This window comes from Corynebacterium imitans (assembly GCF_000739455.1).
GTDB classification, from domain to species: Bacteria; Actinomycetota; Actinomycetes; order Mycobacteriales; family Mycobacteriaceae; genus Corynebacterium; species Corynebacterium imitans.
Window position 1 is genome coordinate 1,763,969 of the sequence record NZ_CP009211.1, and the last position, 55,322, is coordinate 1,819,290.

A 55,322-nucleotide genomic window follows, 5' to 3' on the forward strand; every position below is an offset into this window, starting at 1 on the left:
AGGTCGACACCGAGATCCCGTCCCCGGTCGCGGGTGTCCTCATTGAGGTCAAGGCTGAGGAAGACGACACCGTCGAGGTCGGCGAGGTCATCGCCATCATCGGCGAGGAGGGCGAAGAGTCCGCCGGCGATTCCGACAAGGCTTCCGACGACGCTGACGACGCTGACGAGGCCGAGGAGGAGGCACCCGCCGAGGAGAAGAAGGAGTCCAAGTCCGCACCGAAGTCCTCCGGGTCCGCAACGGACGTGGAGATGCCGGAGCTGGGCGAGTCCGTCACCGAGGGCACCATTACTACCTGGCTGAAGGAAGTCGGCGACGAAGTTGAGGTCGACGAGCCGCTGCTCGAGGTCTCCACCGACAAGGTCGACACCGAGATCCCCTCCCCGGTCGCGGGCACCCTGGTTGAGGTGCTGGCTGAGGAGGACGACACCGTCGAGGTCGGCGAGGTCATCGCCCGCATCGGTGACGCTGACGCGGCGGCTTCCTCGGATGACGCTGATGACGCCGACGAGCCCGCCGAAGAGCCGAAGGAAGAGCCCAAGAAGGAAGAGGCTCCGAAGCAGGAGAAGAAGTCTTCCGGTTCCGCTGCTGGCACCAAGGTTGAGATGCCGGAGCTGGGCGAGTCCGTCACCGAGGGCACCATTACCACTTGGCTGAAGGAAGTCGGCGACGAAGTCGAGGTCGACGAGCCACTGCTCGAGGTCTCCACCGACAAGGTCGACACCGAGATCCCGTCGCCTGTCGCAGGCACCCTGGTGAAGATCCTCGCTGAGGAGGACGACACCGTCGAGGTCGGTGAGGCAATCGCCGTCATCGGTGACGCAGATGCTGCGGAGGCAGACGAGGACGAGGCTGAAGAGCCCGCCGAGGAGCCGAAGGAAGAGAAGGCCGAGGAGCCTGCCGAGAAGAAGGAAGAGCCGAAGAAGGAGGCTCCGAAGCAGGAGAAGACGGAGAAGGCCGACGCGTCTGATAAGTCCGCTGCTTCCTCCGAGAAGCTGAACAACCGCGGCGGCGACGTCCCGTACGTCACCCCGCTGGTGCGCAAGCTGGCTGACAAGCACGGTGTGGACCTGAACCAGGTCGAGGGCACCGGTGTCGGCGGCCGTATCCGCAAGCAGGACGTGCTCGCAGCCGCCAAGGGCGAGACTGCTTCCGAGTCCGCTGCGGCTGAGAAGCCCGCTGCGAAGGGCGCACGCGCCAACTGGTCCACCAAGTCCGTGGACCCGGCGAAGCAGGAGCTGATCGGCACCACGCAGAAGGTCAACCGCATCCGCGAGATCACCGCAGCGAAGATGGTCGAGTCCCTGCAGACCACCGCACAGCTCACCCACGTGCAGGAGGTCGACGTCACCCGCGTCGCCGAGCTGCGTAAGAAGTTCAAGCCGGCGTTCGTGGACAAGCACGGCGTCAACGTCACTTACCTGGCGTTCTTTGTCAAGGCGACCGCTGAGGCTCTGGTCTCCCACCCGAACGTCAACGCGTCCTACAACGCTGAGACCAAGGAGATCACCTACCACGAGGACGTCAACATCGGTATTGCTGTTGATACCCCGCAGGGCCTGCTGGTTCCGGTGATCAAGAAGGCGCAGGATCTCAACCTCGCCGAGATCGCGAAGGCGATCGTGGACCTGGCTGACCGCGCACGCAACAAGAAGCTGCGCCCGGACGACCTGTCTGGCGCTACCTTCACGGTGACCAACATCGGTTCCGAGGGCGCGATGCTCGATACCCCGATCCTGACCCCGCCGCAGGCCGGCATCCTGGGTACCGCAACGATCGAGAAGCGTCCTGTCATTGTCACCGAGGACGGCATCGACTCCATCGCGATCCGCCAGATGTGCTACCTGCCTTTCACCTACGACCACCAGTTGGTCGACGGTGCAGACGCTGGTCGCTTCGTCACCACGATCAAGGACCGCATCGAGGTCGGCGACTTCGAGTCTGATCTGGACCTCTAAGCCTCCAGCCGCGTAAGCGCTACGGCCCGCTTCCCCAGCAATCGGGGAGGCGGGCCGTTTCGCGTCTTCGGGGGCACCTGCCCTTTCCGTGCTTAATCGCGTCGCACCTTATACTGGCTAGTGTTTGGCACCACTTCGACCAAGGAGCGCGTTTTGGATTACATCTCCCGTCATATTGGCCCCGACCAGAGCGAACAGCAGCAGATGCTGGACACGCTGGGTTACGATTCGCTCGATGCGCTGATCGATACCGCGGTCCCCTCCGGCATCCTCGCCGACGGCCCGCTGCAGCTGCCGCAGGCGCTGACGGAATACGAGGCGCAGGACCGTCTCCGCGAAATCGCGAGCCAGAACACGGTGCTCAAAGCCTTCTACGGCCAGGGCTACCACTCTACGCTCACTCCGCCGGTGATTCGCCGCGGCGTGATCGAGGACGCCGGTTGGTACACCGCCTACACCCCCTACCAGCCGGAGATTTCCCAGGGCCGCCTCGAGGCGCTGCTCAATTTCCAGACCATGGTGCAGGACCTCACCGGCCTGGATATCGCGAATGCTTCGCTTCTCGACGAAGCCTCCGCCGCCGCCGAGGCCGTCGGGCTTATGTCTCGCGCGGTGCGCAAGGGCCGCCGCGTGCTTCTCGACGCCCGCCTGCACCCCCAGGTCATCACCGTCGCCGCAGAACGCGCCCGGGCCATTGACCTCGAGGTGGAGGTCGTGGACCTCTCCGAGGGCGTTGTTGGCGAAGACCTCGTCGGCGCGGTCGTGGCCTACCCGGGAACCGAGGGCGACATTGTAGATCCGCGTCCCGTCATCGAGGCCATCCACGAACGTGGCGGCCTTGTCACCGTCGACGCGGACATCCTCGCGCTCACCGTCCTGGAGTCGCCTGGCGAGCTCGGTGCCGACATCGCGATCGGTACGACCCAGCGCTTCGGCGTGCCGCTGTTCTACGGCGGCCCGCACGCGGCCTTTATGGCCGTGCCGGAGAAGCTCAAGCGTCAGCTGCCGGGCCGCCTGGTAGGCGTGTCCAAGGACGCGGAAGGCTTCCCCGCCTACCGCCTGGCGCTGCAGACCCGCGAGCAGCACATCCGCCGCGAGCGCGCCACCTCCAACATCTGTACCGCGCAAGCGCTACTGGCGGTTGCAGCCTCCATGTACGCCGTCTACCACGGGCCCGAGGGCCTGACCGAGATCGCGCGCACCATCCACGACTTTGCCGCCCGCTTCGCCGCCGGTATCGAGGCCGCCGGCAAGCGCGTCACACACGCCGAGTTCTTCGACACGGTCGCGGTTGAGGTAGAGGATGCGCAGGCGGTTGTCGAGAAGCTAGCGCAGGCCGGCTACCTCGTGCGCGCCATCGACGACACCACCGTCGGCGTCGCCTTCGGCGAGGACACCTCCGAGGCCGACCTCGCCGCGCTCCTCGACGCCTTTGGTGCCACCGCGCCTGAGAACGCCGAACCCCGCCTGCCGGAGGCACTTGCGCGCCGCACCGAGTTCCTCACCCACGAGACCTTCAACGCGATCCACTCCGAGACCCAGATGATGCGCTACATCCGCACGCTCGGCGACAAGGACCTCGCGCTCGACCGCACGATGATCCCGCTCGGCTCCTGCACGATGAAGCTCAACCCCACGGCAGGCCTCGAGACCATCACCTGGCCCGAGTTCGCCAACGTCCACCCCTTCACCCCGGCCGAATACACCAAGGGCTGGGCCACGCTTATCGACGAGCTGCGCTCCTGGCTTATCGAAATCACCGGCTATGCCGAGGTCTCCTTGCAGCCGAACTCGGGTGCCACCGGCGAGCTCGCAGGCCTGCTTGCGATTCGCCGCTACCACGTGGCTAATGGCGATACCGAGCGCGACATCTGCTTGATTCCGGCGTCGGCGCATGGGACGAACGCGGCGTCGGCAAGCTTGGCCAACCTGCGCGTCGTGGTGATCAAGACCGCCGACGACGGCTCGATCGACCTGGACGACCTGGATGCGCAGCTGGAAAAGCACGGCGAGCACGTCGCAGCCATTATGCTGACCTACCCGTCGACCCACGGCGTCTACGAGTCCGACGTGCGCCTGGTGTGCGACAAGGTGCACGCGGCTGGCGGCCAGGTCTACATCGACGGCGCCAACATGAACGCGCTGACCGGCATTGCGCGCCCCGGCGACTTCGGCGGCGACGTCAGCCACCTCAACCTGCACAAGACCTTCACCATCCCGCACGGTGGCGGCGGGCCGGGCGTGGGCCCGATCGGCGTGGGCGAGCACCTCATCCCCTTCCTGCCGGGCGATGCCAACGTCACGCTGGAAGAGGCGAGCTCGCCGGTGCCGGGAGACAAGGGCGTGCCGGTCTCGGCCAGCTTCTACGGCTCGGCCGGCGTGCTGCAGATCTCTTGGGCATACATCGCGATGAGCGGTGCGGCCGGCTTGAAGTCCGCGACCCAGCACGCGGTGCTCGGCGCGAACTACGTTGCGCACCAGCTCACCGACTACTTCCCGGTGCTCTACACCGGCGACAACGGCATGGTCGGCCACGAGTGCATCCTGGACCTGCGCGAGCTGACCGACAAGTCCGGCGTGACCGCCGCCGATGTGGCCAAGCGCCTGGTGGACTACGGCTTCCACGCCCCCACGCTCGCCTTCCCGGTCGCGGGCACGCTCATGGTCGAGCCGACCGAGTCCGAGGACCTGGCCGAGCTGGACCGCTTCGTCGAGGCGATGCGCTCCATCCACGCCGAGATCCAGGAGATCATCGACGGCCAAGTCGCCTACGAAGACTCCGTCGTGCACCACGCGCCGTTTACCGCCCACTCGGTGGTGCGCGACGAGTGGCCGTACGAGTTCACCCGCGAGCAGGCGGCCTACCCGGTCGACCGGCTCGTGCACGCGAAGTACTTCCCGCCGGTGCGCCGCATCGACGAGGCCTACGGCGACCGCAACCTCGTGTGCGCTTGCCCACCGCCGGAAGCTTTTGACATCAACGACTAAGGAGAAACACATGGCTGAATCCCCCCTCTACGCCGCCCACGAGAAGCTGGGCGCAACCTTTACTGACTTCGGCGGCTGGACCATGCCGCTCAAATACGGCAACGAGCTCGACGAGCACCGCGCTGTCCGCGGTGCCGCCGGCCTGTTCGACCTGTCTCACATGGGCGAAGTCGACGTCACCGGCCCCGAGGCTGGCGTGTTTTTGGACTACGCCTTAATCTCCAACATGTCCATCCTGAAGGTGGGCAAGGCGAAGTACTCGATGCTGGTCGCCGACAATGGCGGCATCATCGACGACCTGATCACCTACCGGCTCGCCGATGACCACTTCATGGTCGTGCCGAACGCCGGCAACACCGCCGCGGTGTGGGAGGCCCTTTCCGCCCGCGCCCGCGACTTCGACGTCGAGCTGAACAACCGCAGTGAGGACATCGCGCTGGTTGCCGTCCAGGGCCCCGACGCGCTCGCGGTGGTGCAGAAGCACGTCGACCAGGACGCAGACGCTCTGAGCTATTACTCCGCCGCGCCCATGCTTTTCGACGGCACCGAGATCCTCCTCGCCCGCACCGGCTACACCGGCGAGGACGGCTTCGAGCTCTACTGCGACTTCGCAGACGCCGCCAAGCTGTGGGACGCGCTCGTGGGCGAAACCACCCCGTGCGGGCTGGCCTCACGCGACTCGCTCCGTCTGGAGGCGTCCATGCCGCTCTACGGCAACGAGCTGTCGACCGAGATCACCCCGGTCGAGGCTGGCATGGGCCGCGCCTTTGCGAAGAAGGAGGCGGACTTCGTGGGTAAGGAGGCGCTTTCCGGCCGCGAACCGTCGGTTGTGATCGCGGGCCTGACCTCCGAGCAGCGCCGCGCCGCCCGCTCCGGCGCCGAGATCTTCCTGCCGGGCTCGCAAGACCGCATTGGTGTGGTGACTTCCGGTCAGCCCTCGCCGACGCTGGGCTACCCTGTTGCCTTGGCGCACCTCGCGCCGGAGCACGCGGAAGTGGGGACGGACGTGGAAATTGACATCCGCGGGCGTCGCTATCCGTTTACTATCGTAGATACCCCGTTTTACTCCCGAAAGGACGCCTAACATGGCACTGCAGAAGGACTTCTACTACTCCGAGGACCACGAGTGGATCAACGTCGCCCCAGACGAGGCCGTGGGCAAGACCGTGCGCGTGGGCATCACCAACGTCGCCGCTGACCGCCTGGGCGAGATCGTCTTCGCCGAGCTGCCGCAGGTCGGCGACACCGTCACCGTCAACGAGCAGTGCGGCGAGGTGGAATCCACCAAGTCCGTCTCCGACCTGTTCTCCCCTGTCACCGGCACCGTCACCGCCGTTAACGAGGACATCGACGGTGCCTACGAGGCCATCAACAACGACCCCTACGGCGCCGGCTGGCTCTTCGAGGTCGAGGTTGAGGCCGTCGGCGAGCTGATGACCGCCGACGAGTACGCCGCGGAAAACGGCGTCGAGGGCTAAGCACCCACAGCTACACGCGGGGCTAGAATGCGAAGGCATGACAGCCCCGCGTGACCCATTTTTCCCCGCCGATAAGTCCATCCGCGCCGACGCCGAGGTTCCGCTCGATGTGCGAGAGCTCGGCGTCGTGCCCTACCAAAAGGCCTGGGATCTACAGGCGGAGCTCGCCGCCAAGCGCGCCGCCGGGGAGATCGGCGACACCGTGCTCGTCCTCGAGCACCCCTCCACGTTTACCGCCGGCAAGCGCACCCAGCCCGAGGACATGCCGGAGGCCGACTACCCCGTCCCCGTCGTCAAGGTGGACCGCGGCGGGCGCATCACCTGGCACGGCGAAGGCCAGCTGGTGGTCTACCCCATCATCAAGCTTGCCGAGCCTGTCGACGTGGTCGACTACGTCCGCCGCCTGGAAGAGGCCATCATCGAGACGGTGCGCGAGGCGGGTGTGACCACCGCGGGCCGCATCGACGGCCGCTCCGGCGTGTGGGTCCCCCACACCACGCCCGCCGCCGACCCCGTCGCGCCGAAGCGCGACCGCAAGATCGCAGCACTCGGCATCCGCATTACCCGCGGAGTGACCATGCACGGCTTAAGCATCAACTGCGATAACACGCTTGCCCACTACGAGCACATCGTCGCCTGCGGCATCGACGACGCAGACGTGACCACGATGAGTTTGGAGCTGGGGAGGGACACGCGGGCGTCGACAATCGCCCCGCGCATTGTGCACCACCTCGACCGCGCCCTGTCCGGCGAGCTCACCGTGGCAGACCACACCTTCGCCACCGCGCCAGATCCCACGAAAGGCCTGAAGAAGCAGGCACGATGATGCATGCTTGACACGTCAGTTAACGTAGGGGGCGTGACTGTAGCACCAGAAGGTAGAAAACTCCTCCGAATCGAAAAGCGCAACGCGCAAACCCCGATCGAGTCCAAACCGCGATGGATCCGCAACCAGGTCAAAACCGGGCCTGAGTACGAGGACATGAAGCAAAAGGTCAAAGGCGCGGGCCTGCACACCGTGTGCCAAGAGGCCGGCTGCCCCAACATCCACGAATGCTGGGAATCCCGCGAGGCGACATTCCTCATCGGCGGGTCCCGCTGCTCCCGCCGCTGCGATTTCTGCGACATCGCCTCCGGCCGCCCCGACCCGCTCGACCGCGACGAGCCGCGCCGCGTGGCGGAAGAGGTTCGCGGGATGAACCTGAACTACTCCACCATCACCGGCGTGACCCGCGACGACCTCGAGGACGAAGGCGCCTGGCTCTACGCCGAGGTCGTGCGCAAGATCCACGAGCTCAACCCGCACACCGGCGTGGAAAACCTCACCCCCGATTTCTCCGGCAAGCCCGACCTGCTGCAGGAAGTCTTCGAGGCCCGCCCTGAGGTCTTCGCGCACAACGTGGAGACGGTCCCGCGCATCTTCAAGCGCATCCGCCCGGCGTTCCGCTACGACCGCTCGCTGGACGTCATCCGCCAAGCGCGCGACTTCGGGCTGATTACTAAGTCCAACCTCATCCTCGGCATGGGCGAGACCCGCGAGGAAATCCTCGAGGCGCTGGGCGATCTTGTCGACGCCGGCTGCGACATCATCACGATCACGCAGTACCTGCGCCCGGGCCCGACCTACCACCCGATCGACCGCTGGGTAAAGCCCGAGGAGTTCATCGAGTACCGTGACGCCGCCTACGACATGGGCTTCGCCGCCGTCATGTCTGGCCCGCTCGTGCGCTCCTCCTACCGCGCCGGCAAGCTCTACGTCCAGGCGATGGAGCATCACGGCCGCGAGCTGCCGGAAAACCTCAAGCACCTGAAGGAAACCTCCGCTGGCGAGACGACGCAGGAGGCATCCACCCTGCTGAAGAAGTACGGCGCTTCCGAGGACCACCCGGTCGTGACCCGCTAAGGGCCCTTTTTGCGGCCTCGCGCGGGCGCATTAACATAAGCGGCATGGCGAAGCAGGATGATAAGGCGGCCGCGAAGGCCGCCAAGAAGCAACAGCGCGAGGCGAAACGCGCCAAGAGCAAGCAGACGCGCAGCCAGGTGTGGCAGGCGTTCAAGATGCAGAAGGAGCGCGACAAGGCGCTCATCCCCATCATGGTCGGTGCCGTCCTCGGTATGGGGCTTCTGTTCTTCCTTATCGGCCTGATCTGGGACGGCCAGTGGTTCATGCTGGTCCTCGGCCTGATCCTCGGCGCAGTGCTGGCGATGTGGCTGTTTTCCCGCCGACTGGAAAAGTCGATGTACGACCAGGTCGGCGACACCCCCGGCGCGGCCGGCTGGACGCTGGAGAACATGCGCAACACCATGGGGATTGTCTGGATCACCAAGACCGGTGCGCAGGCAAATACCCACATGGACACGATCCACCGCGTGGTGGGCAACCCCGGCGTCGTGCTCGTCGGCGAGGGAAACCCGAACCGGCTGAAATCCATGATGTCCAAGGAGCACAAGCGCGTCGACCGCCTGCTGGCGGGCGTGCCGATCCACGAGGTCTACGCCGGCGAAGGCGAGGGCCAGGTGCCGGTGCGCGGCCTGCAGAAGCACCTGCTGAAGATGCCGAAGAACTACAAGAAGGACGAGGTCTACGCGATCAACGCCAAGCTGGAGGCGATGGACGCGCGCAAGGGCCCGGGCCAGGTCTCCGGCTTGCCGGGCGGCCCGATGCCGCGCCAGGCGCAGAACATGGCTGGTATGAACCGCCGCATGCGCCGCATGCAGGAGCGCAAGGGCAAGTAAGTGGATGCCGAGGCGAGCGCGGCGCTGCGTTTAGGCTCGCTGCTATTGACCTCCGGCGCGCCGGCCTACCGGGTCACCCGCGCGGTGAAGCGCTGCGCCCGCGCGCTCGGCTTTGACGACGCCGACGTGATCGTCGGCCTCGACACCCTGACCTGCACCTTCCACCGGGACGGCCGCTTCCGCACCCTGGCGGCCGTGCTGCCGGTACCCGGAGTCAACGCCTCCCGGATCGAGGCGCTGGAAAACTTCAGCCGCCACGATCTGCACCAATACGTCACCGCCGCACAAGTCGAGGCAATGCTCGACGAGATTGAGGCGATCCCCGCGCCGCGCTGGAGCCCGCCGGGCATGGCGCTAGCCGCCGGGATTGCGTGCGGCGGTTTCGCCATTTTGAACCACTTTTCGCTGCTCACCGCGGCACTGGTGGTGATTGCTGCGGGCGCGGGCCAGTTCGTGCGCCACCGCCTCGCCGCACGGCGCCTGCTGCAGCTGGGCGTCGTCACCGTCGCCGGGGCGGTCTCCACGCTGCTCTTCCTGCTGCTCTCGCTCGCGGTCCCGGGCGCGGACACGCAGCTCGCCGCCGGTTTCGTCCCGGCGATTCTCTACCTCATCCCCGGTTTTCCGCTGTTCGTCGCGATGAATGATCTGTCGCGCTTCGACTTCAGCGCCGGCATCCCGCGACTGTTTTTCGCTCTCGAGGTGATCGTGGCGATGATGCTCACCGTCGCCGTCATCGCCATGATCACCGACGCGCCGGAGCCACCGCTTGTCGACGCCACGCCTTCCCCCACTTTCTACGCCGCCGCAGCCATCGCCAGCTTCCTCAGCGTCGGCGGCTTCGCCATTTTATTCAACGCCTCGAAGCGGATGGCGCTGCTCGCCGCCTCGCTCGGCACGGTGGCCAACGTGCTGCGCCTTGTGCTGCTGGATGCCGGGGTGGAGTTCTTCCTCGCCTGCTTCTTGGGCACGCTGACGATCGGGCTGCTCGGCTGGGCGCTCGGCCAGCGCTTCTTCGTGCCGCGTTCCACCGTGACCATCCCGGCGACCGTGGTGATGATCCCCGGCACCACGATCTACGCCGCACTGCAGCAATTCACCTCCGGCGAGGTCACCGGAGGCATTTCCGCGACGACCGAGGTCGTGCTCGCGGTGCTCTTCCTCGCCGGCGGGCTAAGCGTGGCCCGGCTCGTCACGGACCGAAACTGGGCGCTGCAGCGCCACATCGACTTCGAGACGGACTTAAGTTAGCCGCGGATCACCGTCGTGTTGGTGGCGCGGTCGTGCATGCCGCGCCCGTCGGCGTCGACAAGCGCTGCGGGCAGCACAAAGCCGGTAAGGACGGTGCGCAGGGCTGCGCGCCACAGGCCGACGGGTTCCTCGGCGTCGACGCGCGCAACCCCCATGCCGAGCACCGCCATGCCCGGCGTGCGCGCCATGAGCCAGCCGGTGAGGATACCCATCACCATCCACACCAGGTAGGTCGCCGTGGCGGTGTCGCCAAGCGCGTGCGTTTGCGACGTGATCAGCGCCGCGATCCCCCAGGCAATGCCCCAGTCGATGAGTACGCCACACGCGCGTCGCATCACCGACGCCTGCGCACCCGCCCCCTTTTCCGGCAATCCCAACCACTGGCCCGGGTAGTCCGGAACCGCGTCATCGCCAGAGAACTGATTCGGCATCTCGGGCCCGTTGCGCCAATTGCGCTGCTGTGATCCTGCCATGGGCATTAGCCTAGCTGGGGCTCGCGGCGGGCAAAAATGGGCGGGTGCACATTTTGGGGCCGTGGTTCTATTAAACTTGTGGGCGTTCAGATTTTCGCCCTAAAGGAGAGCACACGTGTCTTTCGAAAATATCGAGGACGTCAAAAAATTTATCGCCGACGAGGAAGTCGAATTCGTAGACGTCAGGTTCACCGACGTTCCCGGCCGCGAACACCACTTCTCCATCCCGGCATCCATGTTTGACGAGGAAGTTATGGAAGAAGGCCTCGCCTTCGACGGCTCCTCCATCAAGGGCTTCACCACCATCGAAGAATCCGACATGACGCTCATGCCGGACCTGGCCACCGCGAAGCTGGACCTGTTCCGCGAGGCGAAGACGCTGAACGTGAAGTTCTTCGTCAACGACCCGTTCACCCACGAAGCCTTCTCCCGCGACCCGCGTAACGTGGCGCGCAAGGCGGAGGACTACTTGGCGTCGACAGGCATTGCGGACACCTGCAGCTTCGGTGCCGAGGCCGAGTTCTACCTCTTCGACTCCGTGCGCTACGAAGCCGAAGGCCACCGCGCCTTCTACGAAGTCGACGCCGAGGAAGGCTGGTGGAACCGCGGCAAGGAGCGCGACGCCGACGGCGAGCCCAACCTGGGCTACAAGAACCGCTGGAAGGGCGGCTACTTCCCCGTCGCCCCGCACGACAAGACCGTCGACGTGCGCGACGCGATGGTGCGCAACCTGGATGCTGCCGGCTTCCACATCGAGCGCTTCCACCGCGAAGTCGGCAACGGCGGCCAGCAGGAGATCAACTACCGCTTCAACACCCTGCTGCACGCGGCCGACGACCTGCAAGACTTCAAGTACATCATCAAGAACACGGCAGTCCAGTTCGGCAAGACCGCGACGTTCATGCCGAAGCCACTCGCCGGCGACAACGGCTCCGGCATGCACGCCCACCAGTCCCTGTGGAAGGACGGCGAGCCGCTGTTCTACGACGAATCCGGCTACGGCGGCCTGTCCGACATTGCTCGCTGGTACATCGGCGGCATCCTCGAGCACGCCGGCGCGGTGCTCGCGTTTACTAACCCGACGCTGAACTCCTACCACCGCCTCGTGCCCGGCTTCGAGGCCCCGATCAACCTGGTGTACTCGCAGCGCAACCGCTCCGCCGCGATCCGCATCCCGATCACCGGCACCAACCCGAAGGCCAAGCGCATCGAGTTCCGCGCCCCAGACCCGTCGGGCAACCCCTACTTCGGTTTCGCCGCCATGATGATGGCCGGCCTCGACGGCGTGAAGAACCGCATCGAGCCGCACGCGCCGGTGGACAAGGACCTCTACGAGCTGCCGCCGGAGGAAGCCAAGGAGATCCCGCAGGCGCCAACCTCGCTCGAGGCGTCCATCGCCGCGCTGGAGGCCGACCACGACTTCCTCACCGAGGGCGACGTGTTCACTGACGACCTCATCGAGACCTACATCAAGCTCAAGCGCGAAGAGGAAATCGCACCTTCGCAGCTGCGCCCGACGCCGCTCGAGTTCGAAATGTACTTCGACTGCTAAATCGCGCGCACACGCGCAAACCCCGAGGGTGTTTCCCTCGGGGTTTCCTTATGCCCGGATGCCTAAGTCGAAGTCGTCGACGCCAGAGAGGCTGCGCGGGTCAAGGCGTGTGGTGATGCCGATCCGATTCCAGGCGTTGATCGCCACGATCGCCATGAGCAGGTTTCTCGCGCCCTTCTCGCCGTGCAGGCGCTCAACCCGGTCCCAGAGCTCGTCCGGCACGGACTCCTCCCCGTGGATCCGGGTCACGGCGTCGGTGAGCTCGAGCGCTGCGCACTCTTCGTCGGAGAACTGCTCCTTGTAGTCGGTCCAGCGCTCGGTACTACTGATCTTTTCTTCGCTCCAGCCGTCTTTCTTCGCGTCGCGGCGGTGCATGGCTAGGCAGTACACGCACTGGTTGAGCGCGGAAGCCCGCAGCTGCACCAGGTGCGAATAGCGTTTGTCCACGCGTGCTCGGACGTACGTTTCCAGCCCGAGCATGGGCGCGTAGGCGACTTTCGGTATGGGCTTTCTCGTTGCGGACATATGACAATGCTACGCGGCCCGGACCAAAGTGGCCCGGGCCGCAAGCACATCGTTTCTAGTGCGTCGTGCTTTAGCCTTCCTGCGGCTCGATGGTGGTGGCCTTCGCCTCCACGAACTCGATGCCGTGGCCCTGGCTGCCCAGCGCGATGGTGTCGCGGTCCAGGATGTAGACGTTAGGGTTGGCCTGCAGAATCGTCTTCAGGTCTTCGGCGGCGGCCGTCGCTTCGGGATCGCACAGCGCCTGGGTCTCGGCGAGATCACCGACGTGCAGCTTGCCCTGCTCGTCGAAGTGATAGGTGCCGTTTCCCGAGTTGCACCCGTCGCCGTAGGACAGGGTGCCGTCCGGGCTGAATTGGATGGTCACGTGCTCGTTCGCCTTCGCCTGCAGCGGGCGCTCGACCGAGGGTCCGCGCAGGTGCTCGGGTGCCGGCTGCGCGTGCTCGGGCAGAGCGGTGATCAGGCCGCTCTGCTCGGTCGGAACGCCCGGCTTCTGCGCGCTGGAGCCCGGCAGCTGCGGTGCGCCGCCGATGAGGGTGGAGCTGAGGCCCGCGGCGATCTCGACGATCGCGGGATCGGACGACAGGCCCTGCGGCAGCTCCTGCGCGTGGGCGGTGCCGGTGGCACCACCCATCAGCGCGACGGCAATGGTTGCGGTGGACAGTTTCTTCATGATCTTGGAAACCATGGCCCTCAACCTACCGAGCAAAACCGCCAAATCAACCACCTTGAAGGAACTCGAACGGTCTGCCCAGGACGTTCCTAAATGCGGCCACGGAAGCTGAAAGTCGCATAAACATTGTCGCGAACAGTTGACGCACTGTTGTGTTTATACAACACTTTGAGTCATGTCCCCAAAGAAGAAACCAGTGGAGCCGATCTACAACCGGGTCCGCGTGCTGCGCACCGAAAGGGACATGTCGCGCGCGCAGCTCGCGGAGGCGGTCGGGGTCAATCCGCAATCCATCGGTGCGCTCGAGCGCGGCGACCACTACCCCAGCCTGGACCTCGCCTTCAAAATCTGCGACGTCTTCTCACTGCCGGTGGAAGCAGTGTTTTCGCGTACCGAGTTCACACCAATGTCAACTGAAATCTACAGAAACCGCTGGAAGGACAACTGATGGCAACGCAGAGGAAACCCGTGAGCGTCGTGAAGCGAAATCGGCTCATTCTCACCACCGATATCGGGCTCGCGCTCGCGCTTCTTGCCGCCGTACTCCAATTTTTCAACAGCGATTTGTCTGCGGCGCTATGGATCGGCGGCGGACTACTCGCCGCAGTCGGGCTTGTGTGGTTGCGTCAGTCAATCGGCGGTGCGGACCTGCCGGGTGCCGAACTCGACGAATACGAAACACGCAGGCACGTCGAAGCCCGCGAAGACGGATTGCGCGGGGCGATCATTCTCTCCTCCGCCTTGTTCGCCGTCGCGGGCTGTGTCGCGCTTGCGGCGCGGTTTTCGCCGGAAGTGTCGAGCATCGACGTCGCGCTGTTCTTCGCCAAGCTGCTCTATTGCCAGATGGTCTGGATCCCGTTCGCGGTGGCGCGCTCGCTGGCAGGCAAGATCAACCGCGACGAGCTCATCGCCTAGTTATTCAGCGAGAAACTCGATCGCCTTGCCCTGGCTGCCCAGGGCAAAACCGCCGTCCGCCTGGTAGACGGCTGGTTTGGCGCGCAGCAGCGACTTCAGCTCGTTTGCGTTTTCCATGGTGGCGGAGTCGCACATGACGCGGGTCTCGGAAAGGTCGCCAACGTGCAGCAGGCCTTTGTCGTCGAAGTGATAGGTGCCGTTGCCGGAGTTGCAGCCGTCATCGTAGGTGAGTGTGCCGTCGCCGCGCAGCTCGAGCGTCATCGCCTTGCTCTGCTTCGCGTGCCACAGGCCGACAACAGCCTCCTTCGCCTCAGCTGCCGGCAGCGGCTTAGCGCCTTCCGGCAGGCTGACCGCAATGCCAGACTGGGTCGTGCGCTGCTTCGCCGCATCGACGCTCGCGCCGCCAAGGACGGTCGAGTTGAGCTGGCCGACGCGGTCGACGTCGATGTAGTCGGCCAGCGCAGGACTGGAAGACAGCCCCTGCGCGCCGGCGGTCCCTGCACTACCCGCTGCGAGGGCGACGAGCGCGGCTGCAGTGGTCATTTTCCTTGCGATTCGTAAAGCCATGCGGACCAACGTAGTGGCGTGCCGCGCAGAATCAAGCAAACACATCGAACCTTTATGTACCCCCAAGCACTTTTGCTAGCTTGGGGTGAACACGCAAACCCGAAAGCAAGGAGCCCGACCATGCCTTTCCGATTCCGCCGCAGCAAGAAGATAGGCCCGTTCCGCTTCACCATGTCGGGCTCGGGCCTGTCCGCCTCCGTCGGCTCGGGGCCGTTCCGCTACACGTTCAACTCCAACGGCGGCCGCACCCGCACCATGCGCACCGGCATCCCCGGCCTGCGCTACGAGGAGCGCGACACCCCGAACCAGGTGCGCAGGAAGAAGGCAGCACGCAAGGCCCGCAAGCTGGAGCAAAACACCAGCGCACAGGCGGAGTTCAACGAGATTTCGCGGCAGTACCGCGATTAGCCAACAGCCACCAGATCGCGACGGTGGCGAGCACCGTCATGCTTATCGACGCCACCGTCTCCCCCACCGTCACCTCAGCCAACCCAGCGACGTGCACGTGGAATGGATCCGGCACGAACGCGAACGTGTTCGCCACCGCGTGTACCGCGAGTGATGCCTCCAGCCCACCCGTCGACCACGTGAGGAACGCCCCGCACAGTGCAAAGGTGAGCACGCTCAGCTGCCCCTTCCACCCGTAGTCGTGGAAGGAGACGAACAGGAATGCCGGGACGAGGTACGCCACCCAGGCGGAGCGGGTCCACTGGCCAACGACCTGCACCAGAGAGCCGCGAAATACGAGTTCCTCCGACAGCGCCTGCAACGGAATTAGCACGATCAGGATGCACAGGGCCCCGAAGTTTGCCGCGCCGAAATCCCCCACATCTTGGGCACCTCGCCACATCCAATACGCCAACTGCGCGCCGAACAGGACAAGCGGCGGCACGAGCGCAACGGCGAAGATACGCCACCGAAAGCGGTACTCCACCGACCACAGCGCCGCGAGGCGCCGACCGCGCACTCGCGCGGCGATGAAAGCGGCGGGGATCGTCGCTGTTTCGATCGTGCCGGCCGCAAGCGCCAGCCACGGGGTGTCGACGAACTCGAAATCGCCCATGGCTTTGACGGCTGGGTCGAAGAGGGTGTCGGCGGCGTCGAAAAGCGCAAGCATCGCCGCATAGAGAGCGAAGAAGAGCGCAAGCACGAGGACGAACTCGACGAGCGGACGCCACCAGCCCACGCGCCCGTCGCGACCAAGGAGATGGTAGGTGCCCATACCCTTAGCGTACTCCCGCGGACATAGGGATTACCATTGCGCGAGTGACTAAAAAATTTCGCGAACTCCCGCCACCGGGCCCAGCGTGGGGCGGCAGCCTCATGGGCACCTCGATCGTCGCCCGCATGCTGGTAGAAATGGATATGCACACCGCCGCCGGCGCCTTCGCCGCGATCGGCTGCGTGATCCTCGTCGTGCTCACCTTCGGGTTTGCGCGCTACCGGCAGCCCAGCTTCGCCCGCACCACGATGGCGGAGTGGTCCATGTACTTCATCGGCATCCTCGCGCTCGGCGCCGCGCTCTCCGGATTGACCGACGTCGGCGTCTACCGCCTCATCGGGTTCTGGATCGGCGGGCCGGTCACCGTTGTCACCTGGGCCATCCAGCTCACGCGCTTCGACGGCGCGCCGCGCTTTACGTGGGGGCTGCCGCTGGTCGGCCCGATGATTTCGGCGTCGGTGGCCGGCTGGCTCGCCCGCGACTACGGGCAGGCCTACCACGTCATGGGCACGGTACTGTTCTTCATGTCGCTGCTCACCGCGGTCCCGCTCTTCGCGCGCGTGTACTGGGCCGCCTGGCACGGCCGCGTCGACTTCGAGGGCGCGAAATCGGCGACCGCGTGGGTGCCGCTGGGTGTGGTCGGGCAGTCCACGACCGCGATGCAGATCCTCTTCCCCGGCACGGTGTCGATCTACTACGGCATGGTTGCGCTTGTGCTCGCGATCCCGCTCGCCTGCTACGCCATGGCGATCTTCTACCCCAACGCTGTGCGCTGGGTCGACTACTCGCCGGCATGGTGGTCGTGCACCTTCCCGCCCGGCACCGTGAGCATGGGCGGTCACCAGGTCGCGCTCGTCGCGGGCACCGAGTGGCTCGACGCGGTGGCGCTGACCATCCCGGTGCTGCTCATCGCGCATTGGGCGCTGTGCTCGGCACGCTTTGTCAGCTGGTGCGCACGCTGAGCACGGCCTCGGTGTAGTCAAACAGCGGCGTCGGCACGCCCGCGGTCGCCGCTTTTCGACGGATCGCGCCCACCTGCGCATCCAACTCACTCGGCAACCCGGCGGCGATGTCCCGGTGCATGGAACTGGTCGCGCCCGCGTACTGCCGGTCGGCGAACGCGAGCGTCTGCTCCACCACATCCGCGGGCAGTTCGACGCCGTTGCCGCGGGCGGCGGCCTCGACTTCTTTCATGAGCGCGCGGAGTTGGGGGCGCAGCGCGTCGCGAAGCACGCCCATCGGCGCCTGCGCGACCGCGCCGAGCGCGCCGGTGGTGCTCACAAACATCGCTTTTGCCCACACATCGACGAGGATTTCTTCCGGGCTGAGGTAGTCGCCGCCGATGCCTGCCTCATCGAGCGCCGCGCGAAACGCCAGGGCCACTTCGCTTTCCGACGCCCCCTTCACACGCCCAAAGTTCAACGTCAGCGGCCCCGGATTCAGCTGGATCTCCGCGGGCCCAACGCGGGTGGCGTAGCAGCGCGCAACACCCGCGAACACGCGGTTGGTGCCGAAGAGCGCGGCTGCGGTGTCGTGCACCTCCACCGAGTTCTGCGTAGTCACGATCGGCACGCCAGCAAGCTGGTGGGCGTCTTTCAGGTCCGCGAACGTGGGGTTGTCCGGCAGCGCCTTCGTGGCAACGAGCACGATGTCGGCACCACCCAGCAGGTCGGCAGCGCTACCTGCGCGCTCAGCCGCGTGCACACGGATCGTGCGCGCTGACTCCTCGCCGTTTTTGAGCAGCAGGCCACGCTCGCGCAACGCCTTGAGCGTTTCCCCACGGGCGACAAACGACACCTCATGTCCAGCTTCCGCAAGCGCGCCGCCGAAGTACCCGCCGATCGCGCCCGCACCAATGCACAGCACCTTCATGGTGCTTAAGTCTATCCCCGTTTGTACTTACCCGGGTGCGCCTTGGGCGGGTCCGCCGATGATGGTTTCGGCATCAATGTAGTCGCGGCCGGTAAATCTCGGTGTGCCGTATTTGGGGCCGATCCAGGCGATGCGGCCGCCCACGCGTGCCATCCGGCCCCGGTCTGGTTGTCCGTTAACCGCGTTGTGGTGCGGGCACAGCCAGCACATGTTTGCCGGGTGCGTCTCACCACCTTGGGCGTAGTCGGTCAGGTGGTGGGCCTGACACTTGCTAATCGGGGTGGTGCAGTCCGGCCAGCAGCAAGTTGGCGAGTCCGCCTCCAGCGCAAGGCGCTGCACCGGGGAGGCAAGGCGTGCCCGGTGGGTGTTAATAGGGCCTAAGTGTGGTGCGGTAAGGGTGATGTAGCCATCAGGCAGGATATGCCGGCGCAGCACCTGGCTGGTGGTCATCTTCACCCCGGTGTTGGTCACCACGACCGGTTCCTGGTCTGGCGTATCGTCGGTGCCGGCAAGGACGTGGTCGATGTCCTTGTCGGTGATAATCGCGTGTATTGCCACGGGTGCTTGGACGATGTGGCGGTTGTTGACCAGCCAGTCGATCGGGTCGATCGGTTTTCCATCCTCGCCGGGGGTTTCAAACGTGGTGACCAGGTCCTGCAGGTCGTTGGTCGGTCCGGTGAGCCGGATGATGAACTTGTCGTGCTTCTCGCTGCGCTGGATGCGCACCCCATCCTGTGGTGGGCGCGGCGGCAGGAAGGTTTTGCGCAGCCGGGCGGCCTTTTTACTGATGGTGGTGGTATCCCCCTCGGTGGCGCACAGCTGCGCGGTGTATTCCCAGCGTTTGGTGGGGTTGGTGATGCGCCTGGCGGTGCGTTCGATAAGTTCTAGGGTTTCGATGCAGTGGCGGTTGGCCTCGGCCGCGCTTCGCGCTTCGGCTTGATAGCGCGAGTGGCTCGTGGGCCGAAAGAAGCGGCGGGCAAGGCGCACGAGCGTGTGGGCGTAGTCGTCGGCCGCGCCCATCCCAATGAGCGTATCCGCATCAAGGCCTGCCTCGTAGACAAGCCGGAGTGTGGCGATTCCCCCTGCTTTAAAGGCCAAAAAGGCCCGAAGTTCATGTTGATCCCCCATAAGCCCACAACCTAATGCAGCCCCGGACACCCCGCAACCGCAAGGTTGAGATCCACCGAAATCCCACCGACGCGGCCACGCGAGGTGAACTGCCACAGCTGCGGCCGCGGCATCCCAAGCGGGTGCGGCCACGCACCCAGCTGTGCTGGGTCGGTCACCGTGTTCTCTCCCCACTGCGCAAGCCACAGCGCCCCGAACTCGGCCGGGCTGGCCAGGCGCATGTGGCGGCGCCAGTAACGGGCGGTCGTGTACACACCGGCGACGGGGATGCCGGCGGCGCGGAAGGTGGCGTGGGCGTTGCGGACGTCGGCAAGCGAAAGCCCCGCGGGAGACTCCACATCGAGCCACATCGGCAACCGACGGGACCCGAGTACGTCGAGCGCCGCGTCGACCTGCTCGGTGATCGTGGTGCCCTCGGCGGGGCTGCGCAGAAAGTGGTAGGTGGCAAGCGAGCAACCGGCCGCCGAGGCATCCGCGAGCAGCTGGGAAAAGCACGGGTCCTGGTAGGTGCCGTCGGTGGTGCGCAGGATCGCGAAGTCGAAGCCGGAAAAATCAAGCCCGGCCTGGTACTCGGAGCAGTCGACGCCCAGCCTCACCGCTTAGAAAACCCCATCCGCGGCGTAAACGACGCCGGGTGCCTGCGCTGCGCCGCCGCATCCGCAATCACCAGGCGCCACTTCGGGTCCGTGACCGGCATGCGCGAGATGGGGAACCAGCCGACCTCGACCGACTCGTCGTCGCCCACCACCGGTTCCGCGGCCGGGTCGACTGGATCCAAGCGCAGCTGCACCGACATGTAGCTGGCCTGATCGCCGTTGGCGTGCACGACCGGGCCGTGCGCACCGGCGCCCAAGAGCGCTGCGGGCGTGGCCTCGATGCCGGTCTCCTCGCGCACCTCGCGCACCGCCGCGTCGTGCGGCTGCTCGCCGGGGTCGGCGATGCCGGTGATCGGGGTCCACTCGCCGTTGTCGGCGCGCCGCACGAGCAGCACCTCGGGAACGGCCCAGGCGGACTGGTCGGCGGAGTCGCGCAGGACGATCGCGGCGACCGCCGGCAGCCAGAGCGGGTCGTGTCCGATCTTCTCGCGGATCTGCACGATGAATTCCGGAATTGGCACAGTCAAATCCTTTCGCGTCTGTGTGGGTTTTCAGTCTACGTCGGCTAGGCTAAGCGGCGATGCAGACCCTGAAGCGAGTACCCAAAGCAGCGTTTATCGCCGGCTACGGCGCGCTGCTCATCGCGCTCGTGGTCATGGTCGCGGCACTTGCCAGCTACCGCCAGTCCGCCGACGCCAACGCGCCCGCCGCGCCGGTGAAGGCGTGGAACCCGGCGCCGGCCGATGCCGCGAACGTCGCCGCCAGCATCCGGCCCGGGGTGATCGCCGATGCGCGCGTGGCCACCACTGCCACCGGGGTCGCCGTCCAGGGCACGCTTCACGACGCCGCGTTTACCGACCCCGGCGCCGCAGGCCACATCTCCCGCCTGCTCGAGCAAAACTGCCTCGACACGCTCACACTGCGCACGACCGACAACATGCGCTTCGAGCTGCTCGGTTTCTGCTTTTCCACCGTGCCGCCGAAAACGCTCGACGAGCTCATCCATTTCGGCGCGGATCACGGCGCGAACTCGGTGACCGTGACGAATAACCTGGAGAAATCCGGCGGCAGGCTCGCGACGCTGACGTGGCTCGACGCGGACGCAGAGAACCTGCGCCCCGCCTGGGAGGAGTTCGGTCTGCGCCCCTACCTGGATGGGGCGACGTTTGAGGCCTACACGCCCGAGGAGCTGACCATCATGGAGGCGCGCCCCTCGCGCCCACACACCTTCAAGCATGAACCGACGGGCGCGGCGCTGCGTGAGAAATGGGGCCTGTAGCGCTTACCAGGTCTGGTACTCCCAGACCGCGTCGGGGACGACGTGGTTGATCACCGTCATGAGCTGCTCGACGTTGGAGTAGGACATAAGCTTGGGGTCCTCCATCCCCTCCCAGCAGTCCTCCTCGCTGCGGCCGGCTTCGGTGCCGGAGACCACGCCGATGATCACGGCGCGGCCGTGCACCTCGGTGAAGACGGGCCCGCCGGAGTCGCCGGCGGCGGCACACACGCTGGCGATGTCGCCGAAGGTTTCGCGGTCCTCGTCGGCACCCGCGTTGACGATCTGCACCCGCTGGGTGTCCACGAACTCGCCGCAGGTGTAGCCGGTGGTCGCGCCCGTTTTGCAGACGCGTTCGACGGGCGGGATGTGCTCGGCGACCCCGGTGGGGATCGGGTCGCCGATGACCTCCATGTAGCGCTCTGGGTCGGTGATCTTGATGATGCCGACGTCGATCCCGTCCGCCTCCGACCCGTCGCCGCTGTAGAGCCCGGAGTAGATGAAATGCCCGACCTCGCGGGCGTAGTCGAAGGCGTGCGTGGCATTCGTCGGCCACACGAAGTCACCGACGCGCCCGCAGTGCCCGGCCGTCACGGCGTAGTGCTGGCCGGCGGCGTCGGTAAAGCTCAGCGCCGTCGTACATGACTGGGCGGTGAAGCTCTCCCCCGGCGCGGGCTTGTGGTCGGTGGACTGGATGCGCGTGCCGGGCGCCCACAGGGCAAACGCGGGCACGCGGACCTGGTTTTCCGTCGCTACCGCGTCCTGTTCGCGCGGGGTCTGCACTGACTCGCGGGCATCTTGCTCGGCGCTGCTCGGCGCGGGCGTCTGCGGGGTTTGCAGCCCCAACCACACCACGACGGCAACAAGCAGCGCGGTGGCGATGATACACAGCGCCCACGCGGTGTTGCGGCTGCGCTTCACTGGCTGCACGGGCGTCGGAAAGGCCCACTGCTCGCCGTGGGCGGGCTGGTACTTGCGGGCCTCGTTGCCGCCCGGGGTATAGCCGCCGGCCGGGTAATGCGTCCCGGGTGTTCTCGGGTCAGTCACGCTGCTCCGAGTCGGCGCCCTCCTTGGCTTCTTCGGCCTGGATCTTGATGTCGCGCAGGAACTTCTCCGGGTCGAACTCGGTGAAGTAGTCGGGTCCTGCGAACTGTTCCTGTGCCATTGGGCGCTCCTTTACTTCTCTGCGTCGTCTGCGGCGTTGTCCGCAATGTACTGCTTGACCCGCTCCGCATCGTTGGGCAGGTCGGTGACGTGGCGCGCGCCGTCCATGATGTGGGCGAAGCGCTCCGGCACCTCCGGCTCGCGCCCGGTCGCTTCGACGATGGTGTCGGCGAATTTCACCGGCAGCGCCGTTTCCAGCACGACGATGCGTGTGTCCACCTCGTCGGCCAGGCCGCGGGCGACGTGGATGCCGTCGGCGGTGTGCGGGTCGACCATCACGCCATGCTCCTGGAACGTCTGCTTGATGGTGGCCAGCCGGTCGGCGTGCGTGGACGAGCCGGAGGCAAAACCAAACTCGTTGCGGATGCGCTCGAGCACCTGCGCACCGCCCATCTCGTCTACGCCGAAGCCGCCTTCTTTGACCTTGGTGCCGAAGAGTTCGGCGGTGGTGGCGGCGTCGCGCGAGAGGGCGTCGAAAAGCATGCGCTCAAAGTTGGAGGCCTTGGAGATATCCATCGACGGCGAGGAGGTCGCCTGGGTCTCGGCCGCGGAGCGCGGGCGGTAGTTGCCGGTGCGGAAGAACTCGTCGAGCACGTCGTTTTCGTTGGTGGCCACGATGAGGCGGTCGATGGGCAGGCCCATCTGCTTGACGACGTGACCTGCACACACATCACCGAAGTTGCCCGTCGGCACCGAAAACGAGATGCGCTCGTCGTTCGAGGTGGTCACGCGCAGGTAGGTGGAGATGTAGTAGACGGTCTGCGCGAGCAGGCGCGCCCAGTTGATCGAGTTGACCGCGCCGATTGCGTACTTCGCCTTGAAGGCGGCATCCGAGTTGACCTCCTTGACCACGTCCTGGCAGTCGTCGAAGACGCCGTCGAGGGCGATGTTGAAGATGTTCGGGTCGTCCAGGCCGAACATCTGCGCCTGCTGGAAGGGCGTCATGCGCCCGGCCGGGGTGAGCATGAACACGCGGATGCCCTCGCGGCCGCGCATCGCGTACTCGGCGGACGAGCCGGTATCGCCCGAGGTCGCGCCCAGGATGGTGAGCGTTTCGCCGCGGCGGGCCAGCTCGTACTCGAAGAGCTCGCCGAGCAGCTGCATCGCCATGTCTTTAAACGCCGCGGTCGGGCCCTCGGACAGGTGGGCGATCGAGAGTTTCTCGTCCAGCTCGGTCACCGGCACGATGTCCGGGTGCGCGAACTTCGGGGTGTGGTAGGCCTTGGCGGTGAGTTCTTCGATCGCGGAGGCCGGAATGTCGTCCACGAAAAGCTTGACTACCTCGGCGGCTAGGGCGGCATAGCCCTTGTCGCGCAAGAGGGTGCGCCACTCGTCGAGAAGCGCAGGCGAAAGCTGCGGGTAGGTGGCGGGCATGAACAAGCCGCCGTCGGCGCTTAAGCCCCCGAGCAGGATGTCGGTGAACTTGTGCGGGGCGGCGGTCTGGTCGCGAGTCGAAATGTAATCCACGGCCGTCAAGCTTACGGGACGCACCCCCGTGGCGGGTTGAAAGCGTGAATGTTAGTGTGCGGCGCATGAAAAAAACTACGGTGTCGTATCACCCGCGCGAACAGGTCACACGCACCGCGCTCGCCGTCTGGTGGGGCGCGGTCGCCGTCTATATCGTGGCGATCTTCGGCCGGACCTCCTTCGGCGTGGCCAGCATGGACGCGATGGCGCGCTTCGAGGTCAGCGCCTCTCAGATCGCGGTGTTCACCGCAGTCCAGGTCGGCGTCTACGCCGCCGCCCAGGTGCCCACGGGCCTGGCCATCGACCGCTTCGGCCCCCGGTTCATGCTGGTCTCCGGCGCCGTCGTGATGGCCGCCGGCCAGATCGCGCTGGGGTTGACCACAAGTTACGGCCTCGCGCTCGCCGCCCGCGCGCTGATCGGACTTGGCGACGCCACCGCGTTCCTCTCCGTCATGCGCATCCTCCCCTACTGGTTCCCGCCGAGAAAGACGCCGCTGTATACGCAGCTGACCGGCGCGCTCGGCCAGCTGGGCCAGTTCCTCTCCGCGGTGCCCTTCCTCGCGCTGCTCGGCGCGCGCGGCTGGACGGTGGCGTTCGTCTCGCTGGGCGCGCTCGGACTCATCTTCGCGCTTGTTGCCGCGCTGGTGGTGTCCGACTCCCCAGAGTGGTCGGCGATGACGCGCGAGCAGCGTCGAGAAGTGCACGCGCAGAAGCGGGCGCAGCGCGTACCGCTGGCGTTTACGCTGCGCACCGTGGTGCGCTCCCCTATCGCGTGGGAGGCGTTTTTCATCCACGGCTGGGTCATCTTCTGGATGTTTTCCTTCTCCCTGCTGTGGGGCGTGCCGCTGATGACGCAGGGCATGGGGCTTTCTGAGGCGCAGGCAGGCACCGCTCTGATCCTGTTTAGTGTGGGCAACGTGATTGCCGCGCCGATTATGGGCGTGGTCTCTGCCAGGCTCGGCGTGCGCCGGGATCTTGCCTCGCTGTGGATCGGTGCAATCGTCCCCATCGCCTTCGCGGTGCTCTTCGCTTCCCCCGAGCCGCGCGGTTTCGGCGCGGCACTGGTGGTTACCTCGCTGCTCGGCCTGTGCATGCCCGCAGGCAACTTTGGCTTCGACACCCTGCGCGAGTACTTGCCGGCCGAGATGGTGGCCACCGGCACGGGCTTGGCCAACATGGGCGGATTTCTCGCCTGCATGATCGGCTCGCAGCTGGTGGGTGTGCTGCTCGACTGGTCGGCGGGCGGCGCGGAGTTCACGTGGGCCGATTTCCGTATCGCCTGGCTGGCGTTTTTCGGCACGGCGGCCGTGTGCCTGATTGGTTTGCTCGTCTCGCGTAGGAAGGCAAAGCGGATTACCCGCCACGTGCCGATCGTCAGCCGCACATAAATGCGCATACCGCACAGCCGAGGATTACCATAGGTTGCCATGGCAAATGTTCACCCCCGAGAGCAGCTCACTTCCAAGGCACTTTTCGTGTGGCTCGGCGCAGTCACGGTCTATGCCATCGCGATTTTAGGGCGCACGTCCTTCGGCGTGGCCAGCGTGGCGGCAATTGACAGGTTCGAGGTGGACGCTTCCCGCATCGCGGTGTTTACTGCGGTCCAGGTCGGGGTGTACGCGGCAGCGCAGATCCCGACCGGGTTGCTCATTGACAAGCTCGGTCCCCGCTTCATGCTCGTCGCCGGCGCGGTGATCATGGCGGTCGGACAGATCGTGCTCGGCCTGACCACCAGCTACGGGGTCGCGCTCGCCGCCCGCGTGCTCATCGGCGCAGGCGACGCCACCGCATTTTTGTCCGCAATGCGCATCTTGCCCTACTGGTTCCCGCCAAGGAAGACACCGCTATTTACCCAACTGACCGCGGCACTGGGCCAGCTCGGCCAGTTCCTCTCCGCCGTGCCTTTCCTCGCCCTGCTCGGCGCGCGCGGGTGGACAGTCGCGTTCGTCTCCCTCGGTGTGCTCGGCCTGCTCGTGGCAATCCTCGCCGCGATCGCGGTAGCGGACACGCCCGAGTGGGCGGAGATGACGCCCGGCCAGCGCCGCGAGATCAAGCAGCAGAAGCAGGAGTCCTCCCCCGCCATGCCGCTGTCGCGCATTTTGGGCACCGTGCTGCGCTCACCGGTGGCCTGGGAGGCGTTTTTCATCCACGGCTGGGTCATCTTCTGGATGTTCTCTTTCTCCCTGTTGTGGGGCCTGCCGCTGATGACGCTCGGCATGGGTCTTTCCGAAGCCCAGGCCGGCACGGTGCTGATCGTCTTTACCGCCGTCAACATCGTTGCTGCCCCGGTGATCGGCGCGCTGTCTGCCCGGATGGGTTCGCAGCGCGACCTCGCCGCGCTCGTCTTGGGCGCTGTCACACCGGTGGTGTGGCTGGTGTTTTTCGCCTCCGAGACGCCGCGCGGGTTCGGCGCGATCCTCGCAGTCGCCGTGCTCATGGGCGTGTGCATGCCGACCGCCAACTTCGGCTTCGACGCGGTACGCGAGCAGCTGCCCGCAAGTATCGTCGCCACCGGCACGGGCCTGGGGAACATGGGCGGGTTCGTCTCCTGCATGATCGCCGCGCAAGCCGTGGGTGTGCTGCTGGACCACTCTGCGCACGGCCAGACCTACCAATGGGCCGATTTCCAGCACGCCTGGCTCGCCTTCTACGTCACGGCGGCGGTGCTGCTGGTCGGCCTGCTCGTGTCGCGTCGAAAAGCGAAGCGGATTGATAGCCCGAGCGTGAAGATCGTTAGCGCGGAGGCTCCTGACGCCCGGTAAGGATGTCCACTACCGAGCGGATCGCCGCGTCCCCCAGCTGCGGCAGCTGTGTCTCCGTCCGCGTGGTGGTGGCGCGGCGGGTGTCGGGCTCGACCTCGAGCGTAAGCGTCGTGTCCTCGAGCTCAAGCCGGGCATGCTTATCGACGCCCGCCACACGCGCCCCCTCCACCAGCGCCACCAAGTCCGCAAACGTCGCATCATTTAAATCGATTGAAAAGTGCACAGCCATGTCCCCCACTCTAGGCTCAATCGAACTCGCGGGTGGGCGGCTCTCCCCAGAACACCTCCTCGATGACCTGGTGCGCCCGGCGCGTAATCCGCAGATAGTCCTCTAAGAACTGCTGCTGCTGGTCCGGGTCGTAGCCGGCGGAGCCCGCCACCTGCGCAAGCTGCGGGCCCGGCGCGGGCAGCTGGTCGGTGCGCTTGCCCGAGACCAGCACGAGCGCGCTGCGGGCGCGCGTGGCCGTGAGCCACGCGGTGCGCAGGATCTCCGCCTGTTTCGCGGGCAGGACGGCCGGATCGTCAAGCTCGGCGAGGAAGTCCAGCGCGTCCAGGGTGGAGGTGGTGTGCAGGCCCTCGTGTTTGTGGGCGTGCATCATGGTGAGCAGTTGGACGGTCCACTCGACGTCGGCGAGCGCGCCGCGGCCCAGCTTGGTGTGGGTGGCGCGATCCGCGCCGCGCGGGAGGCGCTCGTTGTCCACGCGGGCCTTGATGCGGCGGATCTCGCGGATATCGGCCCGGCTCGCCCCGCCCGAGGGGTAGCGGAACTGGTCGATCATGCGCAGGAAGGCCTCGCCGGTTGCCACGTTCCCTGCGACAACAGTGGCGCGCTGTAAGGCTTGCTTCTCCCACACTTCGCCCCACTGACTGTAGTAGCGCTCGTAGGAGGCGATCGTGCGCGCCACCGCCCCCGAGCGGCCCTCGGGCCGCAGGCCGAGGTCGACTTCCAGCGGCGGGTCGTCGGAAGGCTTGGCCAAGCGCTTGCGTAGCTGGTCCACGATGCGCGCGGCCCAGGCGGTGGCGTCGGACTCCGAGGTCTCCCCGACCGGCTCGGCCACCACCATCACGTCGGCGTCCGAGCCGTAGCCCAGCTCCGCCCCGCCGAGACGGCCCATGCCAATAAAGGCGATGCGGGCGGGCTGCTCGGCAAGGCCCTGCGCCAACAGGTCCGCGTGGATCTCGGACTCGAGCGCGGCCTGCAGCACCGCCTCCCACACGATGGTCAGCTCGGTGCAGACCTGGCGCACGTCCATCATGCCGAGCAGGTCGGCCGAGGCGATGCGCGCCAGCTCCGCGCGGCGCAGCGAACGCGCCACCGCCACCGCTTTGTCCGGGTTTTCGCGGTGCCGGTTGGCCGAGTTGATGATCGCCTTGTGCACCTGGTCGGGCGCGGGCTCTAACAAGCGCGGGCCGCTGGAGCCGTCGCCGAGCAGCTTGACCACATCGGGCGCGGAGATGATGAGGTCGGAGGTGTACGGCGAGTTGCCGAGGATGTGCATAAGGCGCATGCCGACCACGCCCTCGTCGCGAAGCATGCGCAGAAACCAGCTCCGATCGAGCGCGGCGTCGGAGAGCTTGCGGTAGTTGAGTAGGCCCGCGCCGGGGTCAGCGGTGCCGGCGAGCCAGTGCATGAGGGTGGGCAGCAGGATCGCCTGGAGTTTTGCTTTGCGCGAGGTGCCCTTGACCAGGGCGTTGAGGTGGTCGTAGGCGCGCGCCGGATGGCGGTAGCCGAGCACGGCGAGCTGCGCTTTGACGGCGTCTGCGGAAAAGGTCGCCTCGCCGATGGACAGGTCGACTACGGCTTCGAGCAGCGGGCGGTAGAAGAGGCGCTCGTGCAGGTTGGCCACCACGCGGCGCAGCTGGGTCAAGGCTCGCTGCATTTCCTCGACGGCGGTATGGCGCGCGGTGGCCTGGAAGCCGGCCGTGCGCGCGAGCCAGCGCAGCCGCTTCTCATCGTCGTCGGCGGGCAGCTGGTGGGTGCGCTTGAAGCGCTGCAGCTGGAGGCGGTGCTCGAGCAGGCGGAGGAACTCGTAGGCGCGGATGAGTTTGTCGGTGTCCTCGCGGCCGACGTAGCCGCCGACCATGAGCGAGTTGAGCGCCTTGACCGTGTTCGGCTCGCGCAGGCTCTCGTCGATACGGCCGTGGACGAGCTGCAAGAGTTGGACGGCGAACTCCACATCGCGCAGGCCGCCTTCGCCGAGTTTGAGCTCGCGCTGGCGCAGCGACTCGGGCACGTTGGCGAGCACGCGCCGGCGCATCGCTTGGACGTCTTCGACGAAGGATTCGCGCTGGGAGGCCTCCCACACCAAGGGCGCAAGCTTTTCGACGTAGCGCTTACCCAACGAAACCGCACCGGTCAGCGGCCGGGCCTTGAGCAGCGCCTGGAACTCCCAGGTCTCCGCCCAGCGCTTGTAGTAGGTCACGTGGCTGTCCAGCGTGCGCACAAGCGCGCCGGCCTTGCCCTCGGGGCGCAGGTTCGCGTCGACCTCGAAGAAGCAGGCGGTGCCCAGCTGCATGAACTCGCTGGCGGTGTGGGTGGCCTTCGCGGTGGCTTCTTCAGCGACGAAGATGACGTCCACGTCCGAGATGTAGTTCAGCTCGCGGGCGCCGCACTTGCCCATCGCCACCACCGCGAGCGCGGTGTCCGGGTTGTCGTCGCCGTAGACCTGGCGGATGGCAACGGCGAGGGCGGCAGTTAAGGCGGCGTCGGCAAGCGCGGTGAGCAGCGCGGTCGTGCGCTGGTACCCCACGGGCGTGGTGCCGCCGTGGCCCTTGAGCGGGGTGAACGTGCCCGCGAGGTCGGCGGCGGCAATCCGCATCATGAGCGTGCGGTAGGTCTCGCGCAGCGCATCCTTGGCCGCGTGCTTGTCGGAAAAGCGCGCGCCCGCGCGGTACGTCGACTCCTCGATATGTTCCGCCTCGACGGCGCGCAGCATCGCCTCGCGCATCTCCTCCTCGGTCGGTAGCGGGGCGGCGAGCTCGCGCCACAGGTGCGGATTCGCCACGAGGTGATCCGAGAGCGCCGTCGAGCCGCCGAGTAGCGCGAAGAAGCGGGTGCAGAACGCCGGGTCCTCGGCGAGCGCCGAGCGGACTTCATCCCATTCCGAAGACAGCGCGCCGGCGAAGCGGTGTGCGGTGTTGAGAGCGAGGTCGGGATCGCCGGCGCCGGCAAGGGTCCAGAGCAGTGCGGCGTCGTCAAGCGAAAGCTCCTCAATGTCTTGCGCGGCGCGCGGCGAGGTGAGTCCAAGTTTTGCCGGGGTGGGAAGCGTCATTTACAGGTCCATCCCGCTGTCGAGCTCCCAGGGGGTGACCTGGCTTGTGTAGTCGTGCCACTCGTCCCACTTGGCGCGCAGGAAGTACTCGAAGACCTGCTCGCCGAGTACTTCCGCCATGAACTCGGACTGCTCCAGGTAGCGCAGCGCCTGGTCGAGCGAGTTGGGCAGGTCGCGGTACCCCATGGCGCGGCGCTCGCGGCGGGTGAGCGCAAAAACGTCGTCGCGGGCCGGCTCGTCGAGCTCGTAGCCCTCAGAGATCCCGCGCAGGCCGGCGGCGAGGACTGCGGCATAGGCCAGGTAGGGGTTGGCCGCCGAGTCGAGCGAGCGGACCTCGATGCGGCGCGACTCCGCCTTGTGCAGCCGGTAGGTGGGCACGCGCACCATCGCAGACCGGTTCGACACGCCCCAGGTCGCAGCCGTGGGCGCCTCAGAACCGAACTGGAGGCGTTTGTACGAGTTGACGTACTGGTTAGTCAGCGCGGAAATCTCGTTGGCGTGCTCGATGATGCCGGCGATGAACTGGCGGCCGGTGCGCGACAGGCTGATCTCATCGTCCGGGTCGTGGAAGGCGTTCTCGTCGCCCTCGAACAGTGAAAAGTGCGTGTGCATCGCCGAGCCGTCCTTGTGCGGAAACGGCTTCGGCATAAAGGTGGCGTGCACGCCGTTGGCCTCGGCGACCGTTTTCACGATGTAGCGGAAGGTCAGCACGTTGTCGGCCATGGTCAGCGCATCGGTGTGGCGGAGGTCGATCTCCTGCTGGCCGGCGCTGGCCTCGTGGTGGGAAAACTCGGTGACAATGCCCATGTACTCCAATGCGGCGATCGCCTGGCGGCGCAGCTTCGGTGCCTCGTTGCGTTTGGCCTGGTCGAAGTAGCCGCCCAGGTCGGCGGGCTGGGGGCGCTCGCCGGGTTCGAAGGGCTTGACCACGTAGAACTCAATTTCGGGGCTGGCCATGAACTCGAAGCCCATGTCGCGGGCGTGCTCGATCTGGCGCCGCAGCACCTGGCGCGGGTCGCTGTAGAGCGGCTCGCCGTCGGGCATGGTGATGTCGCAGAACATGCGCCCGGTCTGCAGCCCGGAGTCCTCGTCGAAGGGCAGCGCCTGGTAGGTCGACGGGTCCGGTTTCAGCAGGGTGTCGGATTCGGAGATGCGGGTAAAGCCCTCGATGGAGGAGCCGTCGAAGCCCGCGCCCTCGTCGAAGGCGGATTCCAGCTCGGCGGGCGACATCATCACGGTTTTCAGCGAACCGAAGATGTCAGTGAACCACAGCCTTAAAAACGCGATGTCCTGCTGTTCGACTTTGCGCAGCACGTCTTCCTGTTGAGTGTTCATACTCCCACTGTAGCGGCGCTAGGCTTGGGTTTGAGTCGATGTGAGGAGAGGAATTATGGCGCAGGAAGTTTTGGAAGTTGAGGTCAAGCTCGCCGTGGACGAGGGGGTCAAACCGCCGGGGCCCTCGCTTGTCGACGCCACGTTGTCGATTACCTCCACCACCACCCACAACCTCTCCGCCACCTATTTTGATACCGAGGATTTGCGGCTCACCCGCGCGAAGACCGTCCTGCGTTGCCGCACAGGCGGCACGGACGACGGCTGGCACGTCAAGCTCCCGGGTGAGGGTGGCGCGCGCCGCGAGCTGCAGGTGCCGCTTGCCGACGCCCCCGGCGAGGAAGTTCCCGCCGAACTGCGCGAGGCGGTCGCGGACATCGTCGGCGATGCGCCCCTGGTCCCGATCGCGCGGGTGGACAACCGGCGCGTGGAGTCCGTCCTGGGCCGCGAGGGCACCGCGTACGCCGAGTTCTGCGACGACCACGTCACCTCCGAGTCCTACCTGCCCGGCGGACAGACGCAGTCCTGGCGCGAGTGGGAGCTGGAGCTGACCGAGGCGGTTGCAGGCACCGAGGCCGGAGAAACGCTTCTTCACAACGCCACCGAGGCCATGCTGGCGGCGGGCGCGCGCCCAGCAGACGCGCCGTCGAAACTGGTCAAGGCCTTAGGCGACAGCATGCCGGCCGGGCCGGCCGGGCCGGTTGATGCGGCGCTTCGCGAGACGCGAGACAGGATCGTCGACTACGCCCCGCGCGTGCGCGACGACGAGTACGACTCCGTCCACCAGATGCGCGTGGCCACCCGCACAATGCGCTCTTTGCTGGAGACCTTCGAGGGCGCCTACAGCGGCACCGATGTCGCCCACCTGGAGGCCGAGCTCAAGCACACTGCTGCGGTGCTTGGTAGCGCGCGCGACGCGGAAGTTGTCGAGCAGCGCATCCACGACCTGGTTGCTACCGACGAGACCGGGACCATCGATGCCGCCACCGCAGTACACCTCAACCGCGACATTCGCGAGGTCTACGAGGTAGCGCACGCCGAAATTGTGCAGATGCTGGACTCGGAGCGGTTCGCTGAGTTGCTGGTGGACGTCGATAAGCTGCAGCCGGCCGGCAAGCAAAGCGACGCTGAGCTCTACGCGCAGCTGCGCGGTGCCTACAAAAAGCTGAAGAAGCGCGACGCGAAGATGGAAAAGCACGCCGACGACGCCTCGCTGCCGCTGGCCGAGCGCGAGGCGTACGTGCACGCTGTGCGCAAGGCGGCGAAGAAGCTGCGCTACGCCGCCGTCGCCGCGCAAGACTCCGGGCTGAAAGCGAAGCCGCTGGTCAAGGCGTGCGTGCGCCTGCAGTCGGTGCTCGGGGATTTCCAGGACTCGGTGACTACGCGCGAGCACCTCGTGCGCCTGGCACAGGCCGCGCACTCCCGCGGCGAGGACACCTTTGCCTACGGCGTGCTCTACCAGCGCGAACTCGAGCTCGGCCGGGCCGCGCTCGCGGGCTACCCGAAGGCGATGAAGAAGGTGAAGAAGGCCTTCAAGAAGCTCTAGTCTTCCCAGGCCTCGTCAGCCTCGTCGGCGGCCTTGTTGCGCTGGGCGGCGATCTCGAGGGCGTGCGCGGCCTCCTCGCGCGTGTCATACGGCCCCATGCGGTTATCCCAGGAGGCGACCTTGCCCTGGGTGACCTCGCCGGTGGTCGGGTTGAAGTAGAACTTCTCGTCTGCCATCGTTGTGCTCCTTTGCTTGACGGGGTTTTCGCCCCACCCTACCCGCCGCGCGCGGTTGGTAGTCTGGGGTTTCACGCCGACCGACTGGAGAGGACGCCGTATGTCTTTGTGGACCGACCCGACTGCCCAACACGCCACGCCGGTGGCGGAGCGCGCACGTACAGCCCACGAAAAACGCACCGGGCACGCCCCCGCACACGTGGCGAGCGCCCCGGCGACGTGGATCCTGGCTGGCGAGAACGTCGACCACTTCGGCGGTGCGACGCTCATCGGTCTGTCCAGCCTGCGCGCAGCGGTGGCGTTCAGCCCGCGCGATGACCACCAGCTGGTCTTCGCCGCCTCCGCGCCCGCCTCCGAGGACGTGGTGGCCACCGCGCCGCTTGGCGAGCCCGCCGATGCCGACCACCCGCTGGCCAAGCGCTGGGGCGGGCTGGTCCACCAGCTCATCCAGCGCCAGGTCCTCTCCCGCGACACGGCGGGCCTGGACGTCACGGTGATCTCCGACATCCCGCTCGGTGCCGGTCTCGGCGCACTGTGGGCGGCGGATTCGGCGATGTGCCTCGCGCTTGCAGCCGGCCACGCCGAACTCAACGAGGCGCCCTTCCGCGCCCGCCTGGCCGACATCGCCTCCCAGGCCGTCGACGCGTACTCCTCGCTGACCGGCCTGCGCTCACGGCACACGGCGGCCCTGCGCGCGAGCGGCACCGGCATCGCGGTGATTGATTACGCCGACGGCTCGCTCACCGAGGCGCCGCACCCGGGTCGCGAGGGCGTGCGTTTCTTCTCGGTGGCGGAAAAATTCGGCGAGGCGGATGACGGCGAGGTCGAGCGCATCGCCGCGCACCGCGCGTTTATCGACGCCGCGTGTGCCAACTTCGGCGTTACCTCACTACGCAAGCTTCCCGACGCCATCGACCGCGTCGTCGAGTGGGTCACGGCGCGTCGCACCGTCGGCGACGAAACCGCGCCTACCCCTGAGCAAGCCCGCGCCTGGGTGCACTTCTGCGAGGCAGAGACACTACGCAGCATGGCTGTGGCCAAGGCGCTGCGCTCGCGCCACACCAACGACCTGTTCAGCCTGGTCAACAGCCCCACCGAGGCCCGCGGACTTACGCTGCCGGACGCGCTGGTCGAGCTGTGCAAGACGCGCGGGGCGGTCGCGGCGCGGCCTGCGGCGACCGGTACCTCCAAGGCGGTGCTCGCGCTGGTGTCGGTGCGTACGGCAGACGAGTTCGCCCGCACGATGGCCAAGGATTTCGACATCGTGGAGATCACGCCCGGGCGCACCGCCTGCCTGGAGGATGCGCCCGCGGACTAGTCGGCGGGCCAGGCGAAGGCCACCTCGCGCGCGGCGGCGTCGGCGCGCACGAGCGAGAACTTCGTCTCGGTGCCCTCCCCCGGCGCGCCGTGCGAGGGCGCGAGTACCGGCGGGTCGGCGATGAAGATGCGGGCCTCGTCGGCGTCATTGACCTGCAGTGTGACCCCGTCGAAGTTGTGGCCGACCCAGGGCGCGAGCACGGTCGCCTCGGTGAGGTTGAGGCAGGCGCGGTCCACGGTGTGCGCGAGCTGCGAGGTCCGCCCCATCGTCTTCAACACGCGCGGTGCATCCGCGCGCACCCACTCGGGGATGTCTTGGCCTGCGCAGATCGCCAGGCAGACTTCGGTGGCGTAGCGGTCGATCAGCCTGCGCAGCGGGGCGGTGACGTGGCTGTAGTAGCCGCCGATGCCCGCATGCACCTCGGCGTCTTTCTCTGCGAGGTCGACGTAGCCTGCCCCGCGCAACAGCTTTTGTGCCTCGCGCATCATGGCCATGCCGCGCGGGGTGTCGGCGTCGATGCCCGCGAGAAACTCGCCGATCTCGCCTCGCACCTCGTAGCCCAAGTTCGCGGCTTCGCGCCGGAACTCCGCTTCCGCCTCACGCGTCGCGGGCCCGAGCGTGCGCAGGAAGCCGACGCCGGCCTCCACCATCATCCGGCCGGCAACCATGCCGGTCATCAGCGAGATTTCCGAGTTGTAGTCCATCACCGGATGCCGCGGCTCGATGAACAGCTCAAAGGTGTCCGCATCGCCGCCCACGCGCACGCTCGGCAGCCGCAGGTTGATCGCTTTTCGACGCAACGAACTCCCCTGCCGCAGCCTTCCTACCTCCGGCAACAGCGCAATCGACGGGTGCGGGGTGCCTGTCTCGAAATCGGCGTGAACTCCCTCGTAGTCCAGGCGCGCCACCGAGTGCACCAGGGCGCGCTCGACGTGGGCGTGCTCAACTTCACCGCGCTCGTCGAGTTCGAAGGTCCAGAGCACGGCGGGGCGGTCAACGTCGGGAAGCAATGAGGCGGCGTCTTCGCTTAAGGCTGGCGGGTGCAGCCGCGCCGGCTCATCCGGCAGGTAGATCGTCTGCCCCCGCGTAAGCGATGCGTCTTTGACTGCGCCTGCGGGCTCGACGAAGGCGGCGACATCCGCGATGGCGTAGGTGACGGTGTAGCCGGCACCGCGCTCGGCGATGTGCACAGCCTGGTCCAAATCGCGTGAGCCTGCGGGGTCGATGGTGACAAGGGGGATCGAGCGGGCGTCGATACGCTCGGCGGCAAATTGGTCGGTCAGCTGCGCCGCTTCCTCGAGCACGGGTGTTGCGAAGTCGGTGGGGACGGAAAATTCGCGCGCGATGGCGCGAAAGTTCAGCGGCGCGGCATAAAGTTTCATACCCCGCCATCGTGCCAGACGCACGCGCAGCGCGCTGTATAAAAGGCGAATGAGCCGGCCTATGAGCCGGATTCTGTGCCCCGAAAAAGGGCGGTGACCATCCATCTGGGCCACCCATCGCTGGGTGCCTCAAGCAGCTACCTTCGGACTTGGGCGGGCAGCCTCATCGCGTCCGACGACCCCCGCTTGTAGCAAGCGGGGATTCTTGCCTTGCTCCCGGTGGGGTTTACCTGGCCGCCGATGTCACCACCAGCGCCGGTGCGCTCTTACCGCACCCTTTCACCCTGACCCGGTTGCCCGGGCGGTCTACTTTCTGTTGCACTTTCCCGCGGATCGCTCCGGGTTGCTGTTAGCAACCACCGTGCCCTGTGGAGTCCGGACTTTCCTCGGCCGCCCGCCAGCCCGCATGCGCGGCGGTACGGGCAGCCGCGGTCACCCGGCCAACTCATTCGCAAGGCGTCACTATACCCTACCGGTGGTGCGCAACATCGTTTATGCAGCGCACAACGCCAAAATCGGCCCAAAAATCCACCACGGAAATGCTTGCCAGGTCGAGGAAGGTGTGCGTGAACACCTCCGCGCCGGCGCCGAGCCCCTGCCGGATCACGGACTTGATCGGCATCATGTGGGTCACCACCAGAATCGTCTGGCCCTCGCGCTGCTCCTGCAGTTTCAGGCGCGCACGCGTCACCCGCCGGTGCAGCGCGGTGATCGATTCGCCGTTCGGCGGGGCCTTGGCTATCGACGACTCCCAGGCCCCAAACGCCTCCCCGTCCATCGCATACGCCTCCGCGCGGGTAAGCCCCTCGAAGTCGCCGAAGTTGATCTCGCGGAAACCGTCGACGGTCTCGAAGCGCTCGAAGCCGAGCGCGTCGGCCGCGGCCTGTGCGGTCTGCTGCGCCCGGGCCTGCGGGGAGGCCACAATCGCGTCGATCGGGCCGAAGCTGCGCAGTGTCTCGGCGGCCCGGCGCGCCTGCTCGCGTCCCAGTTCGGTGAGCTCCGGGTTGGAGACGCCGGACAGTCGGTGCTCTGCGGAGTGCGCGGTCTGGCCGTGGCGCAGCAGGATGAAGCGGGTGCGCGGGGTGTCGGTCGCGCCGTGGACGAGCGCGGCGGCGTGCGGGGCGTCTGTTTTCTTCGCGGTCTTCTTTTTCGCGTCTGTTTTCTTCGCGGAGGTTCCCTCCGCGGCGCTCTTCGCTGCGCCGCCCACGATGCGCGGTGTGCCGTCCTTTTCGGCGGCGTCCATCGCAAGATTCGACAGCTCGTCTGCTTTCTTGTTCTTCGCGCGCGGAACCCACGTGTAGGTCACGCGCTCGAAGGAGCCGGCGAGCTTGCGGGCTTGGACGGCGAGTTTCTGCATGTCGGGGTGCTTAATCTTCCAGCGCCCGTTCATCTGCTCGACGACCAGCTTGGAGTCCATAGACACCGCGACCTCGGTCGCCCCTAAGTCGGCCGCGGCCTCGAGTCCGCGCAGCAGGCCGTGGTACTCGGCGACGTTGTTGGAGGATTTCGCCCCCACCACGTAGACGATCTCCGCAAGGGTCTTGCCCGCCTCGTCGTAGACCACGGCGCCGGAACCGGCGACGCCGGGGTTGCCGCGAGAGCCGCCGTCGGTAAAGACTGCGACCTTCATCTACGCCTCCGGGGAGGGTTTGACGCGCACGAGCAGGGTGTCGCAGTTCGGGCAGTGCGGCACAGTATCCGGGTCGGCGCTCATCACCTCGGCGCGCTCGCTGGCCGGCAACTGGATGAAGCAGCCGTTGCAGGTCCGGCCGTTGAAAGCGGCAGCACCGACCGAGTCGTAGGCCTCGAGCACGTCGGCGGGCAGCTTGGCGCGCAGGGCACCGGTGTCCACGTCCTCGCGCACCGGTAGCGCCTCGACGGCACGGCGGGCGGTCTCGACCTTACGGTCGATCTCATCTAAGCGAGCGCCGTGGTTGTCGCGGTTGTTGCGCAGTGCGGCGATCTCGTTGTGGGCTTCCTTCAGCTCGGAAAGCAGGTCAGCGATGCGTGACTTGGCGGCGTAGCGGTCGTGCTCCAGATCCTTGCGGCGCTCCGGGTTGGTCTCGGCGCTGAGCTGGCGCTTGTCATCCAACTCGCGCTTTTTCAGCTTGCGCTCGTCCTCCTGGATGCGCAGGATCTCCAGCTCCATGTCGTCCACGGCCATCTGCGCGGCAGCGGAGGCGGCTTGCAGGTCCTTGCGCTGGCCCAGCAGCTTCTCCAGCTCTTGCTCCTCGGGGCGTGCGGAATCCGGGTGCGCGGCCACGCGGTCGGCCTGCGCCAGCTCCAGCAGGATCGGCTGCTCGGTAGCAGAAAGCTTCACGGTTGCTCCTTGTCCTCTTTCTAGTTCTTTGCCTTCGGGTGTGCAGACACCGTCCACGGGTCGGTGCGGATATCAAGCACCTGGGTTTCAACCCCTAGCGGCTCAACGATACTCGCCGCCTGGCTGGTCCACGGAAACTCGCTCGCCCAGTGCGCCGTATCGATCACCGCAGGCCCGCCCGCGCGCAGGTGCTCATCGACGGGATGGTGGCGCAGATCCGAGGTGACATAGACGTCCACGCCGAGTTTTGCGGCGTCGGCGAGGAAGCTATCGCCAGAGCCGGAAGAGACCGCCACCTTCTTCACCACCTGGTCCGGGTTGCCCGCGGCGCGCACGCCCCACACGGTCTCGGGCAGGGCGTCGGCGACCTGCTGGGTAAACTCGCGCAGCGTCATCGGCTGCTCCAGCTCGCCGACGCGCCCCAGCCCGCACGCGGTCTCGAGATCGCGGGTGCCCGCGGGCTCGGCCATCTGAATGACGTCGAAGGCGGGTTCTTCGTAGGGGTGGGCGGTGCGCAGGGCGTCGATAAGCGAGGCGCGCAGTGCGGTCGGGGCGACGAACTCGATGCGGACCTCGCGGGCCGTGTAGTGCTTGCCCACCTGGCCATCGGTGGGGTCGGCGCCCTCGACGGGGGTGAACTCGCCGGTGCCCTCGTGGCTGAACGCGCACTCGCGGTAGTTGCCGATCTCGCCGGCACCCGCGTGGAAGAGCTCGCGCTTGAGCCCGTCCGCATCCTCCGGCGGGACGTGCACGCCCCACTTGTCGGTGCCATTAAGGAAGATCGGCTTGATCGGGCGTCCCGGGCGCACGCCGATGAGCTCGGCGAGCACGTCAGAAACGCCGGGGCGGGCGGAATCGGCGTTTGTGTGCGCCGCGAACAGCGCGCAGCCGCCGGAAATCAGGGTGTGGACGACCTTGCCCTTCGGCGTGTTCGCCGCCACCGAGGTCACCCCGCGCATGAGCAGCGGGTGGTGCACGACCAGCATCTGCGCGCCAGCAGCAACTGCGGCCTCGGCGACCTCCTGGGTGCAGTCGAGCGCGAAAGCCACCTTTTCCACCTCAGCGTCCGGGTCCCCGCAGATCAACCCCACGGCATCCCAGCTTTCAGCCAGCTGCGGCGGGTAGGCGGTCTCGAGTGCGCGAACAACATCAGATACGACAGTCATGGCAACCAGCCTACAAATTTGCCATGCTGGGGGCCGTGAAGGATACGAAACTTACAGTGCTTCTCGACGTCGACGGCACCATCATCGACTCCTACCCCGGCATCCGCGAAGGCTTTCTGCGCGGCATCGACGCCGTGGGCATCGAGCGCCCCAGCGAGGAGTTCATCCGCCGCATCCCCGGCCCGCCCATGCGCGACTCCATGGCTGCCGCGGGACTTGCCCCCGACCAGGTCGACCGGGCGATGGAGGCGTACTCGGCCTACATGTCCGGCGAGGGCTGGCAGCGCTTCGAAGTCTTCGACGGCATGGCCGAGCTGATCGCTCGGTGGAAGGGGCACGGCGTGGGGGTGTGCACGGCGACGTCGAAAAGCGAGCGCTTCGCGCGACTCGCACTTGAGCGGGCCGGGATTTTAGAACACATCGATTTCCTCGGTGCCGCGAACCACGACGTCGGGCGCAGCACCAAGATTGAGGTGCTGGACTACGTCATGACGCAGCACGCGCCCGCCCGCGCCGTGATGGTGGGCGATCGCACCCACGACTTTGGCGGCGCCGCTGAATTCGGCCTGCCGTCGGTGGCCGTGACCTGGGGCTACGGAACGGAAGAAGAATGGGCGCAAGCCACGCACACCGCGCACACGGCGCGCGAATTGGAGGAGATTATCAATGAGTACCGCTAACCCGATCCACATCGACTTTGTCTGCACCGGCAACATCTGCCGCTCGCCAATGGCCGAGGTGATCATCCGCGACAAGCTTGCCGACGCCGGCCTGGGCAATCGCGTGCGCGTGACCTCTTCGGGCATCGGCGGCTGGCACGTCGGCGGCCCTGCCGACTCGCGGGCACGCGAAGAGCTGGCCGCGCACGGCTACGACGGCTCGCACCACGTCGCCGCCCAATTCGGCGGGGAGCGCTACGATGCCGACCTGATCGTCGCCCTCGATACCAACCACGTCTCCGAACTTGTCGCCCGCGGCGTCGACGACAATCGCGTGCGGCTCATCCGCTCCTTCGACCCGGACGCGCCCGAAGGCGCCGGCGTGGCCGACCCCTACTACGGCGGCAAGGACGGGTTTACCACCACCCGCGAACAGATCGAAGCGGCCGCCGACGGCATTATCGCCTGGGTGAACAACCAGCTAGACTAGGCAGGCGTGAAGGGCAAACAGGGTAAGACAGGCGGCACTAAGCGCGGGTGGAAGGCGTTTCTCAACCCCGGTTGGATCATCGCCGCCATCCTGATCGCCATGTTTTCCTACTACGCCTTTACCTTCCTCGCGCCCTGGCAGCTGGGCAAGAACGAGGCGCTCGAGCAGCGCAACGAGCACATCACCGAGGCCTTCGACCACGACCCGGTCCCGCTTGCCGAAGTACTCGACGGCTTCGGCCCGGACGACGAGTGGTCGCGCGTTATCGCCACCGGCCGCTACGTGGGCGAGGACGTGCTGCTGCGCCTGCGGCCGGTGGACCGCAACCCCGCCTTCCAGGTCCTGCGCCCCTTCGAGCTGGAATCCGGCGAAACCATCCTGGTCAACCGCGGCTGGGTGCCTGCGGAGAACTCCACGAACGTCCCCGAGATCGCACCCGCCCCAGCAGGCGACGTCACCATCACGGCGATGCTGCTCGCCGGCGAACCAGAGCACACCAAGGCGCCGATGCACGACCAGGGCTACGACATGGTCTACTCCATCAACCCCGCCCAAGTCGGCGAACTGACCAGCACCTCACTTGCTGCGCCTTACCTGCAACTCTTATCCGAACAGCCCGGCGTGCTCACCGCGATCCCGCTGCCCATGCTGGAAACCGGCAACCACCTCTCCTACGGGCTGCAGTGGATCGCCTTTGGCATCATGGCCCCGGCCGGGCTGCTCTACTTCATCTTCGCCGAGGCCCGCGAGCGCCGCCGCTTCCGCGAAGAGCAGGAAGAACTCGGTACTACTCCCGCTGTCGAGGAGGCCGCCGCCGCGCCCCCGCGCGAGCGCTACGGGCAAAGCAGGCGCAACCCGTGGCAACGGGCCTACGATAGGCAGGAGGAACGCTAACCTTTTCAGCGAAGGAAGGACCCGTCCGATGCCACCGCAATTAACCGTCACCGACCGCGACATCCTGGCCGCCCACCTCGATCTCTTCGACCGCGCCGGGCTGCGTTTAAGTCCCGGCATCGAGCCGGCCGATGTGGAAGACGGCGTGTGCGATGACCTCGAGTGCTTCCGGCTTGCGCCCGCCACGACGGTGCTCTCGCTTATCGACGCCGACGCGCACCCCTTCTTCACCAACATCACCTTCCCCGACAACACCGGCTTTTACCCCACCGCGCACGCGCAGCTGCCCGCCTACATCCGCGCCGTGTGCGCACCGGCGGGCACGGATCTGCGCGACGTCACGGTGGTGCCCGACCCGGGCTCGCTGGACACCGGTACCGCGCGCCTGCAGTTCGGCGAGTGGGACGTGGTAGACGTCTCCTACGATCTTTCTGCGGGCGGATGGGAGCCGGACCGTGTCAACGGCTCGCACGGGCTGATCCCCGACCTGATCGCCGCGGCGATCCCCAACGGTGGCGAGGCCGGGATCTTCAGCACCGCCGACGGGGAGACCGCGGTGGTCTACCTCAGTGAAATCGATGCCGGTGCGACGCGGACTGCAGTGGTGCACGGCCGCCCCGCCCCGCACACCGCACCGGACGCGAAGAAGCCGGTGACGGCCGCAGCGGCGCGCGCAGCGGCCCGCAACGCCGCGATTGACAACCTGTTTACCGTCCTGTTCGCGGAGGCGGAGAGCTAGCTGCGGCGGAACCAGGCGATAATCGCCACGATCCCCGAGATCACCGTGCTCACACCTGCGCCGAGGAACACCAGCGCGGTGAGAATGGACAGCGGATCCTCGCCCTCCGCATCAAAGGCGCCAACCAGGATCATCATGAACACAAAGGACGCGACCACCGTAATCGCCGACCACTTGCACACCTGCGCCGCGCGGTTCTTCTTCGGCGTTTCCGGTGCTAGGACAGCGAATGGGTCCTCGTATTGGGGCACGGGTGTAGAGAGCGGCTTGTTTGCCTCCTGCATGAGCTCTTCCGGTGTCGGGTAGGCCCAGTCGGTGGTGTCCTTCGGCTTGGTGGGCGCGGGTTCCTCGTAGGGTGAAGCCTTTTGCGGCTCGGGTTCCGGCGCGACTGTCTCAGCTGGCTCGGCGGCACCATCGGCGGCGAGCTCTACCACGAGTTCCACGAGCTTCAGCTGCCGCTTCTCCCCCACCCCGTGGAGTTTGCGCAGGTCGGCGGCGCTGGCCTCAAGCATCTGCGGAAAGTGCTCGCCCCACAGCTCGAGATACTTATCAATCCCGGTCCCCGTCGCCTCTGGCGCATCCCCGGGACGCAGCTGCGGTGCCAGCTCGTGCAGCGGACGGTCCGCGTGCTCGGCGATCCACGCTGCGGCGACGCGTACGGGTGAGGTTTCGGCTGCGGGGGCGTCGATAAGCGAAGCGGAGGTTCCCATGGTCGCGATGAGGTGCGCGAACTGCGTCTCCCCGATGATCGGCACGCCGTACTCGCGGGCCTTGCGCGCCTTGCCGCTCATGGTGTCGGGGTTGGCGGCGACAAGGACGGCGCAGTTCTTGGTCACGCCGCCGACGTCGAGGCCCGCGGCGGTGGCGCGGGCGGTCCACTCCTCGCGCGGCATGGCGAGCGTGCCGGTCAGCGCCACCCGGTCACCCGGCGAGAGCGTGACGTCGGTAGGCAGGGGCCTGATGAGGCGCTTGACCAGCGCTTGGTCCACCCCGAGCGCGTCGGCGATGGCGAGCAGTTCGGCGCGCTCGGCGTCCGTGACCACGCCGTCGGCCCAGGCCTGCACGACGAGCTGGCGGATGAACTCCTCGTTGATCGCCTCGACGTCCTCGTGCGCCAGCCCAGTCGCGGCGGCCTCGAGCTCGTGGGCCTCCTCGCGCGTGATCTGCTTGTCGCGCAGCGCGTTGGCAAGTCGATCGCGGTAGGCGTCCTCGGCGCGCGCCCCGCTCGCCGGCAGTTGGTGCGTCAGCTGGCCAATCCTGGAGTGCCGCCCGTGTGCGCTGTGGAAGTAGCGCAGGAGCTCGGCGGTGGCGGCGGCGTCGCCAAGCGCAGAGTGCGCCCGCTCGTTGCGGATGCCCGCGAACTTACACGCTTCGCTCAGCTTGCCGACGCCCACGTACTCCCGCGCCAACTTCATCGTGTCCACCCAATGCTCCGGCAGCGTGTCGGGCAGGTTGGCCCGGTCGAACTCGGCGGCAAGGAAGCGCTTCTCAAACGGCGCGTTGTGGGCAACCGGCGTGCGACTGCCCACGACCGCGCGGAACTCCTCGGCGATGCGGTCAAACGTCGGTGCCTCCACCAGGTCGATCGCGGTAATACCGTGGATCTCGGAGTTGGGGATGTCGCGCATCGGCTGGACCAGCGTGCGCCACCGGTCCTCCTCATTCAGGTCCGGGTCCAGCAGCACCACGCCAATCTCCACGATCCGGTCGTACTTGCCAAAGCCGGTGGTCTCGAGGTCAATGACCGCATACCCGTTGCGCTGATCCACTGCCGCATTCTCCTAGGTGCCGCGTAAAGCTTGCAGAACCCTGTAGTTTACAGCTAGGTATTTGCGCACCATTAACACAGATGGAGCCAAAACTCTCCCAGCGGAATACAGTTGTGTGTGTAGGGATTTAATTTTGAAGTGAGGTGGAAACATGTCAGCCCCATTGTTCGCATCGAGGACGAGTGCGGAGCTTCGAGCCGAGCGCGACGAAGTTGAGCGCGAGATGTCGCCATACACCGTCGCAATGTTGCGCCGTCTGCGCAAAGCCGGAGAACTGAACTTCCGCGAAGAAGCACTCCTCGACCGCTACGAGTCGCTCTCTTGGCTGATCGACGGCTAAGTCTCGATGGAGCAGCACACGTTCAACGACCTGGTCGAGGCTTTCGCAAGCGAAATTGAAGAGCTGCTCGACTCAACACTCGCTGGGGAGACTCATCTCGAACGTCTCCCGACAAATGCGGAAAAGCGTAGAGCGACGTTCAACGCCTCAAAAGTGCTTCATATCAATCACAGTGGCAGCAAACGCTTGCACCTTCGGTGCGTCTTTCGCCTGTGCACCGATTCGACGGGCGAGTACTTAGCCGTCGAAGGAAGCACGTTCAAAGTTGAGTTCAAAGCGCTAAGTAGGTTCGTGCCTATAGTTCGATTCGAATATGACCGTAGCGCCTGGAATAAACCCGCGAGCCATTTCCAGTTTCACGCCGACTCTGTTGCCCTAGGTCTATTGCTCGCTCGAGCAGGAAAGTATGACACCGCTGCTCAACAACAGGACATTCACTTCCCCATGGGCGGTCATCGCTTTCGCGTTTGTCTTGAAGACGTAATCGAACTTCTGATTCGTGAATTCGGTGCCGAGCCGCTCGCTGGCTGGGAAGAACGGGTTCAATCCGGCAGGGATACTTTTTACAAGGCACAAACTGAAACAGTGATTATGCGCAACCTACCTACTGCGGTCGATTTGTTGAGGCAACAGGGTTTCGAAATTCGCAAACCCTAGTGTGAAAAATTCAACGTCGCGAAGCGTATTCGCCCAAGAGGAGCTAGTTGCGGTGCGGGATTTTTCACGCCCCCCGCGCATGCGCAAGGCCCTTCTCGGTCTCCCGGAAAGGGCCTTGCATCTTGTGCGCCATGACGGGCTCGAACCGCCGACCTACTGGGTGTAAACCAGTTGCTCTTCCAGCTGAGCTAACGGCGCGCTAGCGGTAAACAGTAGCAGAACCACCGCTTCACCGCCTAACCGGCAGGTCAGCGCCGCTTACTGCTTCTTCGTGCCGGCTGCGGTGAGACAGGAGCCCTGCCACTCGCCGAAACGGTCCGCCTTGGTCTGCATCAGGCCCGCGAGCTGGGCGGATTCAGAGATCTCGCCCGGGTGGACACCGCCGGGCTTGGAGGCACCCGGGGTCATCAGCCAGACGCAGCCGTTGTCGCCCAGGTTGCGGATGGCGTCCATGAGTGCGTCGACAAGATCGCCGTCGTCGGAGCGGAACCAGAGCAGTACGACGTCGCAGAGTTCGTCGGTCATCTCGTCTAGGAGCTGCTCACCGATTGCGTCCTCGATGGCTTCCGAGATGGAAGAGTCGGCGTCTTCGTCCCAGCCGATCTCCTGCACAACGTTGTCAGGCTGAATGTTCAGCCGGTCTGCATACGTGTTGACACCTGCGGCGCCCAAAGTTTTGTTTCCTCCATGTAGACGATTCAAAGACAGTGCAATAGAGCTTACATCTGTTGTGTGGATTGTGGCGGGCGAGAGGGTAAATGTGGCGTCGATAAGCAATGGCCCATTAATGACGGAAATCCTGAAACGAAGTAGGGTGGTGGGGAACGATTGCCCCAAAACAAAGGGAGGTTTTCTCGTGGCAGAGAAAGACCAGGCCAAAGAGTCGAACATCGAGCTGATTCGCGACGGTGTAGCTTCCTACCTGCACGACAGCGACCCGGAGGAAACCCAGGAATGGATGGATTCCTTCGACGGGCTGCTCGAAGAGTCTGATCCGGAGCGCGCACGCTACCTCATGCTGCGACTGCTGGAGCGCGCGAATGCGAAGCGCGTGCAGCTGCCAGCGCTGTCCTCCACGGACTTCGTCAACACTATCCCCACCTCCTTGGAGCCGGAATTCCCCGGCGACGAGCAGATTGAGAAGCGCTACCGCCGCTGGATGCGCTGGAACGCCGCCATCATGGTGCACCGCGCGCAGCGCCCGGGTGTGAAGGTCGGCGGCCACATCTCCACCTACGCTTCCGCAGCCGCGCTCTACGAGGTCGGTTTTAACCACTTCTTCCAGGGCAAGGACGCCGAGCACGGCGGCGACCAGGTCTTCTTCCAGGGTCACGCCTCCCCCGGCATGTATGCCCGCGCCTTCCTCGAAGGCCGCCTGAGCGAGGACGACCTCGACGGCTTCCGTCAGGAGCACTCCCGCCCGCAGGGTGGCATCCCGTCGTACCCGCACCCGCACGGCATGCGCGAATTCTGGGAGTTCCCCACCGTATCCATGGGTCTTGGCCCGATGAACGCGATCTACCAGGCCCGCTTTAACAAGTACCTGCAGGACCGCGGCATCAAGGACACCGAGAACCAGCACGTCTGGGCCTTCCTCGGCGACGGCGAGATGGACGAGCCGGAGTCCCGCGGCCTGCTGCAGATGGCTTCGCTCTACGAGCTGGACAACCTCACCTTCGTGATCAACTGCAACCTGCAGCGTCTCGACGGTCCGGTGCGCGGTAACGGCCAGATCATCCAGGAGCTGGAGACCTTCTTCATCGGCGCCGGCTGGAACGTGGTCAAGGTGGTCTGGGGCCGCGAGTGGGACGAGCTGCTTGAGAAGGACGAAGACGGCGCCCTGGTCAACATCATGAACACGACCAAGGACGGCGACTACCAGACCTTCAAGGCCAACGACGGTGCCTACGTCCGCGAGCACTTCTTCGGCCGCGACGAGCGCACCCGGAAGCTGGTCGAGGACATGAGCGACGAGGAGATCTGGGCGCTGCGCCGCGGTGGCCACGACTACCGCAAGGTCTACGCCGCCTACAAGCGCGCGCTGGAGACCAAGGGCAAGCCGACCGTCATCCTCGCGCACACCATTAAGGGCTACGGTCTCGGCCACAACTTCGAGGGCCGCAACGCCACCCACCAGATGAAGAACCTCACCCTGGAGGACCTCAAGCTCTTCCGCGACAAGCAGGAAATCCCGATCTCCGACGAGGAGCTGGAGAAGGATCCCTACCTGCCGCCCTACTACCACCCGGGCGAGGACGCCGAGGAGATCAAGTACCTCAAGGCACGCCGCGAGGAGCTCGGCGGTTACCTGCCGGAGCGTCGCGAAACCTACACCGCACTTGCGCAGCCGGACTTTGAGAAGACCTACAAGGCCCTGTTCAAGGACTCGGGCAAGCAGGAAGTCGCCACCACCATGGCGCTCGTGCGTACCTTCAAGGCCATGATGCGCGACAAGGAACTGGGCAAGCGCGTCGTACCGATCATCCCGGACGAGGCCCGCACCTTCGGCCTGGACTCCTGGTTCCCGGTGCAGAAGATCTACAACCCGAAGGGCCAGAACTACGTCCCGGTCGACCACGACCTGCAGCTGTCCTACCGCGAGGCAACCGACGGCCAGATCCTGCACGAAGGCATCAACGAGGACGGCTCGTCTGCCTCCTTCATCGCCGCCGGTACGTCGTACGCGACCCACGGCGAGCCGATGATCCCGATGTACATCTTCTACTCCATGTTCGGCTTCCAGCGCACCGGCGATAACTTCTGGGCCGCTGGCGACCAGATGGCCCGCGGCTTCATCATCGGCGCGACCGCCGGCCGCACCACGCTCACCGGCGAGGGCCTGCAGCACATGGACGGCCACTCCCCTGTCCTGGCGTCGACCAACCCGGCCGTGATCACCTACGACCCGGCGTTCGCCTACGAGATGCCGTACCTGGTGTCCAAGGGCATCGAGCGCATGTACGGCAGCGGCTCCGGCGAGGACGAGGACGTGATGTACTACATCACCGTCTACAACGAGCCGACCCACCAGCCGGCCCGCCCGGAGAACCTGGACGTCGAGGGCCTGCACAAGGGCATCTACCTTTACGACGAGGGCGAGAAGAAGGAGCACAACGTCTCCCTGCTCGCCTCCGGTATCGGCATGCAGCAGGCGCTGCGCGCCCAGAAGATCCTGCAGGACGAGTACAACGTCGGTGCCGCGATCTACTCGGTGACCTCCTGGGTCGAGCTGGCTCGCGACGGCGCGCGCGTGGCCAACGAGCAGCTGCGCAACCCGGAGAAGGAAGCAGAAGAGCCGTTTGCTACCACACAGCTGAAGCAGACCGAGGGCCCGTACATCGCTACCTCGGACTTTGCTACCAGCCTGCAGGAGCAGATCCGCGCCTACGTGCCGGGCCAGTACATCGTGCTGGGTGCGGACGGCTTTGGCTTCGCCGATACCCGCGAGGCTGCCCGCCGCTACTTCAACATCGATGCGGAGTCCATGGCAGTCGCCGCCCTGCTTGGCCTGGCCAACGAGGGCAAGATCGACCGCGATGTGGTCAGCAAGGCCGCCAAGGACATGCACATCGACGACCCGACGCACCCCAACCCGAACGGCGGCGATGAAGACTAAGCCGTTCGCGTGAGTGAAGCGCCCCCTTCCGGTTTTGTTTGCCGGGAAGGGGGCGTTTTGCGTTTCATGCGGTGCGGGATTGGGCCAGTGAACGTGTGAAAAATTCTGCACCTCGGCGCGCATTCGCCCAGGTCGGGTAAAAACTACTGCGGAATCTCTCACGCGCTGCCGGCTAGACCGGCAAGTTCAGCCCGTCGCCGAAGATCTTGGCCAACTGCGGCAGCAGGAACGCAACGGCACCGCCGATCGCGGCGATCAGGCCGATCACCAGCGCGGCGATCTGGCCGGCGGAAGATCCGGACTGGCCCACAGGCGGCACCCCAGGCGCAGCAGGCTTGTCGGTGGCACCCTTGCCGGTATTCCCCACCGTGAAGCGGGCCTCGTCGGTGGTGCCGTCGGCGTAGAGGACCGCGACGGTAAATTCGGAACCTGCACGGGAGTCACGAGGAACGGTAGTGGTCACTACCCCCTGCTTGTCGATGCTCGTATCCCAGCTCGCGTGCGAGCGGACGGTCCACGAAGCATCCTTAGGCAGCTGCAGTGGGTTGGTGTTGAACTCCCGGTAGTTGCCGTTTTCGGGGCGGATGGTCAGGCGCTGGCCTGGGTTGGCGCGCTGGGATTCGTAGGTGACGTCGTAAAGAAAGCTCTGGCCGGGCACGAGCTGCGGGCGCATCTGGACCAACTCGGTGGAGTCGTCCGGGTAGCAGATGCGTATGTCCAGCTTGTCAGTGGTGTTGGGGCCACGCTGGACGGAGGGGTGAGGCGCCCCCTCTTTGCGCAGGTTGTGCTGGAGGAAGAGCTCGAGCTGCTCGCCGCGGCGCTGCACCTTGATCGGTGCGGTGAGGTTGTCCTGCGTGGCAAGTGCCCAGGTCGCGCCCTTAGGCATGCCTTTGAGGTCGTAGAGCGCGCCCGTGCTGACGTAATAGCCGGGCACGTTGTACACGGTGCGCGGGGTGGTGTCGATGTAGGGCTCGTACTTGTCCTTCATCTGGGTGCCGTCGGAGACTCCGCTGTCGCCCCGCGCGGTACACGGCGTGGCTGCCGCTACTTCACCAGGCACAAGAACGCCCGCAGCCAGACAGGCGGCGACAACGCTCGCGCTCACAATCCGCTTCATGGCTCGACTCCTTCAATCAGCCGCACGATGGCGGTGGTGACGGCACCCGGCGCGTCGAGTGGCGGCATGTGCCCGGAGTCTGGCAGGACCTGCATGTAGGCGCCGGGCCAGATGCTGCGGAGTACCTCCGATTGTGACACGGGGGTGACGTTGTCTCGGTCACCAACCAGAATATATCCAGGAAGCTCAGCAAGTACAGTGCCAGCGTCCAGCTCGGAGTGATCCAGCAGGTCCTGGAAGTAGCCGGCGTAGGTTTCCAGCGGGGTTTCGCGGATCATTGCGGCGTGGAAGTCGACGATGTCGTAAGTCATCGGGCGGAAGTAGAAGCCCAAAGCCAGCACCGGCGCGATGGTGTCGGTGACCACCTCCCGCACGCCTTCGGCGAAGCGCGGGGTAGCACGGGTGACGGTCTCCAGCATGCGCCCGATCGGCCCGGCGAGGATCTGCGGCAGGCCCTGCATGGTGAAAGGCTCGACTGCGCTGGAGATCTGCACGCTGCCAGCCCAGGCGAACTCAGAGGCGTAGCGCCGCATCATCGAAAGCGACACGGGCCCGCCGAGCGAGTGCCCCACCACGATCACGGGGCCGCGCGCGCCGCGGGCACGCAGGACGGCGGCGCAGGCGTCGGCGGCGGCGTCGATGGTCAGCGCTGCCGGGTCAGGCGTCGGGTTTTGCCCGTGCCCGGGCAGGTCCAGCAGGATTTGGCGCACGCCGGGTGCCCGCTTATCGACGTCACGCACCTGCATATAAAACGTCTCCGCCGAAATATTGAAGCCGTGGACGTACACCACTGTGGTCGCGGCCGGATCTTCTGGCCCGGTCTCGTAGAAGTGGACCTCGCTGCCCGCTACATCCACGGTGCCAGTGCGGGTGTAGGCAAGGCCGATGGCGCCGTCGGCGTCGTGAAGCTTGGCGCGGGTGCGGAGCAGATTGCGGCGCGCGGCGGGCGTGAGTGTGCGCGCATAGGCGAGCGGGCGGAGCATGTCATTCACCTTATTATGGGGTGTATGGAACTCTCGCAACGCCTCAACCTCGGTGACTTCAGCAAGCTTCTCGACGCCGACGAGCCCGAAAACAACACCCCCGCCGACACCTTCTCGCGCCTGGCCGCGCTGATCGAGCGCGTCACCGGCGAAGAGGATAGCGTTTCCCCGTCGACGGCGCTCACGGACACGGGCATCAGCTCGCTGGACCGCATCGAGCTGGCTATCCGCATCGAGGATGAGTTCGGCGCACGGGTCACCGAGCATGTCTACGATGAGTGCGAGACAGTCGGCGAACTCGCAGATTACTTGGAGGATGAGCAGTGAGCATCGCGTACTTGACGGACATGGACGGTGTGTTGCACCGCGAGGGCGACATGATCCCGGGCGCGGACGAATTCATCTCGCGGCTGCGCGAGCAGGACATCCCGTTTATGGTGCTCACGAACAACTCGATGCAGACCCCGCGCGATCTGTCTGCCAAGCTCACCCGCATGGGGCTGCACATCGAACCGGAGCGCATCTGGACTTCCGCCACCGCGACGGCGAAGTTCCTCTCGCAGCAGGCGGGCGAGGCCTCCGCGTACGTGATCGGCGAGGCGGGGCTGACCACCGCGCTGCACGAGATGGGCTGGATCCTTACCGAGGCGGACCCGGACTTCGTGGTGCTCGGCGAGACCCGCACCTACTCCTTCGAGGCGCTGACCACGGCGTGCAACCTCATCCGGCGCGGTTCGCGCTTCATCGCCACCAACCCGGACCTGACGGGCCCAGGCCCCAACGGCGTGATCCCCGCGACCGGCTCGGTGGCGGCCATGATCACCGCGGTAACCGGCCGCGACCCCTACTACGTGGGCAAACCCAACCCAGTGATGATGCGCTCGGCGCTGAATAACTTAGGCGTGCACTCGGAGAACACGGTGATGATCGGCGACCGCATGGACACCGACATTAAGGCCGGCATGGAGGCGGGCATGCGCACCGTGCTGGTGCGCACCGGGATTAGCGACGATGCGGAGATCGCCCGCTACCCCTACCGCCCCACCGCGATCGTGGATTCCGTCGCAGATTTGGTTGGGCGCATCGAGGCGCCCTTCGGCGACTAGTCAGCGACGTAGTAGCGCTGCTTGTTCACAAACTCGTCCATGCCGAGCGAGCCCAGCTCGCGGCCGAAGCCGGAGTTCTTCACGCCACCGAACGGCAGCTCGGGCCCGCGCGCCTGCGGGATGTTCACGTGGATCATGCCGGTGACCACGCGGTTGGCCACCTTCTTGGCGCGCTCCTCGTCCTGGGAGAAGACCGCACCACCCAGGCCGTAGTTGCAGTTATTGGCCAGCTCGATGGCTTCGTCGTCGCTTGCGACCTTGTAGATTTCGGCGACGGGCCCGAAGAACTCGGCCTGGTAGGACTCGGAGCCGACGGGGACGTCGGTAAGCACGGCGGGCGTGAAGTAAGCGCCTTCGCCGGTCAGCTCGCCACCGACGTGCAGCGTGGCGCCTTCTTCGACGGCCTTGCGCACCTGGTCGCGCAGGGTTTCTGCCGCACCGCGCGAGGACAGCGGGTAGAAGTGGCCCTTCTGCGGGTTAAAAGGATCGCCCTGGGTGAAGTCCTTCGCGCGGCGAACCATGGCGTCGACGAAGTCGTCGTAGATGTCGTCCATGACGATGATGCGCTTGTTCGACGTACACGCCTGGCCGGTGTTTGCCAGACGCTTGCCCCACGCGGTGTCGGCCGCAGCCTCGACGTCGTCGGTGTCCAGCACGATGTAGGCGTCGGTGCCGCCGAGCTCGAGCAGCGCCTTCTTCAGGTTCTGGCCGGCAGTGGCGGCGACGGCCCGCCCGGCGCGCTCGGAGCCGGTAAGTGAGACACCCTGCACGCGGATGTCGGCGAGCAGGTCAGCCACTTGGTCGTGGGTGGCGCGGATGTTGGTAAAGATGCCGGTGGGCGCGCCGGTTTTCGCGCACGCCTCGTCGACAATCGCCTGGATGGCTTCCGCCGAGCGGGGGCAGATCTCGGCGTGCTTGAGCAGCACGGTATTGCCCGCCATCAGCGTCGGCGCGATGAAGCGCGCGACCTGGTAGTACGGGAAGTTCCACGGCATGACGCCCACGATGACGCCGATGGGCACCTTGCGGATGACGGCCTCGCCGCCGGTGTGCTCGATCGGCTCGTCGGCGCTCAACGCGGCGCCGTGCTCGGCGTAGTAGTTGAAGATGCTCACGACGTCGTCGAGTTCGCCTTCGCCCTGGTCAAGCGGTTTGCCCATCTCTTCGGCGATGATGCGGGTGAGTTCGGGACGCTTGGCGTCGAAAAGCAAGGCGATTTCGCGCAGCAGCTTGGCGCGATCGTCGAAGCTCACCTCGCGCCACTGGGTGAAGGCCTCATCGGCGCGGTCGAGGGCGGAGCTCAGCTCGGCGTCGGTGATGAAGTCGAAGGTCTCGACGACCTCGTTGGTTGCCGGGTTCTGTACACGGTATTGATCAGACATGCGCCCCATCGTACGGCCGCGGCGTGACGCGCGCTACAAAGCCGTGCGTTTTGGCGTATGCGTCCAAGCGCTCGGCGAAAGTGTCCAGGGCCTCGGCGGGCGCGCGCAGCGTTTCGCGGCAGCAGTAGGTGCCGTCGGCCTCGCGCTGCCAGCGGGTAAACCAGATCGCGTCCTCGTCATCCGTGGTGGGCGCGTCGGGCAGCTCGCAGAGCAGCTTCTCGACGCCACGCCGACACCCCCGCCTCATCCCGGACACCACCAACGTCGCGGCGGCAGTGGGCGCGTGTGCGGCTGGCGCGGTTGCGGCGCGCGTGAACGTAGCCGTCGAGGCGTACGGCGCGACCAATGTCGTAGTCATGAGTTGGGGACCTTCCGTATCGTGCTTCGCGGTGCCGCATGCGTGTGACTGCGCGTCGACGTGACTAGTGCCTTGCGCGGTCCCGCATGCGGCGGTGGACACCCCACACCCGGTGACTAGGCGGGTTCCGGCCGCGGTGACTAGGCGCGGCGGCGGAGTGTAAGACGAGAGGTTCGTCTTCCCCAACGGCCTCTTGTATCTCGCGACCAATCTTGCGCCACACAAGTTCACCCCGGCAACCCTCAACCGCAGGTTGATCCCCCTATTTACTCAAGTTGAGGTAGAGGGTGACACACGGATCACGGCCGCCACATTTGGAATTTGTTGTGGCGCACACCTCAGGCGCGCGTGTACTGTGTCGCCCAACACCCCTAACTGATGGAAAGGCACTCCCATGACCGAGACCACCGCACAACAATGGCTCAACGACCTCGAGGCCGCGACTGCGCAGGCCGATCCCACGGCCGCCGGCGAGGCTGCCGCCGCACTGTTCGAACCGGAGGGATTCTGGCGCGACCTCACCGCCATGACGTGGAACCTGTACACCGCTGAGGGCCGCGAGGAAATCGCACGCATGGTCACCGCCACCCACCCGGACAGCATGATCACCAACACGGAGCTGGCCGAGGTCGTCGACGAGGGCGATGGGGTCACGAGGATCCAGTTCACCTGCGAGACCGGCAATTTTTTCTGCCGCGGCATCGCCAGGCTTCGAGCTGGCAAAGCGTGGACGCTGCTGACTTCCGGCCGCGAGCTGAAGGACTTCCCGGAAAAGCGCGGACGCAACCGCGAGCTCGGCGCGCAGCACGGGCCACAGCAGGACCCGGAGAACTGGGCTGATCGCCGCGAGAAGCGCCGCGCCACCTTGGGCATCTCCGAGCAGCCCTACGTGCTGATCATCGGCGGCGGCCAGGGCGGCATTGCGCTGGGTGCGAGGTTGAAGCGTCAGGGGGTGCCGGCGTTGATCGTCGATAAGGCGGACCGCCCGGGCGATCAGTGGCGCGGCCGCTACCACTCCCTGTGCCTGCATGACCCGGTGTGGTACGACCACATGCCCTACCTGCCCTTCCCAGACGACTGGCCGGTGTTCACACCGAAAGACAAGATGGGCGACTGGCTCGAGCACTACGTCGGCATCATGGACCTTGATTACTGGACCAACGCGGAGGTCACCCACGCCGAGTTCGACGATGAGCAAAAGCGCTGGAACGTCACCCTGAAACGCGACGGCGAGGAACTTACGCTGCACCCGACCCAGTTGGTCTTTGCCACCGGCATGTCGGGCGTGCCGAACCGCCCGCAGCTCAAGGGCCAAGAAGACTTCCAAGGCGAGATCCGACACTCCTCCGAGCACCCCGGCGGCGAGGGTGATAAGGACAAGGACGTGGTGATCCTGGGCGCGAACAACTCCGCCCACGACATCGCCGCGGACCTGGTGCACAACGGTGCGCGTCCGGTGATGATCCAGCGCTCGTCCACGCACGTGTCGCAGTCGGACTCGTTGATGAAGCACGTTTTCGGCCCGCTGTACTCGGAAGACGCGGTGGAGGCCGGGATCGATACCGACACGGCCGACCTGCTGTTCGCCTCCTGGCCGTACAAGGTGCTCCCCGATGCGCAGCGGCCCGCGTTTGATCAGATCCGCGAGGAGGATGCGGAGTTCTACCAGGCGCTCGCCGACCGCGGCTTTATGGTGGACTTCGGCGACGATGACTCCGGGCTCTTCCTGAAGTACCTGCGCCGCGGCTCCGGCTACTACATCAACGTCGGCGCTTCGGAGCTGGTTGCCGACGGCTCGATCCCCGTCCACTCCCCCACCTCGATCGCCGAGGTCAAGGAGCGCTCGGTTGTGCTTGACGACGGCACCGAGCTCCCCGCCGACGTCATCGTGCTCGCCACCGGCTACGGCTCAATGAACGGCTGGGTCGAGCACCTCATCGACAAGGAGACCGCCGATAAGGTCGGCCGCGTGTGGGGCTTGGGCTCAGACACCACGAAGGACCCGGGCCCTTGGGAGCGCGAGCTGCGCAACATGTGGAAGCCGACTCAGGTGGACCAGCTGTGGTTCCACGGCGGCAACCTGCACCAGTCGCGCCACTACTC

Annotated in this window: 54 protein-coding genes, 1 tRNA gene and 1 other RNA gene (2 of these 56 running past the window's edge); 28 read left to right on the forward strand and 28 right to left on the reverse strand. The window is 66.1% G+C overall.

Going from position 1 to position 55,322, the window contains the following annotated elements; all coding sequences use genetic code 11:
* The 8 genes from sucB to CIMIT_RS08255 form a co-directional block, all read left to right on the forward strand.
* Nucleotides 1-1,958, forward strand: the 3' portion of a protein-coding gene (gene sucB, locus CIMIT_RS08220) for a 2-oxoglutarate dehydrogenase, E2 component, dihydrolipoamide succinyltransferase (RefSeq protein ID WP_038591583.1). 127 nt of this gene lie to the left of the window's left edge; 1,958 of the gene's 2,085 nt are visible here — the last part of the coding sequence; the start codon falls outside the window, past its left edge; its stop codon occupies nt 1,956-1,958.
* Nucleotides 1,959-2,111: 153 nt separating this feature from the next.
* Nucleotides 2,112-4,946: an aminomethyl-transferring glycine dehydrogenase gene (gene gcvP, locus CIMIT_RS08225; protein ID WP_038591586.1), complete on the forward strand. Its 2,835-nt coding sequence runs from the start codon at nt 2,112-2,114 to the stop codon at nt 4,944-4,946.
* A gap of 10 nt (nt 4,947-4,956) precedes the next feature.
* On the forward strand, nt 4,957-6,030 hold the full coding sequence (gcvT, locus tag CIMIT_RS08230) for a glycine cleavage system aminomethyltransferase GcvT (RefSeq protein WP_038591589.1): 1,074 nt from the start codon (nt 4,957-4,959) through the stop codon (nt 6,028-6,030).
* 1 nt (nt 6,031) lies between these two features.
* Complete coding sequence (gene gcvH / locus CIMIT_RS08235) at nt 6,032-6,424, forward strand: glycine cleavage system protein GcvH (RefSeq protein ID WP_038591592.1); 393 nt, start codon at nt 6,032-6,034, stop codon at nt 6,422-6,424.
* Nucleotides 6,425-6,461: 37 nt separating this feature from the next.
* Nucleotides 6,462-7,250: a lipoyl(octanoyl) transferase LipB gene (gene lipB / locus CIMIT_RS08240; RefSeq protein ID WP_038591595.1), complete on the forward strand. Its 789-nt coding sequence runs from the start codon at nt 6,462-6,464 to the stop codon at nt 7,248-7,250.
* A 33-nt stretch (nt 7,251-7,283) separates the two neighbouring features.
* A complete protein-coding gene (gene lipA, locus CIMIT_RS08245; protein ID WP_038591598.1) occupies nt 7,284-8,327 on the forward strand; it encodes a lipoyl synthase in 1,044 nt (347 codons plus the stop codon).
* A 44-nt stretch (nt 8,328-8,371) separates the two neighbouring features.
* On the forward strand, nt 8,372-9,160 hold the full coding sequence (locus tag CIMIT_RS08250) for a DUF4191 domain-containing protein (protein ID WP_038591601.1): 789 nt from the start codon (nt 8,372-8,374) through the stop codon (nt 9,158-9,160).
* Nucleotides 9,161-10,408, forward strand: a complete 1,248-nt coding sequence (locus CIMIT_RS08255; protein WP_038591604.1) for a threonine/serine exporter family protein — start codon at nt 9,161-9,163, stop codon at nt 10,406-10,408.
* On the opposite strand, the gene CIMIT_RS08260 is transcribed toward CIMIT_RS08255, so the two are convergent.
* Nucleotides 10,405-10,881, reverse strand: a complete 477-nt coding sequence (locus tag CIMIT_RS08260; protein WP_038591607.1) for an RDD family protein — start codon at nt 10,879-10,881, stop codon at nt 10,405-10,407. The two genes, CIMIT_RS08255 and CIMIT_RS08260, sit on opposite strands and share 4 nt — an antisense overlap.
* 115 nt (nt 10,882-10,996) lie before the next feature.
* Between CIMIT_RS08260 and glnA the strand changes: the two genes are divergently transcribed.
* On the forward strand, nt 10,997-12,433 hold the full coding sequence (gene glnA, locus CIMIT_RS08265) for a type I glutamate--ammonia ligase (protein WP_038591610.1): 1,437 nt from the start codon (nt 10,997-10,999) through the stop codon (nt 12,431-12,433).
* 48 nt (nt 12,434-12,481) lie between these two features.
* Here the strand turns inward: glnA and CIMIT_RS08270 are convergent, their stop codons facing one another.
* Together CIMIT_RS08270 and CIMIT_RS08275 are read right to left on the reverse strand one after the other, a co-directional pair.
* Nucleotides 12,482-12,958 carry a carboxymuconolactone decarboxylase family protein gene (locus CIMIT_RS08270; protein WP_038591613.1) on the reverse strand — a complete coding sequence of 159 codons (477 nt, stop codon included), beginning with the start codon at nt 12,956-12,958 and terminating at the stop codon, nt 12,482-12,484.
* 70 nt (nt 12,959-13,028) lie between these two features.
* Nucleotides 13,029-13,643: an META domain-containing protein gene (locus tag CIMIT_RS08275; RefSeq protein WP_038591616.1), complete on the reverse strand. Its 615-nt coding sequence runs from the start codon at nt 13,641-13,643 to the stop codon at nt 13,029-13,031.
* Between the two features lie 160 nt (nt 13,644-13,803).
* Between CIMIT_RS08275 and CIMIT_RS08280 the strand changes: the two genes are divergently transcribed.
* Both CIMIT_RS08280 and CIMIT_RS08285 read left to right on the forward strand, forming a co-directional pair.
* Nucleotides 13,804-14,076 (forward strand): helix-turn-helix transcriptional regulator, encoded by a 273-nt coding sequence (locus tag CIMIT_RS08280; RefSeq protein ID WP_038591619.1) that lies wholly within the window; start codon nt 13,804-13,806, stop codon nt 14,074-14,076.
* Between the two features lie 20 nt (nt 14,077-14,096).
* Nucleotides 14,097-14,543 (forward strand): hypothetical protein, encoded by a 447-nt coding sequence (locus tag CIMIT_RS08285; protein WP_051904896.1) that lies wholly within the window; start codon nt 14,097-14,099, stop codon nt 14,541-14,543.
* On the opposite strand, the gene CIMIT_RS08290 is transcribed toward CIMIT_RS08285, so the two are convergent.
* Nucleotides 14,544-15,086, reverse strand: a complete 543-nt coding sequence (locus tag CIMIT_RS08290) for an META domain-containing protein (protein ID WP_038591636.1) — start codon at nt 15,084-15,086, stop codon at nt 14,544-14,546.
* Between the two features lie 144 nt (nt 15,087-15,230).
* Between CIMIT_RS08290 and CIMIT_RS08295 the strand changes: the two genes are divergently transcribed.
* Entirely contained in the window at nt 15,231-15,518 is a 288-nt protein-coding gene (locus CIMIT_RS08295; RefSeq protein WP_038591639.1) for a DUF4236 domain-containing protein, read from the forward strand.
* Here the strand turns inward: CIMIT_RS08295 and CIMIT_RS08300 are convergent.
* Nucleotides 15,487-16,332 carry a CPBP family intramembrane glutamic endopeptidase gene (locus CIMIT_RS08300; protein WP_038591643.1) on the reverse strand — a complete coding sequence of 282 codons (846 nt, stop codon included), beginning with the start codon at nt 16,330-16,332 and terminating at the stop codon, nt 15,487-15,489. The two genes, CIMIT_RS08295 and CIMIT_RS08300, sit on opposite strands and share 32 nt — an antisense overlap.
* 44 nt (nt 16,333-16,376) lie before the next feature.
* Between CIMIT_RS08300 and CIMIT_RS08305 the strand changes: the two genes are divergently transcribed.
* On the forward strand, nt 16,377-17,294 hold the full coding sequence (locus CIMIT_RS08305; RefSeq protein ID WP_084674315.1) for a TDT family transporter: 918 nt from the start codon (nt 16,377-16,379) through the stop codon (nt 17,292-17,294).
* Here CIMIT_RS08305 and CIMIT_RS08310 read toward each other — a convergent pair.
* The 4 genes from CIMIT_RS08310 to CIMIT_RS08325 are packed head-to-tail and all read right to left on the reverse strand — an operon-like array spanning nt 17,275 to nt 20,449.
* Nucleotides 17,275-18,204 (reverse strand): 2-dehydropantoate 2-reductase, encoded by a 930-nt coding sequence (locus tag CIMIT_RS08310; RefSeq protein WP_038591649.1) that lies wholly within the window; start codon nt 18,202-18,204, stop codon nt 17,275-17,277. The two genes, CIMIT_RS08305 and CIMIT_RS08310, sit on opposite strands and share 20 nt — an antisense overlap.
* 27 nt (nt 18,205-18,231) lie before the next feature.
* Complete coding sequence (locus CIMIT_RS08315; RefSeq protein ID WP_144311830.1) at nt 18,232-19,332, reverse strand: HNH endonuclease signature motif containing protein; 1,101 nt, start codon at nt 19,330-19,332, stop codon at nt 18,232-18,234.
* An 11-nt stretch (nt 19,333-19,343) separates the two neighbouring features.
* Nucleotides 19,344-19,928 (reverse strand): glycoside hydrolase family 25 protein, encoded by a 585-nt coding sequence (locus CIMIT_RS08320; protein ID WP_038591652.1) that lies wholly within the window; start codon nt 19,926-19,928, stop codon nt 19,344-19,346.
* Nucleotides 19,925-20,449, reverse strand: a complete 525-nt coding sequence (locus tag CIMIT_RS08325) for an NUDIX hydrolase (protein WP_038591655.1) — start codon at nt 20,447-20,449, stop codon at nt 19,925-19,927. The genes CIMIT_RS08320 and CIMIT_RS08325 overlap by 4 nt, the downstream gene beginning before the upstream one ends.
* 59 nt (nt 20,450-20,508) lie before the next feature.
* Here CIMIT_RS08325 and CIMIT_RS08330 point away from each other — a divergent pair, with 59 nt between their 5' ends.
* Nucleotides 20,509-21,207 carry a hypothetical protein gene (locus tag CIMIT_RS08330; protein ID WP_038591658.1) on the forward strand — a complete coding sequence of 233 codons (699 nt, stop codon included), beginning with the start codon at nt 20,509-20,511 and terminating at the stop codon, nt 21,205-21,207.
* A 3-nt stretch (nt 21,208-21,210) separates the two neighbouring features.
* On the opposite strand, the gene CIMIT_RS08335 is transcribed toward CIMIT_RS08330, so the two are convergent.
* Genes CIMIT_RS08335 through thrC form a run of 3 tightly spaced genes read right to left on the reverse strand, consistent with a single transcriptional unit; the run spans nt 21,211 to nt 23,835 of the window.
* Complete coding sequence (locus CIMIT_RS08335; RefSeq protein ID WP_231910282.1) at nt 21,211-22,251, reverse strand: S1 family peptidase; 1,041 nt, start codon at nt 22,249-22,251, stop codon at nt 21,211-21,213.
* Nucleotides 22,244-22,369, reverse strand: a complete 126-nt coding sequence (locus CIMIT_RS13035; protein ID WP_268870430.1) for a hypothetical protein — start codon at nt 22,367-22,369, stop codon at nt 22,244-22,246. The genes CIMIT_RS08335 and CIMIT_RS13035 overlap by 8 nt, the downstream gene beginning before the upstream one ends.
* An 11-nt stretch (nt 22,370-22,380) precedes the next feature.
* Nucleotides 22,381-23,835: a threonine synthase gene (thrC, locus tag CIMIT_RS08340; protein WP_038591661.1), complete on the reverse strand. Its 1,455-nt coding sequence runs from the start codon at nt 23,833-23,835 to the stop codon at nt 22,381-22,383.
* A gap of 65 nt (nt 23,836-23,900) precedes the next feature.
* Here thrC and CIMIT_RS08345 point away from each other — a divergent pair, with 65 nt between their 5' ends.
* On the forward strand, nt 23,901-25,223 hold the full coding sequence (locus CIMIT_RS08345; RefSeq protein WP_038591665.1) for an MFS transporter: 1,323 nt from the start codon (nt 23,901-23,903) through the stop codon (nt 25,221-25,223).
* Nucleotides 25,224-25,262: 39 nt separating this feature from the next.
* Entirely contained in the window at nt 25,263-26,597 is a 1,335-nt protein-coding gene (locus CIMIT_RS08350; RefSeq protein ID WP_038591669.1) for an MFS transporter, read from the forward strand.
* On the opposite strand, the gene CIMIT_RS08355 is transcribed toward CIMIT_RS08350, so the two are convergent.
* Genes CIMIT_RS08355 through CIMIT_RS08365 form a run of 3 tightly spaced genes read right to left on the reverse strand, consistent with a single transcriptional unit; the run spans nt 26,569 to nt 31,204 of the window.
* On the reverse strand, nt 26,569-26,826 hold the full coding sequence (locus CIMIT_RS08355; protein WP_038594543.1) for a hypothetical protein: 258 nt from the start codon (nt 26,824-26,826) through the stop codon (nt 26,569-26,571). The genes CIMIT_RS08350 and CIMIT_RS08355 overlap by 29 nt on opposite strands.
* 16 nt (nt 26,827-26,842) lie before the next feature.
* The gene (locus CIMIT_RS08360) at nt 26,843-29,869 is read right to left on the reverse strand and encodes a bifunctional [glutamine synthetase] adenylyltransferase/[glutamine synthetase]-adenylyl-L-tyrosine phosphorylase (RefSeq protein WP_038591672.1); all 3,027 of its coding nucleotides are present in this window, start codon (nt 29,867-29,869) and stop codon (nt 26,843-26,845) included.
* Nucleotides 29,870-31,204, reverse strand: coding sequence for a glutamine synthetase family protein (locus tag CIMIT_RS08365; protein WP_038591675.1), 1,335 nt, complete (start codon nt 31,202-31,204; stop codon nt 29,870-29,872).
* A gap of 55 nt (nt 31,205-31,259) precedes the next feature.
* Here CIMIT_RS08365 and CIMIT_RS08370 point away from each other — a divergent pair, with 55 nt between their 5' ends.
* A complete protein-coding gene (locus CIMIT_RS08370; protein WP_038591678.1) occupies nt 31,260-32,747 on the forward strand; it encodes a CYTH and CHAD domain-containing protein in 1,488 nt (495 codons plus the stop codon).
* On the opposite strand, the gene CIMIT_RS08375 is transcribed toward CIMIT_RS08370, so the two are convergent.
* Entirely contained in the window at nt 32,744-32,923 is a 180-nt protein-coding gene (locus CIMIT_RS08375) for a hypothetical protein (RefSeq protein WP_038591680.1), read from the reverse strand. The genes CIMIT_RS08370 and CIMIT_RS08375 overlap by 4 nt on opposite strands.
* A 100-nt stretch (nt 32,924-33,023) precedes the next feature.
* Between CIMIT_RS08375 and CIMIT_RS08380 the strand changes: the two genes are divergently transcribed.
* Nucleotides 33,024-34,241 carry a galactokinase family protein gene (locus tag CIMIT_RS08380; protein ID WP_038591682.1) on the forward strand — a complete coding sequence of 406 codons (1,218 nt, stop codon included), beginning with the start codon at nt 33,024-33,026 and terminating at the stop codon, nt 34,239-34,241.
* Here CIMIT_RS08380 and CIMIT_RS08385 read toward each other — a convergent pair.
* The 5 genes from CIMIT_RS08385 to CIMIT_RS08400 form a co-directional block, all read right to left on the reverse strand.
* On the reverse strand, nt 34,238-35,623 hold the full coding sequence (locus CIMIT_RS08385; protein WP_038591686.1) for an RNB domain-containing ribonuclease: 1,386 nt from the start codon (nt 35,621-35,623) through the stop codon (nt 34,238-34,240). The genes CIMIT_RS08380 and CIMIT_RS08385 overlap by 4 nt on opposite strands.
* Nucleotides 35,624-35,669: 46 nt before the next feature.
* Nucleotides 35,670-36,071: RNase P RNA component class A (gene rnpB, locus CIMIT_RS12235), an RNA gene on the reverse strand.
* Nucleotides 36,072-36,092: 21 nt separating this feature from the next.
* Complete coding sequence (locus CIMIT_RS08390) at nt 36,093-37,253, reverse strand: bifunctional RNase H/acid phosphatase (protein WP_038591689.1); 1,161 nt, start codon at nt 37,251-37,253, stop codon at nt 36,093-36,095.
* Nucleotides 37,254-37,943 (reverse strand): zinc ribbon domain-containing protein, encoded by a 690-nt coding sequence (locus CIMIT_RS08395; protein ID WP_038591691.1) that lies wholly within the window; start codon nt 37,941-37,943, stop codon nt 37,254-37,256.
* Between the two features lie 20 nt (nt 37,944-37,963).
* Nucleotides 37,964-39,109 (reverse strand): Nif3-like dinuclear metal center hexameric protein, encoded by a 1,146-nt coding sequence (locus tag CIMIT_RS08400; protein ID WP_038591694.1) that lies wholly within the window; start codon nt 39,107-39,109, stop codon nt 37,964-37,966.
* 35 nt (nt 39,110-39,144) lie between these two features.
* Here CIMIT_RS08400 and CIMIT_RS08405 point away from each other — a divergent pair, with 35 nt between their 5' ends.
* From CIMIT_RS08405 to CIMIT_RS08420, 4 genes are read left to right on the forward strand one after another with little or no spacing between them, the layout of a single operon-like run.
* Nucleotides 39,145-39,789 (forward strand): HAD-IA family hydrolase, encoded by a 645-nt coding sequence (locus tag CIMIT_RS08405; protein WP_231910283.1) that lies wholly within the window; start codon nt 39,145-39,147, stop codon nt 39,787-39,789.
* Nucleotides 39,776-40,258 (forward strand): low molecular weight protein-tyrosine-phosphatase, encoded by a 483-nt coding sequence (locus CIMIT_RS08410; RefSeq protein ID WP_038591699.1) that lies wholly within the window; start codon nt 39,776-39,778, stop codon nt 40,256-40,258. Before CIMIT_RS08405 ends, CIMIT_RS08410 begins: the two co-directional genes overlap by 14 nt.
* 6 nt (nt 40,259-40,264) lie before the next feature.
* A complete protein-coding gene (locus tag CIMIT_RS08415) occupies nt 40,265-41,152 on the forward strand; it encodes an SURF1 family cytochrome oxidase biogenesis protein (RefSeq protein ID WP_038591702.1) in 888 nt (295 codons plus the stop codon).
* A 28-nt stretch (nt 41,153-41,180) separates the two neighbouring features.
* Nucleotides 41,181-41,891, forward strand: a complete 711-nt coding sequence (locus CIMIT_RS08420) for a hypothetical protein (protein ID WP_038591705.1) — start codon at nt 41,181-41,183, stop codon at nt 41,889-41,891.
* Here the strand turns inward: CIMIT_RS08420 and CIMIT_RS08425 are convergent.
* Nucleotides 41,888-43,660 (reverse strand): exonuclease domain-containing protein, encoded by a 1,773-nt coding sequence (locus CIMIT_RS08425; protein ID WP_051904898.1) that lies wholly within the window; start codon nt 43,658-43,660, stop codon nt 41,888-41,890. The two genes, CIMIT_RS08420 and CIMIT_RS08425, sit on opposite strands and share 4 nt — an antisense overlap.
* A gap of 151 nt (nt 43,661-43,811) precedes the next feature.
* On the opposite strand from CIMIT_RS08425, the gene CIMIT_RS08430 reads away from it, so the two are divergent.
* Together CIMIT_RS08430 and CIMIT_RS08435 are read left to right on the forward strand one after the other, a co-directional pair.
* Nucleotides 43,812-44,000, forward strand: coding sequence for a hypothetical protein (locus CIMIT_RS08430; RefSeq protein WP_038591708.1), 189 nt, complete (start codon nt 43,812-43,814; stop codon nt 43,998-44,000).
* A gap of 6 nt (nt 44,001-44,006) precedes the next feature.
* The gene (locus CIMIT_RS08435; protein ID WP_051904899.1) at nt 44,007-44,657 is read left to right on the forward strand and encodes a hypothetical protein; all 651 of its coding nucleotides are present in this window, start codon (nt 44,007-44,009) and stop codon (nt 44,655-44,657) included.
* A gap of 125 nt (nt 44,658-44,782) precedes the next feature.
* On the opposite strand, the gene CIMIT_RS08440 is transcribed toward CIMIT_RS08435, so the two are convergent.
* Together CIMIT_RS08440 and CIMIT_RS08445 are read right to left on the reverse strand one after the other, a co-directional pair.
* Nucleotides 44,783-44,855: transfer RNA gene (locus CIMIT_RS08440), tRNA-Val, on the reverse strand.
* Between the two features lie 60 nt (nt 44,856-44,915).
* Complete coding sequence (locus tag CIMIT_RS08445; RefSeq protein ID WP_407919533.1) at nt 44,916-45,359, reverse strand: DUF3052 domain-containing protein; 444 nt, start codon at nt 45,357-45,359, stop codon at nt 44,916-44,918.
* Nucleotides 45,360-45,513: 154 nt separating this feature from the next.
* On the opposite strand from CIMIT_RS08445, the gene aceE reads away from it, so the two are divergent.
* The gene (gene aceE / locus CIMIT_RS08450) at nt 45,514-48,273 is read left to right on the forward strand and encodes a pyruvate dehydrogenase (acetyl-transferring), homodimeric type (RefSeq protein ID WP_038591714.1); all 2,760 of its coding nucleotides are present in this window, start codon (nt 45,514-45,516) and stop codon (nt 48,271-48,273) included.
* A 172-nt stretch (nt 48,274-48,445) separates the two neighbouring features.
* Here aceE and CIMIT_RS08455 read toward each other — a convergent pair whose 3' ends face one another.
* Nucleotides 48,446-49,390 (reverse strand): Rib/alpha-like domain-containing protein, encoded by a 945-nt coding sequence (locus tag CIMIT_RS08455; protein ID WP_038591717.1) that lies wholly within the window; start codon nt 49,388-49,390, stop codon nt 48,446-48,448.
* Nucleotides 49,387-50,373 (reverse strand): alpha/beta fold hydrolase, encoded by a 987-nt coding sequence (locus tag CIMIT_RS08460; protein WP_038591720.1) that lies wholly within the window; start codon nt 50,371-50,373, stop codon nt 49,387-49,389. Before CIMIT_RS08460 ends, CIMIT_RS08455 begins: the two co-directional genes overlap by 4 nt.
* Nucleotides 50,374-50,397: 24 nt before the next feature.
* Here CIMIT_RS08460 and CIMIT_RS08465 point away from each other — a divergent pair, with 24 nt between their 5' ends.
* Both CIMIT_RS08465 and CIMIT_RS08470 read left to right on the forward strand, forming a co-directional pair.
* A complete protein-coding gene (locus tag CIMIT_RS08465; RefSeq protein WP_038591723.1) occupies nt 50,398-50,700 on the forward strand; it encodes an acyl carrier protein in 303 nt (100 codons plus the stop codon).
* Between the two features lie 20 nt (nt 50,701-50,720).
* Nucleotides 50,721-51,479, forward strand: coding sequence for an HAD-IIA family hydrolase (locus CIMIT_RS08470; protein WP_038594549.1), 759 nt, complete (start codon nt 50,721-50,723; stop codon nt 51,477-51,479).
* On the opposite strand, the gene CIMIT_RS08475 is transcribed toward CIMIT_RS08470, so the two are convergent.
* Together CIMIT_RS08475 and CIMIT_RS08480 are read right to left on the reverse strand one after the other, a co-directional pair.
* Nucleotides 51,476-52,861 (reverse strand): NAD-dependent succinate-semialdehyde dehydrogenase, encoded by a 1,386-nt coding sequence (locus CIMIT_RS08475; RefSeq protein WP_038591727.1) that lies wholly within the window; start codon nt 52,859-52,861, stop codon nt 51,476-51,478. The two genes, CIMIT_RS08470 and CIMIT_RS08475, sit on opposite strands and share 4 nt — an antisense overlap.
* Nucleotides 52,854-53,219: a hypothetical protein gene (locus CIMIT_RS08480; protein WP_051904900.1), complete on the reverse strand. Its 366-nt coding sequence runs from the start codon at nt 53,217-53,219 to the stop codon at nt 52,854-52,856. The genes CIMIT_RS08475 and CIMIT_RS08480 overlap by 8 nt, the downstream gene beginning before the upstream one ends.
* Nucleotides 53,220-53,613: 394 nt before the next feature.
* Here CIMIT_RS08480 and CIMIT_RS08485 point away from each other — a divergent pair, with 394 nt between their 5' ends.
* Nucleotides 53,614-55,322: the 5' portion of a flavin-containing monooxygenase gene (locus CIMIT_RS08485; RefSeq protein ID WP_038591730.1), read on the forward strand. Its footprint extends 88 nt past the window's final position; only the first 1,709 of its 1,797 coding nucleotides appear in the window; the start codon lies at nt 53,614-53,616; its stop codon lies beyond the right edge, outside the window.

Excerpts from the sequence above, each read along its gene's own strand:
- CIMIT_RS08250 (WP_038591601.1), top strand. The coding sequence starts at position 8,372 with ATGGCGAAGCAGGATGATAAGGCGGCCGCGAAGGCCGCCAAGAAGCAA.
- CIMIT_RS08355 (WP_038594543.1), bottom strand. The coding sequence starts at position 26,826 with ATGGCTGTGCACTTTTCAATCGATTTAAATGATGCGACGTTTGCGGAC.
- CIMIT_RS13035 (WP_268870430.1), bottom strand. The coding sequence starts at position 22,369 with ATGGCACAGGAACAGTTCGCAGGACCCGACTACTTCACCGAGTTCGAC.
- CIMIT_RS08410 (WP_038591699.1), top strand. The coding sequence starts at position 39,776 with ATGAGTACCGCTAACCCGATCCACATCGACTTTGTCTGCACCGGCAAC.
- CIMIT_RS08460 (WP_038591720.1), bottom strand. The coding sequence starts at position 50,373 with ATGCTCCGCCCGCTCGCCTATGCGCGCACACTCACGCCCGCCGCGCGC.
- CIMIT_RS08435 (WP_051904899.1), top strand. The coding sequence starts at position 44,007 with ATGGAGCAGCACACGTTCAACGACCTGGTCGAGGCTTTCGCAAGCGAA.
- CIMIT_RS08270 (WP_038591613.1), bottom strand. The coding sequence starts at position 12,958 with ATGTCCGCAACGAGAAAGCCCATACCGAAAGTCGCCTACGCGCCCATG.
- CIMIT_RS08275 (WP_038591616.1), bottom strand. The coding sequence starts at position 13,643 with ATGGTTTCCAAGATCATGAAGAAACTGTCCACCGCAACCATTGCCGTC.
- CIMIT_RS08480 (WP_051904900.1), bottom strand. The coding sequence starts at position 53,219 with ATGACTACGACATTGGTCGCGCCGTACGCCTCGACGGCTACGTTCACG.
- CIMIT_RS08260 (WP_038591607.1), bottom strand. The coding sequence starts at position 10,881 with ATGGCAGGATCACAGCAGCGCAATTGGCGCAACGGGCCCGAGATGCCG.
- CIMIT_RS08470 (WP_038594549.1), top strand. The coding sequence starts at position 50,721 with ATGGACGGTGTGTTGCACCGCGAGGGCGACATGATCCCGGGCGCGGAC.
- CIMIT_RS08430 (WP_038591708.1), top strand. The coding sequence starts at position 43,812 with ATGTCAGCCCCATTGTTCGCATCGAGGACGAGTGCGGAGCTTCGAGCC.
- gcvH (WP_038591592.1), top strand. The coding sequence starts at position 6,032 with ATGGCACTGCAGAAGGACTTCTACTACTCCGAGGACCACGAGTGGATC.
- CIMIT_RS08330 (WP_038591658.1), top strand. The coding sequence starts at position 20,509 with ATGCAGACCCTGAAGCGAGTACCCAAAGCAGCGTTTATCGCCGGCTAC.
- CIMIT_RS08370 (WP_038591678.1), top strand. The coding sequence starts at position 31,260 with ATGGCGCAGGAAGTTTTGGAAGTTGAGGTCAAGCTCGCCGTGGACGAG.
- CIMIT_RS08295 (WP_038591639.1), top strand. The coding sequence starts at position 15,231 with ATGCCTTTCCGATTCCGCCGCAGCAAGAAGATAGGCCCGTTCCGCTTC.
- CIMIT_RS08310 (WP_038591649.1), bottom strand. The coding sequence starts at position 18,204 with ATGAAGGTGCTGTGCATTGGTGCGGGCGCGATCGGCGGGTACTTCGGC.
- CIMIT_RS08465 (WP_038591723.1), top strand. The coding sequence starts at position 50,398 with ATGGAACTCTCGCAACGCCTCAACCTCGGTGACTTCAGCAAGCTTCTC.
- CIMIT_RS08385 (WP_038591686.1), bottom strand. The coding sequence starts at position 35,623 with ATGAAACTTTATGCCGCGCCGCTGAACTTTCGCGCCATCGCGCGCGAA.
- CIMIT_RS08375 (WP_038591680.1), bottom strand. The coding sequence starts at position 32,923 with ATGGCAGACGAGAAGTTCTACTTCAACCCGACCACCGGCGAGGTCACC.
- CIMIT_RS08390 (WP_038591689.1), bottom strand. The coding sequence starts at position 37,253 with ATGAAGGTCGCAGTCTTTACCGACGGCGGCTCTCGCGGCAACCCCGGC.
- CIMIT_RS08455 (WP_038591717.1), bottom strand. The coding sequence starts at position 49,390 with ATGAAGCGGATTGTGAGCGCGAGCGTTGTCGCCGCCTGTCTGGCTGCG.
- CIMIT_RS08290 (WP_038591636.1), bottom strand. The coding sequence starts at position 15,086 with ATGACCACTGCAGCCGCGCTCGTCGCCCTCGCAGCGGGTAGTGCAGGG.
- CIMIT_RS08360 (WP_038591672.1), bottom strand. The coding sequence starts at position 29,869 with ATGACGCTTCCCACCCCGGCAAAACTTGGACTCACCTCGCCGCGCGCC.
- CIMIT_RS08300 (WP_038591643.1), bottom strand. The coding sequence starts at position 16,332 with ATGGGCACCTACCATCTCCTTGGTCGCGACGGGCGCGTGGGCTGGTGG.
- lipB (WP_038591595.1), top strand. The coding sequence starts at position 6,462 with ATGACAGCCCCGCGTGACCCATTTTTCCCCGCCGATAAGTCCATCCGC.
- CIMIT_RS08365 (WP_038591675.1), bottom strand. The coding sequence starts at position 31,204 with ATGAACACTCAACAGGAAGACGTGCTGCGCAAAGTCGAACAGCAGGAC.
- CIMIT_RS08475 (WP_038591727.1), bottom strand. The coding sequence starts at position 52,861 with ATGTCTGATCAATACCGTGTACAGAACCCGGCAACCAACGAGGTCGTC.
- CIMIT_RS08350 (WP_038591669.1), top strand. The coding sequence starts at position 25,263 with ATGGCAAATGTTCACCCCCGAGAGCAGCTCACTTCCAAGGCACTTTTC.
- CIMIT_RS08380 (WP_038591682.1), top strand. The coding sequence starts at position 33,024 with ATGTCTTTGTGGACCGACCCGACTGCCCAACACGCCACGCCGGTGGCG.
- gcvT (WP_038591589.1), top strand. The coding sequence starts at position 4,957 with ATGGCTGAATCCCCCCTCTACGCCGCCCACGAGAAGCTGGGCGCAACC.
- CIMIT_RS08345 (WP_038591665.1), top strand. The coding sequence starts at position 23,901 with ATGAAAAAAACTACGGTGTCGTATCACCCGCGCGAACAGGTCACACGC.
- CIMIT_RS08280 (WP_038591619.1), top strand. The coding sequence starts at position 13,804 with ATGTCCCCAAAGAAGAAACCAGTGGAGCCGATCTACAACCGGGTCCGC.
- CIMIT_RS08420 (WP_038591705.1), top strand. The coding sequence starts at position 41,181 with ATGCCACCGCAATTAACCGTCACCGACCGCGACATCCTGGCCGCCCAC.
- CIMIT_RS08315 (WP_144311830.1), bottom strand. The coding sequence starts at position 19,332 with ATGGGGGATCAACATGAACTTCGGGCCTTTTTGGCCTTTAAAGCAGGG.
- CIMIT_RS08400 (WP_038591694.1), bottom strand. The coding sequence starts at position 39,109 with ATGACTGTCGTATCTGATGTTGTTCGCGCACTCGAGACCGCCTACCCG.